46 protein-coding genes (1 of these 46 only partly in view) are annotated in these 57671 nt (G+C 64.3%); 25 read left to right on the forward strand and 21 right to left on the reverse strand.

From position 1 onward, the window contains the following. The first annotated feature begins 26 nt into the window (after positions 1 to 26). The 5 genes from rpsR to F474_RS21295 all read left to right on the forward strand — a co-directional run bounded on the left by rpsR (position 27) and on the right by F474_RS21295 (position 5622). Complete coding sequence (rpsR, locus tag F474_RS21275) at positions 27 to 257, forward strand: 30S ribosomal protein S18 (RefSeq protein ID WP_040260021.1); 231 nt, start codon at positions 27 to 29, stop codon at positions 255 to 257. Between the two features lie 36 nt (positions 258 to 293). Continuing rightward, a complete protein-coding gene (locus F474_RS21280; protein ID WP_097089061.1) occupies positions 294 to 1193 on the forward strand; it encodes a hypothetical protein in 900 nt (299 codons plus the stop codon). 21 nt (positions 1194 to 1214) lie between these two features. Then, the gene (rplI, locus tag F474_RS21285; protein ID WP_097089063.1) at positions 1215 to 1661 is read left to right on the forward strand and encodes a 50S ribosomal protein L9; all 447 of its coding nucleotides are present in this window, start codon (positions 1215 to 1217) and stop codon (positions 1659 to 1661) included. 121 nt (positions 1662 to 1782) lie between these two features. Then, a complete protein-coding gene (gene dnaB, locus F474_RS21290) occupies positions 1783 to 3177 on the forward strand; it encodes a replicative DNA helicase (protein WP_097089257.1) in 1395 nt (464 codons plus the stop codon). A 153-nt stretch (positions 3178 to 3330) separates the two neighbouring features. After that, the gene (locus F474_RS21295; protein ID WP_097089065.1) at positions 3331 to 5622 is read left to right on the forward strand and encodes a YgiQ family radical SAM protein; all 2292 of its coding nucleotides are present in this window, start codon (positions 3331 to 3333) and stop codon (positions 5620 to 5622) included. Between the two features lie 100 nt (positions 5623 to 5722). On the opposite strand, the gene F474_RS21300 is transcribed toward F474_RS21295, so the two are convergent. Beyond that, positions 5723 to 6310: a TIGR00730 family Rossman fold protein gene (locus F474_RS21300; RefSeq protein ID WP_097089066.1), complete on the reverse strand. Its 588-nt coding sequence runs from the start codon at positions 6308 to 6310 to the stop codon at positions 5723 to 5725. Between the two features lie 224 nt (positions 6311 to 6534). On the opposite strand from F474_RS21300, the gene azu reads away from it, so the two are divergent. Continuing rightward, entirely contained in the window at positions 6535 to 6984 is a 450-nt protein-coding gene (gene azu, locus F474_RS21305) for an azurin (protein WP_097089068.1), read from the forward strand. Here azu and pncB read toward each other — a convergent pair. Further along, entirely contained in the window at positions 6981 to 8180 is a 1200-nt protein-coding gene (pncB, locus tag F474_RS21310) for a nicotinate phosphoribosyltransferase (RefSeq protein WP_097089070.1), read from the reverse strand. The two genes, azu and pncB, sit on opposite strands and share 4 nt — an antisense overlap. A 482-nt stretch (positions 8181 to 8662) precedes the next feature. Here pncB and F474_RS21315 point away from each other — a divergent pair, with 482 nt between their 5' ends. From F474_RS21315 to F474_RS21340, 6 genes are all read left to right on the forward strand, one after another. Beyond that, positions 8663 to 9799: a branched-chain amino acid ABC transporter substrate-binding protein gene (locus tag F474_RS21315; protein ID WP_097089072.1), complete on the forward strand. Its 1137-nt coding sequence runs from the start codon at positions 8663 to 8665 to the stop codon at positions 9797 to 9799. 138 nt (positions 9800 to 9937) lie between these two features. After that, positions 9938 to 10852, forward strand: coding sequence for a branched-chain amino acid ABC transporter permease LivH (locus tag F474_RS21320; protein WP_097089074.1), 915 nt, complete (start codon positions 9938 to 9940; stop codon positions 10850 to 10852). A 3-nt stretch (positions 10853 to 10855) separates the two neighbouring features. Beyond that, positions 10856 to 12139, forward strand: a complete 1284-nt coding sequence (livM, locus tag F474_RS21325) for a high-affinity branched-chain amino acid ABC transporter permease LivM (protein WP_165830355.1) — start codon at positions 10856 to 10858, stop codon at positions 12137 to 12139. Continuing rightward, positions 12136 to 13011 carry an ATP-binding cassette domain-containing protein gene (locus F474_RS21330; RefSeq protein WP_097089079.1) on the forward strand — a complete coding sequence of 292 codons (876 nt, stop codon included), beginning with the start codon at positions 12136 to 12138 and terminating at the stop codon, positions 13009 to 13011. The genes livM and F474_RS21330 overlap by 4 nt, the downstream gene beginning before the upstream one ends. Further along, a complete protein-coding gene (locus F474_RS21335) occupies positions 13008 to 13724 on the forward strand; it encodes an ABC transporter ATP-binding protein (RefSeq protein ID WP_097089081.1) in 717 nt (238 codons plus the stop codon). The genes F474_RS21330 and F474_RS21335 overlap by 4 nt, the downstream gene beginning before the upstream one ends. A gap of 662 nt (positions 13725 to 14386) precedes the next feature. Continuing rightward, the gene (locus tag F474_RS21340) at positions 14387 to 15148 is read left to right on the forward strand and encodes an SDR family oxidoreductase (protein WP_097089083.1); all 762 of its coding nucleotides are present in this window, start codon (positions 14387 to 14389) and stop codon (positions 15146 to 15148) included. Here F474_RS21340 and F474_RS21345 read toward each other — a convergent pair. From F474_RS21345 to F474_RS21355, 3 genes are all read right to left on the reverse strand, one after another. Beyond that, on the reverse strand, positions 15129 to 16229 hold the full coding sequence (locus F474_RS21345) for an AGE family epimerase/isomerase (RefSeq protein WP_097089085.1): 1101 nt from the start codon (positions 16227 to 16229) through the stop codon (positions 15129 to 15131). The two genes, F474_RS21340 and F474_RS21345, sit on opposite strands and share 20 nt — an antisense overlap. A gap of 52 nt (positions 16230 to 16281) precedes the next feature. Next, positions 16282 to 16914, reverse strand: coding sequence for a TetR family transcriptional regulator (locus tag F474_RS21350; protein ID WP_097089259.1), 633 nt, complete (start codon positions 16912 to 16914; stop codon positions 16282 to 16284). A 133-nt stretch (positions 16915 to 17047) separates the two neighbouring features. Continuing rightward, complete coding sequence (locus F474_RS21355; RefSeq protein ID WP_097089087.1) at positions 17048 to 17434, reverse strand: phage infection protein; 387 nt, start codon at positions 17432 to 17434, stop codon at positions 17048 to 17050. A 301-nt stretch (positions 17435 to 17735) separates the two neighbouring features. On the opposite strand from F474_RS21355, the gene F474_RS21360 reads away from it, so the two are divergent. Continuing rightward, positions 17736 to 19808 (forward strand): AsmA family protein, encoded by a 2073-nt coding sequence (locus F474_RS21360; RefSeq protein ID WP_097089090.1) that lies wholly within the window; start codon positions 17736 to 17738, stop codon positions 19806 to 19808. Between the two features lie 95 nt (positions 19809 to 19903). On the opposite strand, the gene F474_RS21365 is transcribed toward F474_RS21360, so the two are convergent. Continuing rightward, a complete protein-coding gene (locus F474_RS21365; protein WP_097089092.1) occupies positions 19904 to 20446 on the reverse strand; it encodes a bacterioferritin in 543 nt (180 codons plus the stop codon). A 150-nt stretch (positions 20447 to 20596) separates the two neighbouring features. Then, positions 20597 to 20941, reverse strand: coding sequence for an osmotically-inducible lipoprotein OsmE (gene osmE / locus F474_RS21370; RefSeq protein WP_097089094.1), 345 nt, complete (start codon positions 20939 to 20941; stop codon positions 20597 to 20599). A gap of 235 nt (positions 20942 to 21176) precedes the next feature. On the opposite strand from osmE, the gene F474_RS21375 reads away from it, so the two are divergent. Then, a complete protein-coding gene (locus tag F474_RS21375) occupies positions 21177 to 22187 on the forward strand; it encodes an AI-2E family transporter (protein WP_097089096.1) in 1011 nt (336 codons plus the stop codon). A gap of 93 nt (positions 22188 to 22280) precedes the next feature. Here F474_RS21375 and F474_RS21380 read toward each other — a convergent pair whose 3' ends face one another. Further along, entirely contained in the window at positions 22281 to 23546 is a 1266-nt protein-coding gene (locus F474_RS21380) for an Hsp70 family protein (RefSeq protein ID WP_097089261.1), read from the reverse strand. A gap of 207 nt (positions 23547 to 23753) precedes the next feature. On the opposite strand from F474_RS21380, the gene F474_RS21385 reads away from it, so the two are divergent. Continuing rightward, the gene (locus F474_RS21385) at positions 23754 to 24731 is read left to right on the forward strand and encodes a DnaJ C-terminal domain-containing protein (protein ID WP_097089098.1); all 978 of its coding nucleotides are present in this window, start codon (positions 23754 to 23756) and stop codon (positions 24729 to 24731) included. Here F474_RS21385 and F474_RS21390 read toward each other — a convergent pair whose 3' ends face one another. The 13 genes from F474_RS21390 to tssA form a co-directional block, all read right to left on the reverse strand. After that, a complete protein-coding gene (locus F474_RS21390; protein WP_097089100.1) occupies positions 24732 to 25256 on the reverse strand; it encodes a GNAT family N-acetyltransferase in 525 nt (174 codons plus the stop codon). It lies immediately after the preceding gene. A gap of 173 nt (positions 25257 to 25429) precedes the next feature. Continuing rightward, on the reverse strand, positions 25430 to 26557 hold the full coding sequence (locus F474_RS21395) for an ankyrin repeat domain-containing protein (protein WP_097089102.1): 1128 nt from the start codon (positions 26555 to 26557) through the stop codon (positions 25430 to 25432). Further along, positions 26554 to 30894: an RHS repeat-associated core domain-containing protein gene (locus F474_RS21400; protein ID WP_097089104.1), complete on the reverse strand. Its 4341-nt coding sequence runs from the start codon at positions 30892 to 30894 to the stop codon at positions 26554 to 26556. Before F474_RS21400 ends, F474_RS21395 begins: the two co-directional genes overlap by 4 nt. A 9-nt stretch (positions 30895 to 30903) precedes the next feature. Then, the gene (locus tag F474_RS21405) at positions 30904 to 31323 is read right to left on the reverse strand and encodes a DcrB-related protein (protein ID WP_097089106.1); all 420 of its coding nucleotides are present in this window, start codon (positions 31321 to 31323) and stop codon (positions 30904 to 30906) included. 1 nt (position 31324) lies between these two features. Then, positions 31325 to 33265 carry a type VI secretion system Vgr family protein gene (locus F474_RS21410; RefSeq protein ID WP_097089109.1) on the reverse strand — a complete coding sequence of 647 codons (1941 nt, stop codon included), beginning with the start codon at positions 33263 to 33265 and terminating at the stop codon, positions 31325 to 31327. Between the two features lie 4 nt (positions 33266 to 33269). Then, the gene (tssH, locus tag F474_RS21415; protein ID WP_097089111.1) at positions 33270 to 35921 is read right to left on the reverse strand and encodes a type VI secretion system ATPase TssH; all 2652 of its coding nucleotides are present in this window, start codon (positions 35919 to 35921) and stop codon (positions 33270 to 33272) included. Then, positions 35914 to 36948 (reverse strand): type VI secretion system baseplate subunit TssG, encoded by a 1035-nt coding sequence (gene tssG, locus F474_RS21420; protein WP_097089112.1) that lies wholly within the window; start codon positions 36946 to 36948, stop codon positions 35914 to 35916. Before tssG ends, tssH begins: the two co-directional genes overlap by 8 nt. Continuing rightward, on the reverse strand, positions 36912 to 38768 hold the full coding sequence (gene tssF / locus F474_RS21425) for a type VI secretion system baseplate subunit TssF (RefSeq protein WP_097089114.1): 1857 nt from the start codon (positions 38766 to 38768) through the stop codon (positions 36912 to 36914). The genes tssG and tssF overlap by 37 nt, the downstream gene beginning before the upstream one ends. Continuing rightward, entirely contained in the window at positions 38765 to 39280 is a 516-nt protein-coding gene (gene tssE, locus F474_RS21430) for a type VI secretion system baseplate subunit TssE (protein ID WP_097089116.1), read from the reverse strand. Before tssE ends, tssF begins: the two co-directional genes overlap by 4 nt. A 62-nt stretch (positions 39281 to 39342) precedes the next feature. Further along, entirely contained in the window at positions 39343 to 39831 is a 489-nt protein-coding gene (locus F474_RS21435) for a type VI secretion system tube protein Hcp (protein ID WP_097089117.1), read from the reverse strand. A gap of 49 nt (positions 39832 to 39880) precedes the next feature. Then, on the reverse strand, positions 39881 to 41374 hold the full coding sequence (gene tssC / locus F474_RS21440; RefSeq protein WP_097089119.1) for a type VI secretion system contractile sheath large subunit: 1494 nt from the start codon (positions 41372 to 41374) through the stop codon (positions 39881 to 39883). Positions 41375 to 41385: 11 nt separating this feature from the next. Next, positions 41386 to 41895, reverse strand: a complete 510-nt coding sequence (tssB, locus tag F474_RS21445) for a type VI secretion system contractile sheath small subunit (protein ID WP_097089122.1) — start codon at positions 41893 to 41895, stop codon at positions 41386 to 41388. 84 nt (positions 41896 to 41979) lie between these two features. Continuing rightward, positions 41980 to 42984 (reverse strand): type VI secretion system protein TssA, encoded by a 1005-nt coding sequence (tssA, locus tag F474_RS21450; protein ID WP_097089263.1) that lies wholly within the window; start codon positions 42982 to 42984, stop codon positions 41980 to 41982. 384 nt (positions 42985 to 43368) lie between these two features. On the opposite strand from tssA, the gene tagH reads away from it, so the two are divergent. The 10 genes in view from tagH to F474_RS21500 are tightly spaced (at most 24 nt apart) and all read left to right on the forward strand, a layout consistent with a single transcriptional unit that may run on beyond the window. Further along, positions 43369 to 44754: a type VI secretion system-associated FHA domain protein TagH gene (gene tagH / locus F474_RS21455; protein ID WP_097089124.1), complete on the forward strand. Its 1386-nt coding sequence runs from the start codon at positions 43369 to 43371 to the stop codon at positions 44752 to 44754. A gap of 24 nt (positions 44755 to 44778) precedes the next feature. Then, positions 44779 to 45291: a type VI secretion system lipoprotein TssJ gene (tssJ, locus tag F474_RS21460; RefSeq protein WP_097089126.1), complete on the forward strand. Its 513-nt coding sequence runs from the start codon at positions 44779 to 44781 to the stop codon at positions 45289 to 45291. Positions 45292 to 45306: 15 nt separating this feature from the next. Then, complete coding sequence (gene tssK, locus F474_RS21465; RefSeq protein ID WP_097089128.1) at positions 45307 to 46641, forward strand: type VI secretion system baseplate subunit TssK; 1335 nt, start codon at positions 45307 to 45309, stop codon at positions 46639 to 46641. A gap of 6 nt (positions 46642 to 46647) precedes the next feature. Next, positions 46648 to 47949 carry a DotU family type VI secretion system protein gene (locus F474_RS21470; protein ID WP_097089130.1) on the forward strand — a complete coding sequence of 434 codons (1302 nt, stop codon included), beginning with the start codon at positions 46648 to 46650 and terminating at the stop codon, positions 47947 to 47949. Continuing rightward, a complete protein-coding gene (gene tssM / locus F474_RS21475) occupies positions 47946 to 51446 on the forward strand; it encodes a type VI secretion system membrane subunit TssM (RefSeq protein WP_097089132.1) in 3501 nt (1166 codons plus the stop codon). The genes F474_RS21470 and tssM overlap by 4 nt, the downstream gene beginning before the upstream one ends. Then, positions 51443 to 52090, forward strand: coding sequence for a type VI secretion system-associated protein TagF (tagF, locus tag F474_RS21480; protein WP_097089134.1), 648 nt, complete (start codon positions 51443 to 51445; stop codon positions 52088 to 52090). Before tssM ends, tagF begins: the two co-directional genes overlap by 4 nt. Then, a complete protein-coding gene (locus F474_RS21485; protein WP_097089136.1) occupies positions 52087 to 52812 on the forward strand; it encodes a PP2C family serine/threonine-protein phosphatase in 726 nt (241 codons plus the stop codon). Before tagF ends, F474_RS21485 begins: the two co-directional genes overlap by 4 nt. Positions 52813 to 52820: 8 nt before the next feature. Then, the gene (locus F474_RS21490) at positions 52821 to 55784 is read left to right on the forward strand and encodes a serine/threonine-protein kinase (RefSeq protein WP_097089265.1); all 2964 of its coding nucleotides are present in this window, start codon (positions 52821 to 52823) and stop codon (positions 55782 to 55784) included. Continuing rightward, entirely contained in the window at positions 55781 to 56494 is a 714-nt protein-coding gene (locus F474_RS21495; protein WP_097089138.1) for an ABC transporter ATP-binding protein, read from the forward strand. Before F474_RS21490 ends, F474_RS21495 begins: the two co-directional genes overlap by 4 nt. Then, positions 56494 to 57671, forward strand: the 5' portion of a protein-coding gene (locus F474_RS21500; RefSeq protein ID WP_097089267.1) for an ABC transporter permease. It continues 28 nt past the right edge of the window; only the first 1178 of its 1206 coding nucleotides appear in the window; the start codon lies at positions 56494 to 56496; its stop codon lies off the right edge, out of view. Before F474_RS21495 ends, F474_RS21500 begins: the two co-directional genes overlap by 1 nt.

Below are 57671 nucleotides of genomic sequence, written 5' to 3' on the forward strand. Positions count from 1 at the left end.
CACGGATCTTTAGAGGAGCCTGTTAAATGGCACGTTTCTTCCGCCGTCGTAAATTCTGCCGTTTCACCGCAGAAAACGTCAAAGAGATCGATTACAAGGATCTCAACACCCTGAAAGCTTACGTATCCGAAACCGGCAAGATCGTTCCTAGCCGCATCACCGGTACCAAAGCCCGTTATCAGCGTCAGCTGGCCACCGCTATCAAGCGCGCCCGCTTCCTGGCCCTGCTGCCTTACACCGACAGCCACGGCCGCTGAGACCAGGCTTTAAGTACGCAGTAAAAGGATAGATCCATGCGCCCGTTGGCTGATTTCATCATGCGCGGTCGCGTGCAGGCCACCCTCGTGGTGGCAGGTTGTGCGGCATTGCCGCTGTTGTTCTGGTTGAGTGCCGCCGCTGCCTGCCTCGTGCTGCTGCGGCGGGGGTTCGAGGGCGCTTTCGGCGTCCTGGCCTGGGGCGTGCTGCCAGCGTTTGTCTGGTGGTATTTCGGCGAGCCGCGCACCCTGATGGTGTTGCTCGGTTCGGTGGTGCTGGCGCAGCTGTTGCGCGCCGGTTGGCCCTGGAGCCGCGTGCTGCTTGCCAGCATCGGGCTTGGCCTGGTGTATGGCGTGGTCCTGGGCTCGTTGTTTCGAGAGCCTATCGACGACCTGGCGCAGATGGTGCAAACCCAGCTGCCACGGCTGTTCGGAGGGGTCTACCAGCAATTGAAGCTGGAGGAGCAGGCTCGCCTGGAGGCGTTGATCGCCCCGGTACTCAACGGTCTGATAGCGTCTGTGTTGCAAGCGTGCAGTGTAGTGGTCCTGATGTTGGGCCGTTACTGGCAAGCAGTTCTTTACAACCCCGGTGGGTTCGGCCGCGAGTTTCGCGCGGTGCGCATCCCCGGCGCCGCGGCCCTGCTGCTGTTGGTGCTGATGCTGGTGGGGCCGCAATTCGGGGCCCAGGTCGCCATGCTCACGCCGCTGTGCAGTGTGCCACTGATGTTCGCCGGGCTGGCCCTGATTCATGGGCTGGTGGCGATGGGCAAGCTGGGCCGGTTTTGGCTGGTTGGGTTGTATTTGATGCTTGTCGTTTCCATGCAGGCTATCTATCCATTGCTGGTGCTTCTGGCCATAGTCGACAGCCTGATTGATTTTCGCGGCCGCCTGGCGCCTCCTGGAGGCAACAACCAAGGCCCCGCGAACGGTGAAGGTTAAAAGTTAAGAGGTTAATACCAAATGGAACTGATCCTGCTGGAAAAAATCGCCAACCTGGGCAACCTGGGCGACAAAGTAAGCGTAAAAGGTGGTTACGGCCGTAACTACCTGCTGCCGCAAGGCAAGGCCACCGTTGCGACCGAAGCGAACATCGCGTCGTTCGAAGCCCGCCGCGCCGAGCTGGAAAAACTGGCCGCAGACAAGAAATCGTCGGCTGAAACCCGCGCTGCCCAACTGGCCGAGCTGGAAGTCACCATCACCGCTACCGCTGGCGATGAAGGCAAACTGTTCGGTTCGATCGGCACCCACGACATCGCTGACGCCCTGACCGCCTCCGGCGTAGAAGTGGCCAAGGCTGAAGTTCGCCTGCCGAACGGCACCATCCGTCACGTTGGCGAATACGATGTAGCCGTGCACCTGCACAGCGACGTCGAAGCCACCGTTCGCGTGGTTGTTGTCGCTGCCTGATTGCCCTCAGGCATTTGGCTCGCCGGTGGTATTCCTTCCGGCGGGCCAATAAGATGAAGGCGCGCTCGCTTTTGCGATGCGCGCCTTCATGTTTTTCTACCCCTATAGAATTCCCGTGGCCATGAACGAGATTTCCACGCCCGAACAGTTCGACCTGCAAACCGCCGCGTTGAAGGTCCCGCCGCATTCCATCGAGGCCGAACAAGCCGTGCTCGGTGGCCTGATGCTGGACAACAACGCCTACGAGCGGGTGCTGGACCAGGTTTCGGACGGCGATTTCTACCGCCATGACCACCGCCTGATCTACCGCGCCATTTCGAAGCTGGCCGAGCAGAACCAGCCCTTCGACGTCGTGACGCTGTCCGAACAGCTCGACCGCGAAGGGCAGGGCAGCCAGACTGGCGGCCTGGCCTATCTTGGCGACTTGGCACGCAACACCCCGTCGGTGGCCAACATCAAGGCCTACGCGCAGATCGTTCGCGAGCGCGCCACCCTGCGCCAGTTGATCAGCATCAGCAACGACATCGCCGACAGCGCCTTCAACCCCGAAGGCCGCAATGCAGGCGAGATCCTCGATGAGGCCGAGCGGCAGATCTTTCAGATCGCCGAAGCACGCCCCAAGACCGGCGGGCCGGTTGGCGTGACTGACCTGCTGACCAAGGCCATCGACCGCATCGACACCCTGTTCAACACCGACGCCGCCATCACCGGCCTGACAACCGGTTTCACCGACCTCGATGACAAAACCAGCGGCATGCAGCCAGCCGACCTGATCATCGTTGCCGGCCGGCCTTCGATGGGTAAGACCACCTTCGCCATGAACCTGGTGGAAAACGCCCTGATGCGTACCGAAAAGGTGGTGTTGGTCTACTCGCTGGAGATGCCCGGCGACTCCCTGGTGTTGCGGATGCTGTCGTCGTTGGGCCGTATCGACCAGACCAAAGTGCGTACCGGCAAGCTCGAAGATGACGACTGGCCGAGGCTGACAAGCGCGGTCAACCTGCTCAACGACCGCAAGTTGTTCATCGATGACACCGCCGGCATCAGCCCGTCGGAGATGCGCGCGCGTACCCGGCGCATCGTGCGTGAGCACGGTGAGGTGGCGATGATCATGGTCGACTACCTGCAGCTGATGCAGATCCCCGGTTCCAGCGGTGACAACCGTACCAACGAAATTTCCGAGATTTCCCGCTCGCTCAAGGCGCTGGCGAAGGAATTCAACTGCCCGGTAGTGGCGCTCTCCCAGCTCAACCGCTCCCTGGAACAGCGCCCAAACAAGCGCCCGGTGAACTCCGACTTGCGGGAATCCGGGGCGATCGAGCAGGACGCCGACGTGATCATGTTCGTTTACCGGGACGAGGTGTATCACCCCGAAACCGAACACAAGGGCGTTGCCGAAATCATCATCGGCAAGCAGCGCAACGGCCCCATCGGCACCGTGCGGCTCGCGTTCATCGGCAAATACACCCGCTTCGAGAACCTTGCGCCGGGCAGCTATCAATTCGACGACGAATAAAAGCCGCTGCGAGTTTCAAGTGAGAGCAGGGGGCCCTAGCCCTGCTTGAGGCTTGCAGCTCGTAGCTTTCGGGCTGTGTTTGGTTATTTTTTGTGCTATCTTGCGCGCCCTCGCGATCTTTCAAACCCATTGCCTAACTGACCGGTGCTAGCCATGCAAGCCGCCATGCCGTTGTTCGACTATCCCAAGTACTGGGCCGAGTGTTTCGGGCCAGCGCCTTTCCTGCCCATGAGCCGGGAAGAAATGGATCAGTTGGGCTGGGATTCGTGCGACATCATCATCGTGACCGGCGATGCCTACGTCGACCATCCGTCGTTTGGCATGGCGATCATTGGCAGGCTGCTGGAGGCGCAAGGCTTTCGGGTAGGGGTGATCGCCCAGCCCGACTGGCAGTCCAAAGACGACTTCATGAAGCTGGGGGAGCCGAACCTGTTCTTCGGCGTGGCCGCTGGCAATATGGATTCGATGATCAACCGCTACACCGCCGACAAGAAGGTGCGCTCCGACGACGCCTACACCCCCGGCGGCCAGGCCGGCGCCCGCCCGGACCGCGCCAGCCTGGTGTACAGCCAGCGCTGCAAAGAGGCCTACAAGCATGTGCCGATCGTGCTGGGCGGCATCGAGGCTTCGCTGCGGCGTATTGCCCATTACGATTACTGGCAGGACAAGGTCCGTCATTCGATCCTGATCGACGCCAGCGCCGATATCCTGCTGTTCGGTAACGCGGAGCGGGCGGTGGTTGAGGTGGCACAGCGCCTGGCGGCGGGCCAGCCGATCGAGGCGATGACTGATATCCGCGGTACGGCATTCGTGCGGCGTGACACCCCTGAGGGTTGGTTCGAGCTCGACTCCACCCGGATCGACCGCCCGGGCAAGGTCGACAAGATCATCAACCCCTACGTCAACACTCAGGACACCCAAGCGTGCGCCATCGAGCAAGCCAAAGGGGAAGTTGAAGACCCGAATGAGGCCAAAGTGGTGCAGCTGCTGCCCAGCCCAAGCCTTGCCCGCGATAAAACGGTAATCCGCCTGCCGTCGTTCGAAAAGGTTCGCAATGACCCGGTGCTCTACGCCCATGCCAACCGCGTGTTGCACTTGGAAACCAACCCCGGAAACGCCCGTGCCCTGGTGCAGAAGCATGGCGAAGTGGATGTCTGGTTCAACCCGCCGCCCATTCCCATGACCACTGAGGAAATGGACTACGTCTTCGGCATGCCCTATGCGCGGGTGCCTCACCCGGCTTACGGCAAGGCGCGCATTCCTGCTTATGAAATGATCCGCTTCTCGGTGAACATCATGCGGGGTTGCTTCGGCGGCTGCACCTTCTGCTCGATCACCGAGCACGAGGGGCGGATCATCCAGAACCGCTCGCACGATTCGATCATTCGCGAAATCGAAGAGATGCGTGACAAGGTGCCTGGCTTTACCGGTGTGGTGTCCGACCTTGGCGGCCCGACGGCGAACATGTACCGCATCGCCTGCAAGAGCCCGGAGATCGAAAAGCACTGCCGCAAGCCTTCCTGTGTGTTCCCCGGCATCTGTGAGAACCTCAACACCGACCACAGCTCGCTGATCGAGCTGTACCGCAAGGCCCGCGCCCTTCCAGGGGTGAAGAAGATCCTGATCGCCTCGGGCTTGCGCTACGACCTGGCGGTCGAGTCGCCCGAATACGTCAAGGAGCTGGTGACCCATCACGTGGGCGGCTACCTGAAGATCGCCCCTGAGCACACCGAGCGCGGCCCGCTGGACAAAATGATGAAGCCGGGCATCGGTAGCTATGACCGCTTCAAGCGCATGTTCGAAAAGTATTCGAAGGAAGCGGGCAAGGAACAGTATCTGATCCCGTACTTCATCGCCGCCCACCCAGGCACCACCGATGAAGACATGATGAACCTGGCGCTGTGGCTCAAGGGCAATGGCTTTCGCGCGGACCAGGTGCAGGCGTTCTATCCCTCGCCCATGGCCTCGGCTACGGCGATGTACCACTCTGGCAAGAACCCGCTGCGCAAGGTCACTTACAAGAGCGAAGGCGTCGAGATCGTCAAGAGCGAGGAGCAGCGCCGCCTGCACAAAGCCTTCCTGCGTTATCACGACCCCAAGGGCTGGCCGATGCTGCGCGAGGCTTTGCAGCGCATGGGCCGTGCCGACCTGATTGGCCCGGGCAAGCATCAACTGATTCCCTTGCACCAACCGGAAACCGACAGCTACCACAGTGCACGGCGCAAGAACTCGACCCCTGCCGGCAGCCACAAGGCTGGCCAGGGTCAGAAGATCCTCACCCAGCACACAGGCTTGCCGCCGCGCGCCAGCGACGGCAGCAAGCCCTGGAGCAAGCGCGAAGAGGCCAAGGCGGCCGCCGAGGCGCGGCGCCAGCAAGAGAAGCGTGCCCAGCCGGCCAACAAGGGCAAGAAAAAGCCGGCACGCCAGCCGGTCATCCCGCGCTGAGGGCCCGGCCTCGGCGTGGCCCGGCAAGCCGGCCTCCCACCCAGCACAAGCCAGCTTGGGTTTTTGTAGCAGGAGGGCGGCTTGCGGCGCGGCTCGCTGATCAATCCGGCTTGCGGTCCGTCCATTTCGGCAGGGTCGTCGGCTCCCAGCGCTCAAGCGCATCGATCAATTCGTCGGCGTCATGCCCCAATTGCAGCATCGCCCGGTGCTCCTGGCGCACGAAGTGCTCTGCCACGAGATGGTCGAGAAAGCCGGTGAGCTTTTGGTAGAAACCGTTGACCTCCAGCAGGCCCAGCGGCTTGCCGTGGTAGCCCAGCTGGCCCCAGGTCCAGACCTCGAACAGTTCCTCAAGCGTGCCCAAGCCGCCAGGCAGGGCAATGAACGCATCGGCCAGCTCCGCCATGCGTGCCTTACGCGCGTGCATGCCATCGACTACCTCCAGCCGTGACAGCCCGGCATGGCCAACCTCCAAGGCCTTGAGTGCTTCGGGGATAACCCCGATTACCTCGCCCCCTGCAGCCATCGCTGCATCGGCTACCACACCCATCAACCCGACCTTCCCGCCGCCATAGACAAGCGTCAACCCGCGTTCGGCCAGCGCTCGGCCCAGTTGTTCGGCCGCATCACGGTAGGCAGGGTTGGCGCCGCTGCTGGCGCCGCAGAATACGCAAACGGATTTCAAAGCCATGGCAGTTCTCCTGTGCAGGCCGCACAGCGTACTGCATCAACTCTGAACCGAAAAATCACATCCGCTGGCGGCGCTGGCGTAGGCGGCAAGAAAACGCTGAAGCAATATGCTCATGATGGCGGCTCCGGTTGTCGATGTTGTTGACGGTAGACCCGCAAGGCATCATTACGCTCGTTAAATGTTTCGATTCCCCTGATAGAGCCGTTTGGCTCTGGAGCGAACCCATGTTCAGCAAAGCCGCTTTGTTCACCACGCTCACTGTATTGAGCGCTTCGGCCATGGCTGCCGAATGCGACGTCACGGTCGATTCCACCGACAGCATGACCTTCAGTACCCAGCAAATCTCCATCAGCAAAAGCTGCAGCACGTTCACTGTAAACCTGACGCACTCCGGCAGCCTGCCCAAGCAGGTCATGGGCCATAACTGGGTGCTCAGCAAAGCCAGCGACATGGAGGCCATCGGCCAGGACGGCATGAGCGCGGGCCTGGACAGTGACTATCTCAAGCCTGGGGATGATCGGGTCATCGCCCATACGAAAATGATCGGCGCTGGCGAGAAGGCCTCGGTCAGCTTTGATGTTTCCAAACTCAAGGCTGGGGAAAGCTACACGTTCTTCTGCAGCTATCCCGCGCACATGTTCCAGATGAAGGGCGATATCAAGCTGGTGGACTAAGCGCTCACTTTGAAGACGTGCCGCAGGTAGGAGACGAAGTTCTCGTCGCGGCATTGAGTTTTGTTGGCCTCGTCGGAGATCTTCGCCACCGGTTGGCCATTGCAATCGGTCATCTTCATCACCACGCTCATGGGCGTAACCCCAGGGATGTCGCAGGTCAGGCTGGTGCCGATGCCAAAGCTCACATTGATGCGCTCGTGCAGGGTGCGATAGATGGTAAGCATCTTCTTGAGGTCCAAACCGTCTGAGAACACCAGCGTCTTGGTCTGCGGGTCGATTCCCAGCTTGCGGTAGTGGGCGATGGCTTTCTCCGCCCATACCAAGGGGTCGCCCGAGTCATGGCGCAGGCCGTCGAAGAGCTTGGCGAAATACAGGTCGAAGTCGCGCAGAAAAGCGTCCATGGTGATGGTGTCGGTGAGCGCGATGCCCAGCAGCCCACGGTACTCGCGCACCCAGCAATCGAGCGCGGCGATCTGGCTGTCGATCAGGCGTGGGCCTAGCTGCTGGTGAGCCATTACCCACTCATGCGCCATGGTGCCCAGGGGCTTCAACCCCAGGATGCGGGCCAAGTGCATATTGCTGGTGCCGACAAAGCGCCCCGGAAAGTCGCGCTGCAACCCACGCACCACCGCCTCCTGCACGTTGTATGAAAAGCGCCGGCGAGTACCGAAATCCGCCAATTGCAGGCCGGCCAGTTCGTCGGCACTGGCACTGGCGCGCAACCAGTCGAATTTGCGATGCAGCTGGTCGAGCGCTTCTTGTACGCCGATATCCGGGTGCAGGTAACGGTTACGGACTTCGCTGACGGTGGCTAGCAGCGGCACTTCGAACAGGATGACATGCAGCCAGGGCCCGCGCAGTCGGATGAACAGCTGGTCGTTTTCGATCCCGGCCTGGATATAACGCAGGTTAAAGCGGAACAGGCGCAGAAAACGGAGGAAGTCGGGCTTCATGAAGTTGATGCCTTCCAGGAAGCCCATTTCCTCATCGTCCATGGCCAACTCGGCCAGCCTTTCGAGCTGGTGACGGATTTCGCCTAGATAAGGGCGAAGGTCCTCGCCATTACGGCAACGAAACTCCCACTCCACTTCGACGTTGGGATAGTTATGCAGCACGGCCTGCATCATCGAAAGCTTGTACAGATCCGTATCGAGCAGGTTCTGCACCAAGCGTTCGGCGAAGGGGCTATCGGTCATGAGGGCTCCGACGGGCGTTTCAAAAAACACAGTTGCTCATATTTGCTGGCGATAAGGCCAGCACTATTTCTATTGCGACGCTCGTGCGTGCGCCGGATCAGGGCGTTGAGTAATCAACCGGCACTGCGTTGGACTCGCCGCTACGCTTGAGGGGGTAAGCGATGCGCAAAAACGTGCGTGCCGTAGCAGGGCCGCACTGCAAATGTGCACTTAGGTGACAGCGGCCTGGGATGTGCCGGTTGCACTTGCCCGAAGTGTCGGGTTGCAATAGTGGCATTTTGTAGTGGCACCTTTGGCTGCAAAAGGTGATACCGACATGAAGATAGAGGGTTGCACATCCCGAAGGCTTTGCTCCACGCCTTGCGCGCCAGAGCCCCGCCTATTCGACTTTTGGCTAAGCCGTTGGCCGCTGGCACGGCGCTTGCTCTGAAGCTGTTCGCTTGAAGTTGTAGTGCCAACCATAATGATCAGGAGCACCACTCATGTCGCAATCGTTTTACGCAAAAGGATTTCTAGCGCTGGCAGTTACCGCCGCGCTTGGTACTGCCGGCGTCGCCCAGGCTGACATCAAGATCGGCGTGGCAGGCCCGATGACCGGTGCCAACGCTTCGTTTGGCGAGCAGTACATGAGGGGGGCACAGGCCGCGGCCGATGCGATCAACGCCGCCGGCGGCGTCAACGGTGAGAAGATCGTTTTGGTGAAGGGCGATGACGCCTGCGAGCCCAAGCAAGCCGTGGCGGTGGCCAACCGCCTGGTCGATCAGGACAAGGTCAATGGCGTAGTTGGCCACTTTTGTTCTTCCTCTACCATCCCGGCCTCCGAGGTTTATGCCGATGCTGGCGTGATCGTCATCACCCCCGGTTCCACCAACCCCACAGTGACCGAGCGCGGCCTGTCGGCGGTGTTCCGCATGTGCGGCCGGGATGACCAACAGGGCGTGGTCGCCGGCGACTACATCGTCGATGTGCTCAAGGCCAAGAAAGTGGCGGTGATCAACGACAAGGATACCTACGGCAAGGGCCTGGCCGACGCCACGGCTGCCGAGCTCACCAAACGCGGTGTGAAGCCTGTGCTGGAAGAGGGCCTGACCCGCGGCGAAAAGGATTTCAGCGCCCTGGTGACCAAGATCCGTGCTTCTGGTGCAGAGGTGGTGTACTTCGGCGGCCTGCACCCAGAGGCCGGCCCGCTCGTCCGCCAACTGCGTGAGCAAGGCCTGAAGGACGTGAAGTTCATGTCCGACGACGGCATCGTGACCGACGAGCTGGTAACCACCGCAGGCGGTGCTCAATACGTCGACGGCGTATACATGACCTTTGGCGCAGACCCGCGCATGGTGCCGGACTCCAAGGCCGTTGTAGATAGCTTCCGTAAAAGCGGGTACGAGCCTGAAGGCTACACCCTGTACGCCTACGCCTCGGTCCAGGCCCTGGCTGCAGGCTTTGCCGGCGCCAAATCCGACAAGGGCGAAGACGCTGCCAAATGGCTCAAGGCCAACCCGGTCAAGACCGTGATGGGCGAAAAGACCTGGGATAGCAAAGGCGACCTGAAAGTCTCCGACTACGTCATGTACCAGTGGGATGCCAGCGGCAAGTACAAGCAGCTCGACAAGCAAAAATAATCATACAGGCGGCGCGCGGCACCCTTGCCGCGCCACCGCTTCGGCCCGCAACCTTTGCCTCAACTGCCACCGATCGCCTGCCGGGCTACCCGGCCCGTGCGCGCAGGTGGCAGCCCACCCGGTACACGAGAGCGCAAGATGGACGGTATTTTTCTGCAGCAAATGGTCAATGGCCTGACTCTGGGGTCAGTCTATGGGCTGATCGCCATCGGCTATACGATGGTCTACGGCATCATCGGCATGATCAACTTCGCCCACGGCGATGTTTATATGGTCTCTTGCTACCTCTCGGCCATCGGCCTGGCGGTGCTTTCATTCTTCGGCTTGGAGTCCTTTCCGTTCCTGATTCTCGGCACCCTGGCGTTTACCATCGTGGTCACTGCGGTCTACGGCCTGGCCATCGAGCGGGTGGCCTACAAACCGCTGCGTAACTCCACTCGCCTGGCCCCGCTGATCAGCGCTATCGGCATTTCGCTGATCCTGCAGAACTACGTGCAGCTCAGCCAGGGGTCGCGCCAGCAGGGCGTGCCTACGCTGCTCGAAGGGGGGTGGCGGTTCGACGTGGGCACCGGCTTCGTACAGCTGAGCTACACCAAGGCGTTCATCATCATCGCGGCCTTCGCCGGTATGGCCATCCTGACCTACATCATCAAGTACACCCGCCTGGGGCGGATGTGCCGCGCTACCCAGCAAGATCGCAAGATGGCTTCCATCCTGGGCATCAATACCGACCGGGTGATTTCCTACGTATTCATCATCGGTGCCTCCATGGCGGCACTGGCCGGCGTGCTGGTGACCATGAACTACGGCACGTTCGACTTCTACGCAGGCTTCATCATCGGTATCAAGGCGTTTACCGCCGCTGTGCTGGGCGGCATCGGCTCGCTGCCTGGGGCCATGCTCGGTGGCCTGATCCTGGGGGTGGCAGAGTCGCAATTCTCCGGGCTGGTCAACTCCGACTACAAAGACGTATTCAGTTTCGCGCTGCTGGTGCTGATCCTGATTTTCCGCCCCCAAGGCCTGTTGGGCCGCCCGCTGGTGACGAAGGTGTAAATGATGGAAACCACCAAACCAACACCCGTCGATTTCAAGAAGGTTCTGGTCGACGCTGTGATCGCCGGCCTGATGGCACTGATCGTGTTCGGCCCGGTCATGGGCGTCGTGCTCGATGGCTACAGCTTCACCACCGCGCCTGTGCGCACCGCGTGGATGGTCCTGGCAGTGGTGGCAGGCCGCGGTATGCTCAGCCTGTTTCTGCAGTTGCCTGTAGGCAAGGCCATGCAACACAGCCTCGAGAGCGGCGGCGCGGGCGTGCATGTGCGCCCACCAGATTACAAAAGCCGGCTGCGCTGGATCATCCCGCTGATGATCGTGATCGCCCTGGTGTTTCCGGTATTTGCCAACAAATACCTGCTGGGCGTGGTCATCATCGGCCTGATCTACGTGCTGTTGGGCCTGGGCCTGAACATCGTGGTGGGCCTGGCCGGGCTGCTTGACCTTGGGTATGTGGGCTTCTACGCCATCGGTGCCTATGGCCTGGCGCTGGGCTACCAGTACCTGGGGCTGGGGTTCTGGTCAGCGATCCCGCTGGCGGCCATCGCAGCGGCACTGGCTGGGTGCATCCTGGGCTTTCCGGTATTGCGAATGCATGGGGATTATCTCGCCATCGTGACACTGGGCTTCGGTGAGATCATCCGCCTGGTGCTCAACAACTGGATCGACTTCACCGGCGGCCCCAATGGTTTGCCGGTACCTGCGCCCACGGTCATGGGGCTGGAGTTCGGCCGCCGTGCCAAGGACGGCGGGGTGCCCATCCACGAGTACTTCGGCTTCGCCTACAACGGCGACCTCAAATTCGTGTTTCTCTACGCTGTGCTTTTCCTCATCGTGATGCTGGTGCTGTATATCAAGCACCGCCTGACACGCATGCCGGTCGGGCGCGCCTGGGAGGCGTTGCGCGAGGATGAGATCGCCTGCCGTGCGATGGGCCTGAATCATGTGCTGGTCAAGCTTTCGGCCTTCACCCTCGGGGCTTCGACTGCCGGCATCGCGGGGGTATTCTTCGCCAGCTATGCCGGCTTCGTTAACCCTACGTCTTTTAACTTTTTCGAATCAGCGCTGATCCTGGCCATCGTGGTGCTGGGCGGCATGGGTTCGACCTTGGGCGTAGTGATCGCTGCATTTGTGCTCAGCACCATGCCTGAGCTGCTGCGCAGTTTCGGTGAGTACCGGGTGCTGCTGCTAGGTATCTTGATGGTGCTGATGATGATCTGGCGACCGCGCGGCCTGATCCGTGTTGGCCGCACCGGCGTAACCCCGCGCAAAGGAGTGGCGCCATGAGCGACGATATCATCCTGTCGGTTGAGCACTTGATGATGCAGTTCGGCGGTATCAAAGCGCTTGCCGACGTGAACCTGCAGGTCAAGCGCAACTCGATCTTCGCTCTCATCGGCCCCAACGGTGCTGGCAAAACCACGGTGTTCAACTGCCTGACCGGCTTTTACCGTGCCTCGGGTGGCAAGATCCACCTCAACGCCAAAGGCCGCCAGGTAGACGTGATCAAACTGCTGGGCGAGCCGTTCCAGGGCGCCGATTTCGTTTCACCTGCGCGCTTTGGCAGCCGCCTGTATTACAAGATGTTCGGTGGTACCCACCTGGTGAACCGGGCGGGTATGGCCCGTACGTTCCAGAACATCCGCCTGTTCAAAGAAATGTCGGTGGTGGAGAACCTGCTGGTCGCTCAGCACATGTGGGTCAACCGGAACCTCCTTGCGGGGGTGCTCAACACCCGCGGTTACCGGCGCGCCGAAGAAGAGGCGCTCAACACTGCGTTCTACTGGCTGGAGGTGGTCGACTTGGTGCCCCATGCCAATCGCCTGGCAGGGGAGCTGTCCTACGGCCAGCAACGCCGCCTGGAAATCGCCCGAGCCATGTGCACGCGCCCGCAGATCATCTGCCTGGATGAACCGGCTGCTGGCCTGAATCCTCAGGAAACCGAAGCGCTGAGCGGGATGATCCGACACCTTCGTGACCATCACGACATGACGGTTGTGCTGATCGAGCACGACATGGGCATGGTGATGAGCATCTCCGACGACATCGTGGTGCTGGACCACGGCAATGTGATCGCCGCGGGCAAGCCCGAGGATATCCGCAACGACCCGAAAGTGATCGCCGCCTACCTGGGTGCGGAAGAGGAGGAAGTAGCATGAGTGGTGCGATCCTCGAGTTTCGCGATGTAGATGCCTTCTACGGCCCGGTGCAGGCGCTGCGCAAGGTGTCGCTGCATATCCAGCCGGGCGAAACCGTGAGCCTGATCGGTGCCAACGGCGCAGGCAAGTCGACGCTGCTGATGTCGATTTTCGGCCAGCCCCGCGCCAGTGCCGGGCAGATTCTCTACAACGGCACCGACATCACTCGCAAAACCCCGCATTACATCGCCTCCAACGGCATTGCTCAGTCGCCCGAGGGGCGTCGGGTGTTCCCGGACATGACGGTCGAGGAAAACCTGATGATGGGCACCATCCCCATCGGCGACCGCCATGCCAGTGAAGACATGCAGCGTATGTTCGAGCTGTTTCCCCGGCTCAAGGAGCGGCGCAATCAGCGTGCGATGACGATGTCTGGCGGCGAGCAGCAAATGCTCGCCATCGCCCGTGCGCTGATGAGCCGGCCCAAGCTACTGCTGCTGGACGAACCCTCGCTTGGCCTGGCGCCGATCGTGGTCAAGCAGATCTTCTCCACGCTTCGCGAACTGGCCAAGACAGGCATGACCATCTTTCTGGTGGAACAAAATGCCAACCACGCGCTGAAGCTGTCTGACCGGGCCTATGTGATGGTGAACGGGCAGATTCGCATGACCGGCACCGGGCAGGAACTGCTGGCAAACGACGATGTACGCAATGCCTATCTAGGCGGCCATTGACGGTGCAGAGCCCCTTGTGCAAGGCAAGGGGCCGAATGTGGAAAACCTTTTGAAAAACACGTTGGGATGCGACGTTTGGGCGCGGTTTTTGCGCCCAGCTCACCGGCTGCCGTTATCCCCGGAAAATGTGTAATCGCCTGTTAGCAACTTGGTAGCATACCGCCACAACCCGCGGATTACATGGCCTGCAGCGCCTTGGTTGTTTTTTGACCAGAAGGTATGGCCATACCCCGGCGCTCAACTTGTCAACTGGTTTAATGTCCAGTAACCCCGAGTTCGAAGCCTGTGGATAACTCTGTGGGAAAGGTTTGGGCAGAGTGTGCTGAGTGGCGATTTTCAAGGCTTGCGCAAGTCAATGGTTTTTAGTCGTCTTCGCCCGGGATCGCCGTATGAAGCACCGGTCAAGCTAAAAATTTTCCAGAAGGGTCGCAGCACGTATTTCAATGCGTTTATGCCCCTATCGGAGGCGCTTCGCTGTTGCTCAGGATTTTTGTGGAACCGGCTGTGGATAAACTGGGTGAAAGGGGCGCCAGGCCACAAGTGGCAAGGCCTCGGGGTTGTTGGTTGTTTTTTGATCGCCCCTTGCCAGCCTTGCTGCCGCGGGCGTGGCGATGCATTCTGTAACGCTTGGCCCGACCCGGTACCTATTCAAGGAGAGCAGCATGGTTTCCACCGTTTTCATCACTGGCGCGACCTCCGGCTTCGGTGAAGCCTGCGCGCGGCGCTTCGCGGACGCAGGTTGGGCGCTGGTGCTCACTGGCCGGCGGCAAGACCGCCTCGAAGCTCTGGCTCGTGAGCTGGGCGAGAAAACTCAGGTGCTACCGCTGGTGCTGGATGTACGCGACCGCGCAGCCATGGAGGCAGCCATCGAGAGCCTCCCCGCCCCATTCGACAAGCTCACGGGCCTTATTAACAACGCAGGGCTCGCTCTGGGCACAGACCCAGCACCCAAGTGTTCCCTGGATGATTGGGACACCATGGTCGACACCAACGTCAAAGGGCTGATCTACGCAACGCGCCTGCTTTTGCCGCGGCTGATCGCCCATGGCCGAGGCGCCAGCATCGTCAACCTCGGCTCGGTGGCCGGCAATTACCCGTACCCGGGTAGTCACGTCTACGGTGCGACCAAAGCATTCGTAGGGCAGTTCTCGCTCAACCTGCGTTGCGACCTTCAGGGCACCGGCGTACGTGTGACCAACCTGGAGCCGGGCCTGTGCGAAAGTGAGTTCTCGCTGGTGCGGTTCAACGGTGACCAGAGCAAGTACGACGCCACCTACAAAGGCGCCGAGCCAGTGCAGCCTCAGGATATTGCCGAGACAATCTTCTGGGTCATGAACCAGCCAGCGCATTTGAACATCAACAGCCTGGAAATCATGCCCGTGAGCCAGTCATGGGCCGGTTTCGCTATCGAGCGTAATCGCTGAGCGCCGAGTAGGCCGTGGCCAGGTGATAGGGTGTGGTGGAAGGCATGTCGTGCCGGCTTACCTCGCCCTTGCCGTCGCGGCATTCGTACCAACCGCCGCTGGGCAGATAATGCGCCTGCAGGTGCAGTAGCTGCTCCAGCACTTGGCCCGCCGCGCTTTCGCGCATGGTGAGGGCGCGCAGGTATTCTGCCTGGGCCCAGATGCGCCGCGTGGGGTCTTTGACTTCGCCGTCGGCCGCCAGCATGGCCAACACATGGCCGTTCTCCACCCCGATCCGTTCGCTGTAGGCGAAGGTGTTTTCGAGTTGTGCGCATAGCCTGTGCGTTCGCAGCAGGGGCGAGGCCTTGAGCAGGTAATACCATTCGAACTGATGGCCCGGTTCGAACCAATTGCCTAGGCTCTCGATGGGTTTTTCCATCAGCACACCGTGTTGTGGATCGATGAACCTCTCATTCATCGCATCGCACAATGCCACCAGCGCTGCTTCACAGCGAGCGTCAGGCCGCACCTGCAGCACGGCCAGAAAAGCTTCGGCCAGGTGCATGAGCGGGTTTTGCAGCGGGCCTTGGCCCTGGGCCGCCCAGTCTTCAGCCAGGGCTGCCCAGTACAGCCCGTCCCCTGTGGAGAAACGCTCGAAGATTATCGCCAGCGCTTGGTCGAGGCGTGCCTGCGCCTCGGCTGTGCGCACGCTGCCCAGGTAATGGGCACTGGCGAACACGATGAAGGCGTGGGTGTAGAGATCCTTGCTGCGGTCTAGCGGGCGGGCATGGGCATCGATGCTGTAGAACCAGCCGCCGTGCACGGCGTCACGAAAATGCTGGTCGAGGGCGCTGAACAGGGTCTTCGCACGCGCCGCCGCCCCCTGGCGCTCGCCCAGTGCCGTGAACAGATACAGCTGCCGGGCGCATGCCATTGCTCGGTAGCGCTGCACAGGCATCGGGGCCAAGTCGCGCCCCAAGGCCTCGTAGGCCAGGCCCAGGTCTGGATTCCAGCCCGGGCCTTCCCATAAAGGCACGACCTGCTCCAGAAAGTGGCGGTGAACCTGTTGGAAAACGGCGGGGAGGGAAGTCTGGGAGGGCATGGTCTTCAATAGCGCGCAGAGCCAAAGCGCGCACTGTACCAGATCGCCCCCCTCACGGCGCCAGTCTCGCCAAACCTGGCCAATGCTTGGCGCCAATGAAGATGAAGCGCAGCTGTTGGCGAATCTTGTCGGCCGGGGCCAGCCCCGTGCCGTCGCGGCCCTCGGGCTCGAGCAGTTCGGGAAGCGCAGCGAACACCGCCTTGACCACCAGGTCGGCCATGACCTCAAGCGCAGGCTGGTTCAAATGCGCCCATCGCGGCATGTGTGAGAGGTCTGCCGCAAGGTCCGAACTGATGGCCGAGCGCAACCTCAGCAGCCCCTGGCGCACTCGTGCCGAGCTACTGAACTGCTCCCGAGCCAGAAACAGAAAATGCGCACGGTGGCTGTGGACCGCATCGAGAAAGATACGCACCGACGCATCGGTCAGCCCACCGAGCACGAGCTCGTTATGGCGCACGAGGCGAATGGTGTCGCGAAACGCTTCACCGACCTCGTTCACCAGGGCCAAGCCCAAGGCGTCCATGTCGTCGAAGTGGCGATAGAACCCGGTAGGCACGATGCCAGCGGCCCGAGCGACTTCGCGCAGGCTCAGCGTCCCAAAGGCCTTGCCGCTGGCGATCAAATTCAGCGTGGCGTCCAGCAGGGCCTGGCGGGTCTGGCGTTTCTGTTCGGCGCGGGCCGACAGGGGGGCTGCGCGTTCATGACTGATCATGGACCGCAATGTAACAAAATCGGGCGATGGGGTGTGACGGGTGCTTAGAAAGTACAAGCCCGGCCAAGGTAGGCCGGGCGTGTCGAGGCGTTACGCACAGGGGCGATCATGCGACATCGCTAAGCTGGCGATCAGCACCGTCTTGAGCGACGGTGTTCAGAGTACGGTCTGCACCGTCTTGAGCAACGCTGTTCAGGGTGCGGTCTGCGCCGTCTTGAGCAACGCTGTTCAGAGTCCGGTCTGCGCCGTCTTGAGCAACGCTGTTCAGGGTGCGGTCTGCGCCGTCCTGAGCAACGCTGTTCAGGGTGCGGTCTGCGCCGTCTTGAGCGACGCTGTTCAAAGTGCGGTCTGCACCGTCCTGCGCAACCAGGGTATAGGTGGGTGTTTCAACTTGTGCACTGTCGTGGGACAGGCTGCGGGCTTGAGCGCTCTGCAGGCCGATCACACTGGCAGCGAGTGCGGAGAGGGTCAGGGCAAGGAGTTGGCGTTTCATGAGTAGTGCTCCATAAAAGGGCTGAATGTCGTTCACAGAGCAGATGTTACGCCTAGGATTTCGATTAAAAAGTCGATAGGTAGAATGGTAACAATCAACGGAATTGATTGTTGGCTAAATGCCTTGTTAATCAACGGGTAAGCAGAGTTCGAAATGCTCCGTTACCGAGCGTCACTGAACTTTTCGCGCTACCCGGGTGCAGCCGGCTTTATCGAAAAACCTGTGGTATCGAAGATCGGGCCGAACCGCTTGCGGCCCCGAGGCCTCTAAGCTCCAAGCATTCGTACAAGGAGCCACCGCCATGACGCGGCCCCAAAAGATCCTCACCTGGACCGCAGCGGTTTTCCTCCTGCTGGTTGTCGTGCTGGTGGTTTTCATCGCCACCTTCGACTGGAACCGCATCAAACCTACGCTCAATGCCAAAGTGTCCGAGGCGCTGCACCGGCCTTTCGCCATTGAGGGCAACCTGGCGGTGCACTGGGCACGGGAGCCGGAGGAGGGGGGTTGGCGTGCCTGGGTGCCATGGCCGCGTTTCGTTGCCGAAGACATCACGCTGGGCAACCCTGATTGGTCGAAAAAGCCACAGATGGCAGGCCTGAAAAAGATCGAGTTCCGCCTGTCGCCCTTGCCATTGCTGGCGCAGCGGGTGGTAATCCCCCGTATTGACCTTACAGAACCCAACGCGGAGCTGTTCCGCCTCAAGGAAGGCCGCGACAATTGGACGTTCGACTTTGGCCCCAAGGATCCCGACGCCGCGCCGTCCAAATGGGTGGTGGACATCGGCGCGATCAAGTTCGACAAGGGCCACGTAACCTATAACGACCAAGTGCTCAACACCGATGCTGATGTGGTCATCGACCCACTGGGCAAGCCCGTGCCCTTCAGCGAACTGGCGGGCAAGAGCGGTGCAGCCAAGAGCGTACGCGACAGCGGTGCCAATGCGCAGGACTACGCCTTCGCCTTCAAGGTCAAAGGGCATTACAAAGGTATGCCGCTGGATGGCGACGGCAAGGTCGGGGGCCTGCTCGCGCTGCAGGATGCCAAGCAGCCGTTCCCGGTGCAGGTGCGTGTGAACATCGCCAAGACCGAGGCTCAGGTGGTGGGTACGCTCACCGACCCGCGTAGTCTCGGGGCACTGGACCTTCAACTTAAACTGGCAGGCAGCAGCCTGGGCAATCTCTACCCGCTAACGGGTGTTACGCTGCCCGACACGCCACCCTACGCCACTGATGGCCGGCTGGTCGCCAAGCTTCACGACCCTGCGGGCGCCACCTTCCAGTACCAAGGCTTCAACGGCAAGATCGGCGACAGCGATATTCACGGCGACCTGGCGTTCGTCGCCGGTAAGCCAAGGCCTAAGCTCAGTGGCAAGTTGCAGTCCAACCAACTGCTGTTCTCTGACCTGGCCCCGTTGATCGGCGCTGATTCGAATCAGGAGCAGAAAGCCCGGGACGGGGCCAGCAAGCAGCCGGCTGGCAAGGTGCTGCCGGTGGAGGAGTTCCGCACTGACCGCTGGCGCGCGATGGACGCCGATGTCGAGTTCGCCGGCAAGCGCATCGTGAAAAGTGAGCAGCTTCCCTTCGACAACCTCTATACCCACGTCATCCTCGATGACGGCAAGCTCAGCCTGCAACCGCTCAACTTCGGCATGGCAGGCGGCAAGCTCGAAGCGGCTGCCACGTTGAACGGCCGGGCAACACCATTGCAGGCGCAGGCACAGCTCAAGGCTCGCGGCTTTCAGCTCAAGCAGCTGTTCCCGAATTTTGAGCCCATGCGCACCAGCTTCGGCCAGCTCAATGGCGATGCCGAGATCACAGGCACCGGAAATTCGGTCGCGGCCTTGTTGGGCGGGGCCAATGGCAAGGTGCGCACGGTGATCAATGATGGCGCAGTGAGCCGCGACCTCATGGAGATTGCCGGGCTTAACGTCGGCAACTACATCGTCGGCAAGATCTTTGGCGACAAGGAAGTGAAGATCAACTGTGCAGCGGCAGACATCGGGATCAAGGACGGGCTGGCCAATACCAACTTGTTCGTGTTCGATACCGAGAACGCGGTCATCTACGTTGACGGCACCGCGAACTTCAAGACCGAGCAACTGGACATGAAGATCACGCCTGAGTCCAAAGGCTTCCGTATCATCTCGCTGCGTTCGCCGTTGTATGTGCGTGGCCCCTTCGCCAAGCCCTCAGCGGGCGTGCAAGCGATGCCGTTGATTCTGCGCGGCGCCGGGATGGTCGCCTTGGGGGCGGTGGTTGCACCGGCGGCAGGTTTGCTGGCCCTGGTGGCCCCCAGTGGAGATGAGCCTAACCAGTGTGCACCTTTGCTGCAGCAGATGCGTGAGGGCAAGGTGCCCAAGACGGTGAGGCCATAGGGTCAACGCGGCAGGGCAGCTGCGAGCTGCCATGCCAGGCAGCAAAAAGCAAATCGCCCGGCAGTGCCGGGCGATTTCTTGAACGCAGGTGTTGCTTAGTTGCTGCCTTCGATTTCTTCGTAGATGTCCGCCATGTCGTCGGCGTGCTCTTCTTCCTGAGCGAGGATGTCTTCGAAAATGCGGCGAGTGGTCGGGTCTTTGTCGCCGATGTACTGGATGATCTCGCGGTAGCTGTCGATGGCAATTCGCTCGGCGACCAGGTCTTCATACACCATTTCTTTGAGCGTATTGCCGGCGCGATATTCAGCGTGCGACATCTTCGACAGCACGTCGGGGTTGAACTCAGGCTCACCACCCAGCTGCACGATGCGCTCGGCCAGTTTGTCGGCATGCTCGGATTCCTGGTTGGCGTGCTCCAGGAACTCATCCGCCGCGATGCTGGCTTTCAGGCCGTTAGCCATGAAGTAGTGGCGCTTGTAGCGCAGGGTGCACACCAGCTCGGTGGCCAGCGATTCGTTGAGCAGCCGCAGGATTTCTTCTCGGTCGGCGGTGTAGCCTTCGGTTACTGCGCCATTGTCGACATGCTGGCGAGCACGTTCACGCAAGGTGTTCTTGTCGGTCAGTTGCACGTTGATCATTTCAATCTCCAGAAAAGGCTTTGCTTGGTCACGGGGGAGCTGTCTCGCTCTAAGGCGGCGTGATCAGTTCTCATGGGAGTGGCGGGTGCGCTGAAAAGTTTTACCCCCAGCGCCCGGCGGTACCGGCGGCCCAAGGGGGGCCGCCATTGCTCACATCGTTGCTTTTTCGTTGTTCTTACGCTGCTCGCAGGTCATGAAGCCCTTGGTCGCCACGTGCCCGGACGGGTCGAAGCTGACGTAGTAAGGCTGCTGATGGCCATCACGATTGAGGATGTAATTGTTACAGGTGCCATCAGGCGAACCCGCAGTGCCTGCCACCACGGTCGACGGTGGCCCGGCCAGGGTTTCGACCTGTTGCATGGTCATGCCTTTCTCGACTTGCTTGACCAGCGGCTCATTGCGATAGGTGACGAAATCCACCGGGTTTTGCGGGGTGGTATTACAGCCGGCCAGCAGGCCGGCCACGCACAGTGCGGTCAGTGTTTGCTTGTACATGGCGTCGCTCCTTCGAGATGGCCATTTGCGGCCCTGTCCTTGTTTCAGAGCCGTGGCGGTCGACGAGAGTTCGATGTTTCTGTCGAGCTAAAGGTTTGTAAGCAGTTTTTTCCAAAAATCACGCAACGCCTCTCGATCCGCGGTCTTACGCCATTGGTGGCATGTCGTTTGGCGCTGGCTGTCCTGCTGCAAGGCTGGCAGACTGCCGTCTCTCTCATGCCGTTCCAGAGGCACTATGTTCGCGTTTTCCCAGCGTCACGTTCTGATCGCCAGCTGGCTGATCATGGTTGCCGGCCTGTTGCTGGTGCTGCCCCTGCGCTTGTTGCCCAGCCTGTTGGCGGGCCTGCTGGTGTTCGAGCTGGTGAACATGCTCACGCCCCAATTGCAGCGCCTGATCGCCGGGCGCCGTGCACGCTGGCTAGCAGTGGCTTTATTAGGGACGCTCATCGTCAGTGTGCTGGCGCTTATCTTCGCTGGCGCGATCAGCTTCGTGCTGCATGAAGTGGAAAACCCTGGCGCTTCGCTGGACAAGTTCATGGCCGTGGTCGAGCGTGCCCGCAGCCAGCTGCCGCCTGCGGTGGATGCGTACCTGCCCGCGAGCGCCGCGGAATTTCGCACCGCCATTGGCGCCTGGGGCAGCCAGCATTTGTCCGATCTGCAACTGATCGGCCGTGACGCGGCGCACACCTTCGTGACCTTGCTGATCGGCATGGTGCTGGGCGCGATCATCGCCCTGCAGCAAATCCCCCCGCTGCACGAGCGCAAGCCACTGGCCGCCGCCCTATTCGACCGCCTCTATCTGCTGGTGCAGGCATTTCGCAACATCGTCTTCGCGCAGATCAAGATTTCCGCGCTCAACACGGCCTTCACCGGGATCTTCCTGGCGGTAGTGCTGCCATTGGTGGGGATCAAGCTGCCGCTGACCAAAACCCTGATCGTGATGACCTTCCTGCTGGGCCTGCTGCCGGTGATCGGCAACCTGATGTCCAACACCTTGATCACTATCGTCGGCCTTTCGATTTCGGTATGGGTGGCCGTGGCGGCGCTGGGCTATCTGATCCTGATCCACAAGGTCGAATACTTCCTCAACGCCCGCATCGTCGGGGGCCAGATTCGCGCCAAATCCTGGGAGTTGCTGCTGGCAATGCTGATCTTCGAAGCGGCATTCGGCCTGCCCGGCGTGGTCGCCGGGCCCGTCTACTACGCCTACCTCAAGAGCGAGCTGCGCGGCGCCAACCTTGTTTGAGCCGCAAACCCCCAGCGCCCAGTAAAAGCGGGCCCCGCGGTGGTGGGCTGCTGTTCTCGACGCTTTAAGCGCTCGGTGGGGCGCTTCGGTTCGTTAGCCGTACCGGCGGCGGGCTTCGATGGCCAAGCCGCTGCCAATGCTGCCGAAATTGTCGCCTTCCACGTGGCGCGCCTGCGGCAGCAAGGCCGCGACGCTCTGGCGCAGTGCCGGGATGCTGCTGGAGCCGCCGGTAAAAAACACCGTATCGACCTGCCCTGCGGCCACTTCGGCGTCTGCCAGCAGGTTGCTCACACCGCCCCGCACCCTTTCGAGCAGCCCATTGATCGAGGCTTCGAAGAGCGCGCGGGTCAGGTCCACACCCAGGTTCGGCTCGATACGGCCCAGGTCGATGCGCCGGCTGGGCGCGTCGGTCAACTCGATCTTGCTCGCTTCGACTTCCATGGCCAGCCAGTGGCCGGCGCGCTGCTCGATCAGGCGGAACAGGCGATCGATGCCCAGGGTGTCTTCGATGTCGTAACGCATGTTGGCCAGGGCCAACTGCGACTTCTGCGCGTAAACGGCATTGATGGTGTGCCAGGTGGCCAGGTTCAGGTGATAGCTGGTGGGCATCAGCGCCTGGCTCTTCATGCGGCTGCCGTAGCCGAACAGCGGCATCACCCCTTGCACGTTGAGCTGCTTGTCGAAGTCGGTACCGCCGATGTGCACACCACCGGTGGCGAGGATGTCCTGCTGCCGGTCGCTGTCGAAATGGCGCTGTGGAGCCAGGCGAACCAGGGAGAAGTCCGAGGTACCGCCGCCGATGTCGACGATAAGCACCAGCTCTTCACCGCCGATGCCGGACTCGTAGTCGAACGCCGCAGCCAGTGGCTCGTACTGGAAGGAGACGTCCTGGAACCCGATCTTGCGGGCCACGGCTTCGAGGGTGTCCTGGGCTTCCTGGTCGGCCACCGGGTCGTCATCGACGAAGAACACCGGGCGGCCCAGCACGACCTGCTCGAAGGGCCGGCCGGCGCTGGCTTCGGCGCGCTTTTTCAGCTCGCCGATGAACAGGCCCAGCAGGTCCTTGAACGGCATGGCTGTGCCGAGCACGCTGGTGTCGTGCTTGATCAGCTTGGAGCCCAGCAAACTCTTGAGCGAGCGCATCAGGCGGCCTTCGTAGCCGTCCAGGTACTCCTGCAGGGCCAGGCGCCCATAGACCGGGCGGCGCTCCTCGGCATTGAAGAACACCACCGAAGGCAGGGTGATGCGCTCGTCTTCCAGCGCCAGCAGGCTGGGCTGGCCTGGGCGGTGCCAGCCGGCAGTGGAGTTGGAGGTGCCGAAGTCGATGCCTAAGGCGCGGGCCGGGGTAGTGTGCTGCATGATGCTGCCCTTGCAGAAAAAACGGCCGCGCAGTGTATGCCAGCACGGCACGGATTCGAAGGCTGGCTGTCCGTTATTTCTGCCCCGCTGCCTTGAAAGCGGGCAGCTGGCCCCAATCTTGGAGCCATTGACCGCGCACACCCTACAGCCCTGCCTACCCAGCAGGGCGCCTGACGTGCGCATTGCCCGTTTCGAGGTGAGTACCCCATGGATTTCAAAGACTATTACAAGGTGCTGGGCGTAGACCCCAAGGCCGATGAGAAGGAAATCAAGTCGGCCTACCGTAAGCTCGCCGCCAAGTACCACCCTGACAAAAGCAAGCTGCCCGGCGCTGAAGACAAGTTCAAGGAAGTCTCCGAAGCCTATGAGGCCCTGAGCGACCCGGCCAAGCGCGCCGAGTACGACGAGATTCGCCGCTACGGCGGCCAGCATGGCCGGCCGTTCCAGGCGCCGCCCGGCTGGCAGGGTGGCTTCGGCGCTGGCCCGGGGGCCGGCGCGGGTGCGGGTGATTTCTCCGACTTCTTCAGCGCGATCTTCGGCAACCAGCGCGGCGCGGGCAACCCGTTCGGCGGCGGCAGTGGAAGCGGCCGCGGGCCGGGCCGTAGCGCTGCGCGTGATGGCCAGGACGTAGACCTGAACCTCGCCGTATTCCTTGAAGAGGCGCTGTCCGAAGAGCCGAAACAGGTCACCTTCAAGGTGCCGCAATACAACGCCGCAGGGCAACGCGCCAGCGACGTGACCAAGACGCTCAAGGTCAAGATCCCGGCCGGCGTCAGCGATGGCGAGCGCATTCGCCTCAAGGGCCAGGGCGCGCCTGGCGTGGCCGGTGGCGCGCCTGGCGACCTGTTCATCACCCTCAGCCTGGCCCCGCACCCGCTGTTCAAGGTCGAAGGCTCAGACCTGGTGGTGGAAGTGCCTGTCGCGCCCTGGGAGTTGGCCCTGGGCGCCAAGGTGGAGGTACCGACACTCACCGGCAAGCTGAGCCTCAGCGTGCGCGAGGGCAGCCACAGCGGCCAGCGCCTGCGGGCCAAAGGTCACGGCCTGCGTGCCAAGGCCGGTGGCCGCGGCGATCTGCTGGTGCAGTTGAAGGTAGTGATGCCGCCGGCCAGCGAAGCCAGCCGCGAGTTGTGGGAGAAGCTTGCCAAGAGCGCGGCCTTCGACCCACGTGCCGGCTGGGGCCGTTGATCAACGCCCGGGCGGCTGCGCGCCAGGGTTGAGGACCAACTGCATGAAGGTGAGGTCGAGCCAGCGGCCGAACTTCACCCCCACCTGGGGCATCTGCCCGGTGGTGTCGAAGCCCAGTTTTCGATGCAACGCGATCGAAGCGGCATTGCCGCTCTCGATCGCCGCAACCATTACGTGCTTGCCGCACGCCCGCGCCCGCTCTATCAGCGCAGCCATCAGCAACGGGCCCAGGCCCTTGCCGCGCTGGCTGGGGTGGATGTACACAGAATGCTCCACGCTGTGCCTGAAGCCCTCGAATGGCCGCCAGTCGCCGAATGAGGCGTAGCCCAGCACCTGGTCCTGCTCATCCACCGCCACCAGAATCGGATACCCCTGCGCCCGCCGCGCGTCGAGCCATGCCTGGCGGTTGGGCAGGTCTACAGGTTGCTCGTTCCAGATGGCCGTGGTGTTGAGCACTGCGTCGTTGTAGATCTCAAGCAATGTGGGCAGGTCGGGTTCGTGGGCGTCGCGCAGGATAAAGGGCATAAGGGCCTCGGGAGGGGGGCAGGGCGGCAAGGTTAGCATGGGCGGTGAGCCGCCACTGCTTGGGAGAAAGTGGCGCAGGTCGGGCGCCTGGCTTGCTGGCCGGGCGATGCTTGACCATCGAGGCGGCCTTGGCGTTCTAGCGGCCCATTACAATCAAGCCCCTTATTCCGCGCTCAAACTGCCTGCCTGGCTGCGTATTTCAACGCGATGGACTTCCAGCTCGCCGTCTGCTTTTTGTGTGCCCATTCCATCCCGTCCAACCCTTTTTTCGGCACTTTCGCCGGGCACAACGTGAGCAGCGTGACGACGTCCGGATCGTCGCCCTGCTCAGGCGGCTGCCCCGTCCAGGATTTGTTCACCAATACCATGGCATGGTCTGTGTCAGGCCACGGCAGGTCAGCCAGGTCAGCGTCGGAGTGCAAGAATACCTGGCCTGCGCACAGTGGCTCACCCTGTTGGCGCCGACGCGCCAAGCGCTGCAGCAGCTCAATCGGAAACGCAGCCGGGTGCTCAGGCGCCACGCCTTCGCTGGGCAGTGGCCAGCGAGCATCCAGGCACACCAGCAGCTCCATTCGGGGCTCGGTATTAACAAGGCCCGAGGTAAACAGCACCTTCTGGTTGTTCTTGGCTTCCACCAGGCTTAGCTTCAACCTCACGGTGCCGACCCGAGGCTGGGGAACGACCGCCTGCGGGGCTACCCAGCCAATCGTATTGTGAATGAAGGTTTCCACGGTGCCTTCTGCGCCGCTGGGGGGCTCGGGGCAATCCTGAATGCTGGCGGCCCCCGCTTCCTTGAGCATCTCGACGATAGCTTCATGTTCCCAGCCCACCGCATGGTCCAGTGCAGTTTGGTTAGCCCAGGCATGCAGCCTGTTGAGGTTGGCGCCCTGCTCGATCAACCAGGCAACAATCGCCTTGCGGTTAGCGATGGTGGCAGCGATCAATGGGCTCAGCACGCCGTCTGGCTGGCCATTGATGTTGGCGCCTGCTGCCAGCAGTACCTGGCAGGCTTCCAGATTCCCGTGGTCGGCCGCGATCTCCAGCGCTGTGGCGTTTCCCTCATCCGTGTAGGGCACATCGACCGGGCAGTTGTTGGCCAGCAACGCGTTGATGACTTCCGTGTTGCCCTTTTCTGCGGCCACATGAAGCAGGTATTCACCCAAGTCCGGGTCCACCGGCGTGCTGGCGAGCGACGGGTTGTCGCTCAGCTGCTCGAGGACGAACGCGTTGTCTTTCTTTTTGATGGAGGCTTTCAGCTTTTGCAGCAGCTTCATCTGGGATTTTTCGGTGGCCCCACTCATATGAACTTTCCTCTTTTCATGGCAGCGCCCATCTTCTTCAACGCCTCTTCTACGCCGGGCAGGCCCTTTTTATCCGCAGCGCTCAACCGCTCGAAGACTTTTTTCGCGGCAGCGATCGAATGATGGCCGGCGCCATTTTGCGCCCAGGTGAAGTTTCTGAGGTCTTCATTGATCTTGATGTTGTACTTGCCCAGTATCTTCTGGGCGTCCTCGATGAAGGCCCGGTTTTGCGCAGTCCAGCTCTTGGGTGCCTTCTCCCGCACAATATGGTGCCGGTGCGGGTTTTTCATCATCTTGGGCGCGGGGCCCATCTTTTTCTTGTCGCCCGCGCTCAGGCGGCAAGTCTCCCACCCCCACGGATCCACCCACCCCATCGGCTCCGGCGCGTACTGATACAGGTTCACCCCACCCGCCAAGCCGATTGGGTCTGGCGTGGTAAAGCGCCCTACCTCTGGGTCGTAGAAGCGGAAGGTGTTGAAGTGCAGCCCGGTCTCGCGGTCCAGGTATTGCCCCTGGAAGCGCAGGTTCTGCTCTTCGATGAACGCCGGGTCGCGCTGTTCGTGCAGGGTACTGCCCCATACCCGGTACTGCGCGCTCCACAGGGGCGAGCCGTCGCTTTCGGTCAGCTCTTCGGGCATGCCGTTGAGGTCGGCGTGGTAGTAGCGAATACGCTGCTGGTCACCCTGGCCGTCGATGCGTGCCAGCGGTGTGTAGCTGTCTTCTTCATAGACGTACAAGCTCACCCGGCCGTGGCGCTGCTCACTGAGCAGGCTCAGGCCATCCCACTGGAACTGCGTATGGCTCAGTACCTGGCCGCTGGCGTCGCTGTGCGTTTTGCCCACGCGGCGGCCCAGCGGGTCGTAGGCCATGCGTGTCACGGTTTCGCGCAGGCCCTGGCGGTCGTGCACGGCTATCAGGCGGTGCTGGGCGTCGTATTCGAAGCGTTGCACGCGCTGGCTGCCGCTGCGTTTTTCCGCCAGGCGCCCAAAGCCGTCGTAGCGGTAGCGGCGGTCTTGCCAGGTGAGCAGTTGGTTGTGTTTGACATAGCCACCAGGGTGCGCCGGGTCGAGCAGGTTGGCAGCCGGGTCGAAGGCGAACTGTTCCTGGGCCAGGGGGCTCTGGCTGGCGATGATGCGCCCACTTGCGTCGTAGTGCAGGTGTTGGCGCAGGTCCAGGGCCGGTCGCTGTTCATGGCGCAGCACCAACTGGTCGGCAGCGTCCCAGCGCAGGTGCTTCAGGGCCAGGGCGGGCAGTTGCGGGGGCGTGTTCAGTGGCCGGCGAGTGCGCGCGGTGAGGCGGCCGCAGCGGTCGTACTCACTGTGCGCCAGCAACGCGCCCTGGGTGCGCGACACCTCGCGATGCAGGCGGTCGCGGGTGAAATCACTGATCACTTGCCCATCGAGATTGAGTTGGTGCAGGTGGCCGCTGCCGTAGTAGAGGCGGTTCAGCCAGCGCCCGTCCGGTAACCCGGTGCGCTGGCGATTGCCCAGCTCGTCGTAATCGAACGCCAGGTTACCGGCCGCGCCGTGCTGGGCCGTGAGCTGGCCCAGCGCGTCGTAGGTGAAAGCGGCTTTGGTCTCGTTGCCCGCAGGGTCGGTGAACGCGGCTTCGAGCAGTTCGCCGTTGGCACCCAGTTGGTAGCGGGTGGTGCCGTCGGCGGTGTGCAGGGCGATGAGCTGGCCTGCGGCGTCGCGCTCCAGCCCGTGTTCGATGGGGGCTTCAGAGGCATCCGGGCGGGGCTGCCAGGTGACTTGTATGGCTTGGTCCAGGGCGTTGTAGGCAAACTGCTGGCGGCTTCCGTCAAGGTTGGCCTGGGTCACGATGCGGTCGCCGATGTCCCAGCCAAAACCGTAATGCTCGCCGTTTTCGTTCGTCAGCCGCTGCAACCTGCCATAGGCGTCGTATTGGTACTGCTGGCGCCGGCCCAGCGGGTCGGTGCGCTCCTGCGCCTGGCCACGGCTGTTGTAGCGCAGTTGCACCACGTTGCCGGCCGGGTCGATATGGCGCAGCAGGTTGCCGGCGGCATCGCGCTCGAAGCGCTCCACGCGGCCATCGGGCAACTGGCGGCTGAGCAGCGCGCCATGGCTGTCGTAGCTCAAGCAGGTGCGCTCGCCCAGGGCATCGGTGATCTGTGCCAGGTTGCCCTGGGCATCGTAGGTGTACCGGGTGCTGTAGCCCGAGCAATCGGTGTACTCGGCCAGCAGGTGGTTGGCGGCCCAGCGCAGCACCTTGCGCTTGCCGGTGGCATCGATGATCTCCACCGGCAAGCCATCGGCGTCGTAGCGGTACTGGGTGCTGTGCCCCAGTGGGTCGGTTTCGGCGGTGAGGTTGCCGCGCTGATCGTACTGGTAGCGCCAGCTCTGGCCGGCCGCGTCGGTTTCGCTGACTGGCAGCGGCCAGTGCGCCAGCCACTGGGTGCTGACGGTGCGCCCCAATGGGTCGCGGCGCTCGCTGAGGTTGCCGGCCGCGTCATAGGCCAGTGCCCATTCACCGCCTTGCGGGTCGAGCATGGCGGTGAGCTGGTTGTCGTCGTCCCAGCGAAACTGCCAGTGCTGGCCAAGATTATCGTGGTAGTCGGTGATCAGGTTCGCCGCGTTCCACTGGCGCTGGCTGACCCGGCCCAGGCCATCGCGCACCTGCATGCGGCGTTGGCTCAGGTCATAGTGGAAATCGTACTGCTCGCCGTCACCGGTCCAATGCCGTACCACACGCCAATGGTCGCCGAATTCCGCCCACTGGTAATGGCATTCCAGGCCCTCGGCACGGCGGTGGTAGATCATCCGCCGGCCGCTGTCGTAGGCAAAAAGGCGGCACTGGCGGCCTTCGGCATCGATCACCTCGGCAAGGTCACCCTGGGCGTCGTAGCGGTAACTGACCCGTAGTTCGCGGCGATCATCCACCACCTGGCTGACGCTCGCGGCGCGCCGCACGTGCACCGGGTCGAATGCGATCTCCACGCGCCAATAACCGCTGTCGTCGGCCAGGGCACACACACGGCCCAGTGCGTCGTATTCGGGCAGCAGGCGATTGCCGTTGCGGTCGCCGAGCAGGGTCAGGCGCATCTGCCCCGGCTGGCCGGGCGTGGCCTCGAACAGCCGGTAAAGCCCGTCGTCACCTTCGATCAGCATGGCACCGTTCTCATGCCGGCGCACCACCAGGCCGAACCCTGCGCTGTAGGTGGCGCTGCCGGGCGCGATAGCCCCCATCTCGATGGGCCGGCCCTGCTCGTCGGTGTACACCCATTGCTCGCCGCCGCTTTCCAGCGGTGCACTGTGCACACCGATTTCCCAAGGCAGGCTCCAACCGGCGCCGAGCAAGCCCTCGCGGCGTTCGTCGCGGCTGTTGTAGAAGCGCTGCCACACCAGCGGCACTTGGCTGGGCAGGCTGAAATCCAGCTCCTGTTCATCCCCCAGCACCTTGGCGCCGGTGCTGGCATGCACCGGGTTCGGGGAGGCGCTGATGGCGCGGGTGATGGCGCTGGTGACCTGGCTCATCACGAAACCGTTGACCATCCCCAGCATCATGCACGGCAGCTTGCTGAGAAACTTGCTCGGCCGCCCGCGCAGGGCCGCCAGCACCGTCAACGCCAGCCCGATGCCCGGCGTTTTGCCACTCTTGATCGGCCGCACCGTGACGGGCGGCCCGCCGATGCGCACGTTGGGCGAGATGTTGCCGGCGTCCACCACAATGGCTTCGCAGGTAGATTTGTCGCCGCTGCGCACGGCCGGCTGCCCCTCGATGCTGACCTTGCTCGACCCTTGCGCCATGTACTGCGGCGTGCCAGGCGGGTGCTTTTCGCAGAGGATCTTGTCGTCGTCGCAAGGCACCGCCAACGGGTGCGGCGCCGGCTCCACGGTGGGCTGCCACAGTTCGGAGAAGATCGACTTGGCGATATCCAGGTAGCTGGGCTCGGCCTGCTTGATCGCTGCCTCGCCAGCCGGTGGCTGCGGTGCGCCGAGTTTGCCGGCAGCGCGGGCGGCGGGCTTGCCGTTGGTAAAGGTTTTTTTCGCGCCGGTGGCGATGTGTGCTTGCACCGTGGGCGGGAAAAGCCCGCTGCCGATCGCATCGCACATATGGGTCAGGCCCGTGTCCATGCCGCTCAGGCTCATGCCCACGCCCACCGCGATGCCCACCACGGCACCCAGTACGCAGGCACCCACGCCGGCCGTCAGTACCGTCAGGCCCACCGCCGCTACGGCAGCGCCTGCCAACGCGGTGGCGGCGGCGCCCACGGCGGCATAGGCGGCCAGCTCCAGCACGCCGGAGGTGAGGTCGGCCATGAACGAGGTATGGAACAGGTCGTCACCCATGCGGGCGGCGAAAAGCGCATCAGACATGAACCGGCCTCAGAAGAACTGCGCGCTCTGCTTGAGCTGCGCCCAGTGGGCCGCCTCGGCATCGCCCAACGGCTGGTTCTTCACATAGCTCAGCGCCAGCAGCTGGGCGCGGTGCGGCACCACCAGCGCGGCCTGGTATTGCCACACCTGGTTGCCGTTCTGGCTGAAGTGGCTGCGCACTTCCAGGGCCGGCACCCCATCGATGCTCACCGCCTGCGGCTCGCTGGCCTGAAAACCCTGAACCTGGCCCTTGAGCCTGTTCAACTGTTCGAGAAAGGTGGCCTGTAGCGTACCGCCCGCCGGCAGCGGGCTGCGGCTGATGATCAGCGAGGTGCCCAGCGCGGCGAAGCGCAGCACATTGAGCGAGCTGTCCTGATAGTCCTCGGCGGGCAGCTCCAGGGCCAGTTCGTTGACGCGATAGAGGCTCATGTCAGGCACCTTGGTCGTTCTTGAACAGCGCCTTGACGGCCGCTTCGATGGTGCCTTGCACCCCCTGGCCGTCCGGGCTGGCGCCGGCGTCGCCGCCGACGTTCATGTTGTAGTGGCCGCCGGTGTTGATCTGGGCATCGCCACTGGCGAAGAAGTTGAAGCTGGTGCCGGTGAGGTTGATGTGGCCGCTGGCATTGAGCTCCAGCACGCTTTTGCCGCACACCAGGCGCAGGTTCTGGCCCACTTCGATGATGTACTGCTGGCTGACGCTGTCGCGCTTGTTCAGGCCCACCACCAGGCTGTCGTTGCGCTGCACCGCGCGCAGGCGGTCCTGGCCGATGAACACCTGCTCGTCGAGGCCGACGCTCTTGACGCGATTGCAGCCCACCGAATGGGTTTCGTCCTTTTCGACGACGATGTCCTGATTGCGCTCGGCGTGAATGTACAACTGCTCGGCGCCGAGGCGGTCTTCCATGCGGATTTCGTTGAAGTTCGCTGGGCCGCCACCCTTGCTGGAACGGCTTTTGGTGCCGCTCTGGGTGGCATTGGCCGGCAGCTCATAGGGCACCGTCTGCTCGGCGTTGTACACCCGGCCGGTGATGATCGGCCGGTCGGGGTCGCCTTCGAGAAAGCTCACGATCACTTCCTGGCCGATCCGCGGGATCTGCATCGCACCCCAGTTCTTGCCGGCCCAGGCCTGCGATACGCGAATCCAGCACGAGCTGTTCTCGTTGGACTGGTCGTGGCGATCCCAGTAGAAATGCACCTTCACCCGGCCGTATTGGTCGGTCCAGATTTCCTCGCCGGCAGGCCCTACCACCTTGGCCGTCTGCGGGCCCCGAACGATCGGCCGCGGTGTGCTGGCCAGCAGGCGAAAGCTTTGCTGCGCCTCGATACAGCTGACCTGGCATTCGAACTGGCCCCCATCGCTGCCGGCACCGCTTTCCATGGCCTCCTGGCTGAGGTAGTAGCGGCTGCCGATGGCCAGGTATTCACGGTTCTGATCCGGGCGCGGCATGTTGCTCAGGCTGAACAGATGCCCAGCGCCCACGCCGCGTACGCTGCCATTGAGCTCCAGCTGCTCGAACTGGGCCTGCAAGGCTTCAAGGCGGGTGCGTGCGTAGTGTTCGCCGTCTTCACTCTGCACGTAGGTGCCGGGGTAGTCGTACAGCGGGTAATCGCCTGCACTGTGGGGGCGCGGCATGGCCGAGCGCACGTCGATGCGCGCGCTGGGGCGCTCGAAGTCGTAGTCATTGAGCTCCAGCGAGCCGGGCTGGATCTGCCGCGCCAGGGTCCAGTCGCTGAAGTGGTCACGCTCGCGCAACTGCCCGTCAGGCGGGAAGTACGGCACTTCGGCGTAGCCGGGGGCCACGCTGTGGGCGCCGTAGGCGTCGGCCAGCACCAGCACGTGGCGGTCGGCCTCGTGGCGGAAGTAGTAGTAGATACCCTCCTGCTCCATCAGGCGGCTGACGAACTCGAAGCTCGTCTCGCGATACTGCACGCAGTATTCCCACTCCCGATAAGGCTTGCTCAGGGCGTCTTCGAAATCGGAGAACCCCAGGTCGCGAAACACCTGTTTGATGATCTGCGGTACGGTCTGGTGCTGGAAGATGCGGCAGTCGGAGGTGCGCGTGAGCAGCCACAGCCAAGGCTTGAGATTGACCCGGTAGGCGGCGTACTGGCCATGCCCTGCGGTTTGCGCGCAGTGCGCGACGATGCCGTGGAACGGCCGGGTGCCGCCGCCTTGCAACTGCACCTGTACGCTCGCTGGCTTGCCCAGCAACTGGTTCAGGTCAAGGCTCTGGTCCCAGCTCACCAGTTGCAGGTTGAAGTCGAACAGCCGCCCCAGCTCCTCGTGGCCGCTCAGGTTCTGCAACAGCAGCACGTTATCGCCCAGTGGCGTGTGCACCTGGGCCAGGCGGGTGGTCTGGGACAACTGCATAGGGTCAGGCTCCGAAACGGTAGTGGAAGTCGCCGTCCACCACAGTGATGTTCACCGCTTCCGGCTCGTGCCCCTCGAGCATGCGCTCCAGGAACTCACGGCTCAGAGCCGGCAGCAGGGTGTTGGTGAGAATGGCGTCGATCATCCGCCCGCCGCTTTCGGCTTCGGTGCAGCGTGCCACGATCTGTGCCAGCACCGCATCGTCGTAGCGCAACGGCACCTGGTGGGTGGCTTCCACGCGTTTGCGCACGCGCTCCAACTGCAGGCGGGCGATGGCCTTGAGCATCTCCGGCGAAAGCGGGTAGTAGGGGATGGTCACCAGGCGGCCGAGCAGCGCTGGCGGGAACACTTCAAGCAGCGGCTGGCGCAAGGCCTTGGCGATATCTTCCGGGTCGGGCTTGGCGTTGTCGGCGCACATCGCGGCGATCTGGTCGGTGCCGGCGTTGCTGGTGAGCAGGATCAAGGTGTTCTTGAAGTCGATCACCCGGCCCTCGCCGTCCTCCATCACGCCCTTGTCGAACACCTGGAAGAACACTTCGTGCACGTCCGGGTGGGCTTTTTCCACTTCGTCGAGCAGCACCACGCTGTACGGCCGGCGGCGCACCGCTTCGGTCAGCACGCCGCCTTCGCCGTAGCCCACGTAGCCCGGTGGGGCGCCCTTGAGGGTCGAGACGGTGTGGGCTTCCTGAAACTCGCTCATGTTGATGGTGATGACGTTCTGCTCACCGCCATACAGGGCTTCGGCCAGGGCCAGCGCGGTTTCGGTCTTGCCCACGCCTGAGGTGCCCGCCAACAGGAACACGCCGATAGGCTTGTTGGGGTTGTCGAGCCCGGCCCGAGAGGTCTGGATGCGCCGGGCGATCATGCTCAAGGCGTGGTCCTGGCCGATGATGCGCTGAGCCAGGTGGCGGTCCAGGTCCAGGATGGTCTGGATTTCGTTACGCGCCATGCGGCCTACCGGAATGCCCGTCCAATCGGCCACCACCGAGGCCACCGCCTGGTAATCGACGCTGGGCAGGATCATCGGGTTTTCGCCCTGCAAGGTAGTCAGGCGTTGCTGTACCTCTTGCAGTTGGCGGCGTTGCTCGGTGTCTTCGGCGTCTACCTGGCCGTGGCGCTCGCGCAAGCTGGCGCGCAGCATCAGCAACTCATCCACTAGGGCTTTTTCGTCGCTCCAATGCTGCTCCAGGTTCAACAGGCGAGTGCGTTCGGATTCCAGTGCGGCCTGGGTTTTGCTCAGGCGAGCGCCGGTATCAATACCGATGGCACCTTCGCGCTCGATGATCGCAAGCTCGGTTTCCAGCGCCTCGATACGCCGGCGGCTGTCGTCCACCTCCGCAGGCACAGCGTGCAGGCTTACTGCCACGCGGGCGCAGGCGGTGTCGAGCAGGCTCACGGATTTGTCTGGCAGCTGGCGTGCCGGGATGTAGCGGTGCGACAGCTTCACAGCCGCCTCCAGCGCCTCGTCGAGCAGTTGCACCTGGTGATGGCGCTCAAGCGTCGAGGCGACGCCGCGCATCATCAGCAGGGCTTTGTCTTCACTGGGCTCTGGCACCTGCACTACCTGGAAACGGCGGGTCAGGGCCGGGTCTTTCTCGATGTGTTTCTTGTACTCGGCCCAGGTGGTGGCCGCCACGGTGCGCAGCGCGCCGCGGGCCAGCGCCGGCTTGAGCAGGTTGGCAGCATCGCCCGTGCCGGCCGCGCCGCCGGCACCTACCAGGGTATGAGCCTCGTCGATGAACAGGATGATCGGCTTGGGCGAGGCCTGAACCTCTTCGATCACCTGGCGCAGGCGCTGCTCGAATTCGCCTTTCATGCTCGCGCCGGCCTGCAGCAGGCCCACGTCGAGCGCGCGCAGCTCCACATCCTTGAGCGCCGGCGGCACATCGCCGGCGACGATACGCAGGGCAAAACCTTCGACCACCGCGGTTTTGCCAACGCCGGCCTCGCCAGTGAGGATCGGGTTGTTCTGCCGGCGGCGCATGAGGATGTCGACCATCTGGCGAATTTCCTCATCGCGGCCTACGATCGGGTCGATCTTGCCCTCGCGGGCCGCGGCGGTCATGTCGACAGTGAACCGCGCCAGTGCCTCCTGCTTGCCCATCTGCGCAGGCGCCACCGCGCCGGACGCCTCACCTGGAGCGGCGGCGCTGAAACCATCGCTGGCGGCCAGTACGCTTTCCGGAGAATCGCCCAGAATGGTGTCGAACTGCTCGGTCAGGGTGTCGAGCTTGATCTTGTCGAACTCCCGCGACAGGCCCAGCAGGCTGTTGCGCAGGCTCGGCGTCTTGAGCACGCCGATCAGAAGGTACGCACCGCGCACCTGATGCTCACCGAACGAGAGACTGGCGTATACCCAGCCACGCTCGACCGCCTCTTCCAGGTTCGAGGCCAGGTCGACGCTGGCGGTGGAACCGCGCGGCAGGCGGTCCAGGGCGTCGGTCAGGTCTTTGGCCAGGCGCGCCGGCTCCAGCTGGAAGTGGCGGATCAACCGATGCAGGTCGCTGTCCTGCAACTGCAACACCTGGTGCAGCCAGTGCACCAGCTCCACGTAAGGGTTGCCGCGCAGCTTGCAGAACACGGTGGCGGCTTCCATGGCCTTGTAAGCCAGGCTGTTGAGCTTGCCGAACAAAGCGGCGCGGCTGATCTCACTCATGGGGGCGGTCTCTTTCCTTGAAGTCGTTGGCGTAGTGGTGCGATAGCAACAGGTCAGCGGCGTCGCCGGCGGGCTTGCCCAACCAGCTGTCGAAGCCCAGTCGTGCGCTGCCGTCCAGCGGCAGGGCCGGGATGTGCGCGTGGCCCAGCACCAGGTTCAGTTCCCAGTCCAGCTCCAGGCCCTGGTACTCGCGCACCCAGGCGGCAACGTCGTTCCAGGCCGCAGCGCCGGGCAGCAAGTGGTGATACTGCGCCAGGGTCAGAGGGCCCAGGCGCAGGCGGAAGGTGTGCTGGCGGTCCCAGACATGGCTGCCCAGGCAGGTGTCCACGCCCAATTGGCAGCGGCCGAGCTGGCTCTGTTCCGGCAATGGCAACCATTGGCCGACGAACTCCTCCAGCTGCACCGGCACCCCCAGGTATTCGCTCAGGATCGCGCGCAGGCCATCGGGGTAGCGAGTCTGCGCCGCCAGGTGGCCGGCGTAGTGGTGCTTGGCGTCTTCAGGCAATGGGCCGATGCCCCGCAGGCTGGGCATGCCACGGCCACTGAGGGCGGCCAGGCGCGGCGACCAGTAGTCGTCATCGGGGCGGTCATGGCTGGCGGTGGGCCGGGCTTCAGCCCAGGCGCGGTAGAACAGGCTCAGCAGGCGGTGGTGGAACAGGTCCAGAAACGCCTTGGGCGTCGCATCGCCGAGGTTACGCTCACGGTCGCGGATGAAGTCGGTCAGGTGCAGCGGCAGCGGGCCGTTGGGGCCGGTGAGCCCGAAGAAATGCTGCTCCAGCCGAGGCGGCGCGCCGTCGATGCCCGGCACCCAGGCCGCCAGCGTGGAGGGCGCGAAAGCCATGTCAGGGCGCTGGCCCAGGCGCAACGGGTCTTCGGCCAGGCGCAGCGAATGGCCCAGGCGCGGCAGCTCGGGGTGCTCGCACTGGATGCGGCGAAGGGCCTGGAAGAAATCGTGCTCCCAGGGCTCGTCGGCCAGCGCCGTCTGCGGCTTCAAAGCGTCGGGCGCTTGCCCGGCTGGGCTTTCCATCGCATTACCTCGCCCCGGTCGGTGCTGTTGAGCACCGTTTCGGTAAAGCTGTTGATCGACACATAACGCGCCAGGAAACGCTCGAATACCGCGCCCAGCAGGAAAATCCCCGTACCGCGGAAGGCGTTTTCGTCGAAGGTCAGGCCGATTTCCAGGCCACGGCCGAACACGATCGGCCCTGGCATCGGCAGGCGCCGGGTCACGGCTTGGCAGGTGACGCTGCGCAGCCCTTCGATCTGCTGGTGCAGCGCGCTGTCCTTATCGTCACCGTACAGGTGCAGCAACTCGCGCAGCGCCGAGGCGCCCTGGCCCTGTTCGGTCAGCGACAGGTAATTGAGCGACAGCTGGCTGATCAGCCGCCAGGCGCGGTTTTCGTTGGCGTGGCTGGGCCGGGGCCGGCTGGGGCCGGCCAGGCAGCGCACCGCTTGCACCGGTGCGCTGTCGGAAAGGGTGAAGTCGGTCTGCCCGCCGGTGCTCATGAACAGCGGCAAGTCGCGGTTGGTGCACAGCGCGGTGACGCCCAGCTGGCGCAGATCGTTGCGCCACGGGGCCTGGCGCGCGTCCACCAGGCTCACGAACGTCTCGCTGCCGATGTAGTTCGAGCGCGGGCCGTTGCGCCGCTGCGTGCTCGACAGCACTCGCTGCTCACGACGCAGCAGGTAGTAGGCCTGGTGATGCCCATAGTGGGACGGGTCGCGCACGGCGTAGAACGGCAGGAAGGGCTGGTCTGGCCCGCTGCCATGGCCGGTGATGCCGGTGATCGAGTGCACCTCGAAATCCAGCGGCCGGGTGCGGTCGGCGATCACCTGATGCTCGTGGTTGCGCTCGCTGAGGTGGATGCGGTCCAGGCGCTTGCTGAACAGGTTGATCGCTGGCGTACAAAACGGCCGCAAATGCTGTGCGCCGAGGCTGCCTTCGAGCGCCGGCTGATGGCGGTCGAACAGCACGATCACCTCAAGCACCTGCCCCTTGCAGCGTCGCGCCCCGGCCTGCAGGCCGCTGAACTCGACGAACAGGAAGCGTTGCGGCAGAGCGAAGTACTCCTGCAACAGGCGGTAGCCTTGAAAGGCACGCGGCACCACTGGCAGCGCGGCGTCGCGGTCATCGAAGCCGCGCGGGCGCAGGCTGCTGGGCGCAAGGCGCTCGGCCCAGTCGCCGCCCGGCTCACGCAGGAACACTGCGCAGGCATTGCCCAGCAGTTGCTCGTAGAGCTGGAAGGGCTGCTCGTCGGCGCCGCTCAGGTACAGTGGCAACTCATCGAGCGCCAGCTGGTTGAACGGCAGCTCGCCACTGGTGCGCAGTTGCAGGCGCAGGCCGGCCCGGGCGTTCGGCTCGCTGGCCGCAAGCCGGCCCAGCTGCGCGCCAGGGTTGCCGAAGTACTCGGCCTGCTGCACCTGAATGGGCCACAGCGTGACCTCGTGGGCGCTGCGGTATTCGCAGGCTGTCTGTCCGCCAGCGGCCAGCGGCGCACGCAGGGCGGTGCCCCGTGGCAGGGTGAAACCCGTCGCCAGCGCACTGCCCTGAGCGTCGGGCTGCATCTGCACCACGGTCATCGACGGCGTGGGCGCCAGGTAATGCGGGTAGGCGATTTCCAGCAGGTTATGGGTGAAGGTCGGGTATTCGGCGTCGAGCTTGAGCTGCACCCGCGCGGCCAGCCAGGCGAAGCCTTCGAGCAGGCGTTCGACGTAAGGGTCGGCGCACTCCAGGCCATCGAGCGACAGGCGGCTGGCGATCTTGGGGTATTCGCGGGCGAACTCGGCAGCGCTGTCGCGCACATGCTGAAGTTCCTGGTTGTACAGTTCCAGCAGGCGCGGGTTCACGTGCGCCTCCGGTGTTCGGCCGAGTAGACGTTCACTTCACCGGTTTCCAGGTCCAGGTCGGTCTGCAGCAACAGGCGCAGCGGGACCGGCTCGGCCCACAGGTCACCTTCGATCTCGAAGGCCAGGGCGTTGTTGGTGCGTTGGTCGGGCGCTTCCAGCGCACGCACGCGCAGGCTGCCGGGCAGGATGCGCGGTTCGAAGGTGGCGATGGCGCGTTGTATCTGTTGCTCGAGCTGGTGCACGTCCATGCCCGAGGCGCTGTGGCCGGCCAGGGCTGGCAGGCCGTAATTGATCACCGAGCTGCCTGCCGGCAGCGCACGGCTGGCCTCGGCGTCGAGCAGCGCAGTGCTGTTGAGCAGCCAGGAAAGGTCTCGCAATACCGAGGCTTTCAACTGGGCGCGGCTCAGTACCCGCTGTTCCGGGCCTTCCTGCAGGTGCCCGGGCGCGTCGTCCAGCAGGCGGTCGAGCAGCGAAGGTTGCAGGCGATCGCGAGAAGTCAGCGGTGTGGCCATGGCACAGGTACCGAGCGCGGAATATCAAGCCCGGCGCACGAGGGCGCGCCGGGCACAGGGCATTACAGCTTGACGTTCTGGCGAACGTTCCAGCCGTAGTTGATGGCACCGCCATCCTTGGTGCCGTCGGATTTCTGCGGCTGATAATCGACCTTCACCTGGGCGAAGTTCAGGGTGACGTTCTCGGTCAGGCGGTCATCGTGGTTCGAACCACCGGTGCTCACCGACGACACCAGCACTTCCTTGAGGGTGATGACCATGTACTCGACCTGCGCCTCGCCGCCGGCCTTGCGGATGGTCAGCTTGGCTTCCGGATAATGCTTGCCGCTGGAGCAGGCCATCATCAGGTTGGGGGTGGACTTGTCCATGTACTTGGTGAAGTGCAGGTCCTGGATGTTGACCTTGCCGGCGCCGCCACCGCTGCCCATGTGCATGTTGCCCGACTGGCTCATGCCCCAGGCCCAGTTGATGACGTCGATCTCGCCACTGTGGACTTTGTCCTGGGCTTCGCCTTTGACGTCGCCGATCTTGATGAACATATCTACGGCCATGATGCCTCCAGATTGTGCAGTGGCCGGCCTTCATGGCCGGCGCTGTGAGTCAGGCGCCCTTGACGGACGGCAGTTTCGATACGAGGCGCAGCGACACGGTCAGCCCTTCGAGCTGATAGTGCGGGCGCAGGAAGAATTTCGAGGTGTAGTAGCCGGGGTTGCCCTCGACTTCCTCGACCACCACCTCGGCATCGGCCAGCGGCTTCTGTGCCTTGGTGGTTTCGGTGGAATGCGCCGGGTCACCGTCGACGTAGTTCAGGATCCAGTCGTGCAGCCAGCGCTGCATTTCGTCTTTTTCCTTGAAGGAGCCCAGCTTGTCGCGAACGATGCACTTGAGGTAGTGCGCGAAGCGGCAGGTGGCGAACAGGTACGGCAGGCGCGCGGCCAGGTTGGCGTTGGCGGAGGCGTCCGGGTCGTCGTATTCGGCAGGCTTTTGCAGCGACTGAGCGCCGATGAAGGCGGCAAAGTCGGTGTTCTTCTTGTGCAGCAGCGGCATGAAACCGTTCTTGGCGAGTTCGGCTTCACGGCGGTCGCTGATGGCGATTTCGGTCGGGCACTTCATGTCCACGCCGCCGTCGTCGGTGGGGAAGGTGTGGGCCGGCAGGCCCTGCACTTCACCGCCAGACTCCACGCCGCGGATGCGCGAGCACCAGCCGTAGTGTTTGAACGAGCGGTTGATGTTCACGGCCATCGCGTAGGCGGCGTTGGCCCAGGTGTATTTGCTGCTGTCGGCGCCGTCGGTGTTTTCTTCGAAGGCGAAGTCTTCCACCGGGTCGGTCTTGGCACCATAAGGCAGGCGCGCCAGGAAGCGCGGCATGGTCAGGCCGATGTAGCGGGCGTCTTCGGACTCGCGCAGCGAGCGCCAGCCGGCGTACTCGGGGGTGGTGAAGATCTTCGACAGGTCGCGCGGGTTCGACAGCTCCTGCCACGAGCCCATGCCCATGACGGTGGGCGAAGCGGCGGAAATGAACGGCGAGTGCATCGCCGCGCACACCTTCGACAGCTCACCGAGCAGCTCCACGTCAGGTGGAGACTGGTCGAAGTAGTAGTCGCCCACCAGGCAGCCATAGGGCTCGCCGCCGAACTGGCCGTATTCTTCTTCGTAGAGCTTCTTGAACACCGGGCTCTGGTCCCAGGCGGTGCCCTTGAATTTCTTCAGGGTCTTGTGCAGCTCTGGCTTGGAAATGTTCAGCACGCGAATCTTCAGTTGCTCGTCGGATTCGGTGTTGTTCACCAGGTAATGCAGGCCACGCCAGGCGCTTTCGACGCTCTGGAACTCGCTGTGGTGCAGGATCTGGTTGACCTGTGCGGTGAGCTTGGCGTCGATCGAGGCGATGATCGATTCGATCGACTTGATCGCATCGCTGGAGACCAGGTCGGTTTGCGCCAGGGCCTGCTCGGCCAGGGTGCGCACGGCGCTTTCCACCGCTTCCTTGGCGCGCTCGGTCTTGGGCTTGAATTCCTGCATCAGCAGGGCGGAGAAATCACTGGCCTCGGCGGTGGTGCCGGCCTGGGCCTGGTTCTGGGCTTTCAGTTCGCTCATGGCGGTTATCCTCAGGCGGGCTCAGCGTCGTTTTTCGGGGCAGCGACCAGCGCCTTGAGCAGCGCTGGGTCCTGGATGGCCTTGAGGATCGCTTCCTCGGCGCCCACCTTGCCGTCCATGTAGGTCAGCAGGTTGGCCAGCTGGGTGCGGGCCTCCAGCAACTGGCGCAGGGCGTCCACCTTGCGCGCTACGTTGGCTGGGCTGAAGTCGTCCATGCTCTCGAAGGTGATGTCCACCGGCAGGTTGCCTTCGCCGGTCAGTTCGTTGGGCACGGTGAACGCGACGCGCGGCTGCATGGCCTTCAGGCGCGAGTCGAAATTGTCGACGTCCACTTCCAGGAACTTGCGCTCGGCCACCGGCGCCAGCGGCTCGGCGGGTTTGCCGGTGAGGTCGGCCATTACGCCCATGACGAAGGGCAGTTGCACCTTCTTCTCGGCGCCGTAGAGCTCCACGTCGTACTCGATCTGCACGCGGGGCGCGCGGTTGCGCGCAATGAACTTCTGAGAACTGGTGTTAGCCACGGGGTATCTCCTTGCCGCCGAAGCGACCTGTTGGCTTGCCCCACGGCCCTTGCGCGGGTGGGGGCGGAGGTTGCTGGGCCCTTCTTACTCCGGGTCAGGCCCGCGCAGGGTTTCAAACTGGCTCATGCCATCGGGCAGCAGGTTGCGCACGATGGCAGCGAAATCGGCATGCACCAGCTGCCTGGCCCGCGACAGCAACACCGGGACCGGGCTCGAGGGCTCATGGCGCTGGTAATACTCCAGCAGGCGGTCGAGGGTGCGCTGCACGTCGTCGCGGCTGCCAATCACGCCGGCGGGGCGTGGGGCAGCATGCTGGGAAGGAGCCTGCGCAGGCGCGTCGTCGGCGGGCGGCTCGGTGTCGCTGATGGCCGGTGCCGCGTCGCTCAACAGCTGGCGGGCCAGGCGCAGGGGCTGGCGCAGTGGCGCCAGGTCGACGCCTTGGCTTACGCCCAATTGCTCGCCGACCCGCCGCTCTATGGCGTCCAACGCTTCAAGCGCGTTGGCCAAAGCCGCGACAGTAGCCTGCAGCGCATCGGCATCGGCGTCGATGAGCGCGCCGCCGAACTGTTCGGCGGTGAGCGTTTCGCTCTGCCAATGCTGCAAGCCGGCCGCGTTGGCGGCGGCGCGCAGGGTGACCGGGCCGAAAGCGCGCGAGCGCAGCAGCGGGGTGTCTCGCAGCAATTGCAGGGTGGTGTCGCTGCACAGGCCCATCAGTGCGTTCAGGCGCAGGGTCGGGTCGTTGTCGTCATCGGCATCGAGCTGCGGGTACAGCGGCTGCCAATAGCGCTCGAGCAGCTCACGCACCAGCACCAGCACGTCGGCAAGGCCGGCGAAGCCTTCGAGGGCCAACTGGCTCTGGGCAAGAAAGTGGGTAATGCGCAGGTCTTTGCTACGGCTGAGCAGTTGCAGGGAAAGCTGCTGGATGTCGCGCCACTTCGGTGGCTCAGCGGGCAGCACAGCATCGCCCATGGCGCGCTCGGGCTGGCCTTTGGCTTCACGTTCGAGTTGCAGGAAGTCAGCGTCGTACTCCAGGTCTTCGCCACAGGGCGATCCCTCGGAAACTGCGCTTAGCAACAAGGTGAGGTCCAGCAATTCCGATCTCCCTATCGGTGGCAGTGCGCTGCTTTCATAAAGGAAAGCTCAGCAAGGATTCATTGAATGAACGCACCGCTTTTCGTCCGTAAATGTCGATATGCCACTATGAATTGAGGCGAAAAGTGCGGCATTGTTGGACGCCCGTATCAGGGTTGTCAAGATTTCGGATTGGTCCTTGTTGACAAGCGTGATGCCCTCTACAATCTGCGCCCTCACTGTTATGCAAGTTGGATGTGTGCCTTTTCGCTGTCGCGAAGTGCTGGCAAAATTCAGCGAAACAGCCGCCAAAATCAGGGATTAGAGCCGTCGGCGAAATGGGCATGGTTCTACTGCATGCGCCATGCCGCTGTGTCGAGGCGGGTCTAGAGAGGGAACTCCATGCCATTGCAGCTGACCATCACCAGCTATCACAAGATCACCCCGGGGCAGCGCGCCGAGGTGTCGGTGAAAGACGCTGCGCTGTCCATTGGTCGCGGCGCCGACAATGACTGGGTGCTGCCCGACCCCGAACGCCTGGTGTCCTCCCGGCATTGCCTGGTGCAATACCGCGACGGCCATTACTACCTTACCGATACCAGCACCAACGGCGTCGAGCTGCTCAAAGCCGGTATTCGGCTGCGCCGGGGCAACAGCGAGCGGCTGGAGCATGGCGAGGTGATCCGCCTGGGCGACTACGAAATCCAGGTGAGCATCGAGCAGGCCTCGGCCGAAGCCTTCGATCTGGGCGGGCAGGGCATGGAAAGCTTCGAAGCGCTGCTCAACCCGCCGCCGGCACCTGAGCCGCCGCGGTTCCCGGCGCAATTCGAGCAAGCGTCGGCGATGGACACACTGCCCGATCTGTTCGACTTTCTTGCGCCAGCTGCGCCTACCCAGGATGCCCGCCCGGATCATGTGCCGGCCGAGCAGCACGACTTTCGCCCGCCGCAACCGCTGGCGCCTGTGCCAATTCCGCCGCCCGCGCCCCCCGGCGGGGCACCGATCCTGCCGGAGTGGGACTTTCTGAGCGACGAGCCTGCTCCGGCGCCCGCGCCGGTGCCCCCGCTGGCGCCTGAGCCATCCCCCGCTCCCGCGCCAGCGCAACAGACACTGCCGCCTACGCCGGTCGCGCCTGCACCGCCTGCACCGCCTGCGCCTTCTGTGCCCGGGCCTGCCCCTGCCCCTGCACCTGCTGCGGCCAACGATGCGGTGCTGCAGGCTTTCCTGCGCGGCGCGCGGTTGGAGCACCTGCGCATCGACGCTGAACAGGCCGCCGCGCAGATGGAGCACCTGGGCCGCAGTTATCGCTTGATGGTCGAGGGCCTGATCGACGTGCTCCGTGCTCGCAGCAGCCTTAAAGGCGAGTTCCGTATGCAGCAGACCACCATCCAGCCGCTTGAGAACAACCCGCTCAAATTCGCGCCTAATGCCGACGAGGCGTTGCTGTTGCTGCTGCGGCACGGCAACCGGGCGTTCATGGCACCTGACGAGGCAGTCAAGGACAGCTTCGATGACCTGCGTGCCCATCAATTGGCTGTGATGGCCGGCGTGCAGGCGGCCATCGGGCATCTGCTGCAGCGTTTCGAACCCAAGGCCCTTGAGGCCAAGCTGGCGCCGGCGGGCGGGCTCTCGGGCCTGTTCGGGTCGCGCGATGCCCGTAATTGGCAGCAGTTCACCGAGCTTTACCAGAACATCGCCCGCGAGGCCGAGGACGACTTCCAGGACCTGTTCGGCCGGGAATTCAGCCGCGCGTATGAAGAACAGAGCGCACGATTGCGCCGAGAATAGAGCTACCAGGACCTACTGCCGATCATGAAGATCCCCCTGCCCTCGATAGCCGCCTGCCGCACCTGGTTGCTGCTGGCCGGCGCGTGCGCCCTGGCTGCCTGCGGGCATGCCAGGCCCGACGAGCCGGCCACCGCTGCCCAGGGTCCTGCCCAGGTGGTGCTGCACTTTTCTGCCATCGCTTCACTCAACCCGGGCCCTGAAGGCCAGCCTACCCCTGTGCGTGTGCGTGTGTTCGAGCTGCGCAACGCCGGGCGCTTCCGTGGCGCCGATTATTTCGCCCTCGTCGAGCAGCCCGGCCAGGCGCTAGGTGATGACCTGGTCGATCGCGACGAGCTGCTGGTGCAGCCCGGCGAGCAGCGTGACCTGGTACGCCGGGTGAACCCGGCTACGCGCCAGCTCGGCATCGTGGTGGGTTACCGGGCACTGGACCGTGCGCAGTGGCGCGATGTCATCGAGCTGCCGGCCGATGGCCGCGGCGACTATCAGATCAGCCTCGACGTGCATGCCATCCGCAGCGCGCCGGCGCTCACTCCGTAAAGCCCTGGAGGCAGCATGTCGTGGAATAACCGTGTGATCTGGTCGGAAGGCATGTTCCTGCGGCCGCAACACTTCCAGCAGCACGACCGTTACCTGGAGCAGCTGGTGGAGGCGCGCAGCCGCCCCTTCGGCGCCGGTGGCTGGGGCTTTTCGGAATTGATGATCGACAACGCGCTGCTGGCCCAGGGCAAGCTGGGCATCGTTTCGGCCAAAGGCCTGCTGCCCGACGGTACCCCGTTCGACATTCCGCGCCACGACCCGGCCCCGGCGCCCCTGGCGATCGCCGACTCGCTGCGCGATGGCGTGGTGTACCTGGCAATGCCATTGCGCCGGCCCGGTACCCGCGACACGGTCGATGAAGGCGAGCCTAGCGGCGGCGCCCGTTATCTGAGCCAAGTGCGCGAAGTGCGTGACGACAACGCGGCCTTCGAGAACCGCGCGCCGGTCGCGGTCGGCAGCCAGTTGCTGCGCCTGCTGACCGAGGCCGACGGCCTGGCCGAGCATGCTGCCATCGGCGTGGTGCGGGTGCGCGAAAAACGCGCCGACCGAGCACTGGTGCTCGACGAGCAGTACATCCCCCCGGTGCTCGACATCGCCGCCAGCGCCGTGCTATCGAATTTCGCCCGCGAAGTGCCGGGGCTGCTGCGCCAGCGCGCCGAAGCCCTCGCCGGGCGGGTGGTGGCCAGCAGCGCCGGCGGTGCGTCCGAAATCGCCGATTTCATGCTGCTGCAATTGTGCAACCGTACCGAGCCCCTGTTCAGCCACCTGGCCAACCTGAGCCCGGTGCACCCGGAGCGGCTGTATACCGAGCTGCTGGCACTGGCCGGTGAATTCGCCACCTTCGCCAGCGCCGAACGCCGCGCCGAGCCTTTTGCGGTATACAACCACGACGACCTGCAGGGCACCTATGCGCGCCTGATGGCTGCGTTGCGCGAAGCCCTGGCAATGCTGATCGACAGCAAGGCAGTGGCCATTCCCATCGTTGAAAAGGCCTTCGGCGTGCACGTGGCCATGCTCAGCGACCGCAGCTTGCTCGACACCGCCACCTTCGTGCTGGTGGTGCGCGCCGACATGGACGCGACCACCCTGCGCAGCCACTTCGTGCAGCAAAGCAAGGTCGGCCCGGTCGAGCGCATTCGCGACCTGGTCAACCTGCAGCTGCCCGGTATCGGCCTGCTGCCGCTGCCGGTGGCGCCACGGCAGTTGCCGTACCACGCCGGCTCGAGCTACTTCGAGCTCGACCGGGGCAACGAGTTGTGGAAGCAACTGGCGCAGTCCGGCGGCTTTGCGTTCCACATGGGCGGCCAGTTCCCTGGCCTGAGCCTGGCCTTCTGGGCCATTCGAGGGTAAGCCGCTATGAGCCAGGAGCCGCCAATCAACGACCGTACCCTGATCATGCCGCGCCCTGGCGGGCGAGGCGCTGCGGGCACCGAGCCCCCGCCTGCGGCGCCGCCGGCTCAACCCCAGGCCGCGCCTCTGCCAGTGGGCCAGGGGCGTGGCATGAACCCGCTGGAAAGCGCCGCAGCGCCGCTGCTTGCGTTGCTCACGCGGCTGCGCAACACCCTCGCGCACCCGGCACCCGCCAGTTTGCGAGCACAATTGCTGGCGCAACTGCGCCAATTCGAGCAACGCGCCGAGGGCGCCGGTATGGCGCGCAACGAGGTGCTCCTGGCGCGCTACGTGCTGTGCACGGCGCTCGATGAAGCCGTGCTCAGCACACCGTGGGGCAGCGGCAGCGAATGGAACAAACAAAGCCTGCTGGTCACGGTGCACAACGAAGCCTGGGGCGGCGAAAAGTCTTTTCAGCTGCTGGAGCACTGCCTGCAGAGCCCGCGTGAGCGCCTGTACTTGCTGGAGCTGCTGTACCTGTGCATGAGCCTGGGTTTCGAAGGCCGTTATCGCGTCCTGCAAAACGGCCGCAGCCAGCTCGAGGCACTGCGCGAGCGCACGGCTGCGGCGATCCGCAGCGCCCGCGGCGAGCATGAGCGCGAGCTGTCGCCGCACTGGCGAGGCGTGGTGGTGGCCGCCGACCGGCTGCGCCAGTTCCTGCCGCCGTGGGTGGCGGTGGCGGCCGCGGTCGCCTTGCTGTTGGCATTGCTGGTCACCCTGCGCATGTTGCTGGCCGCCGATGCCGAGCCGGTGTTCAAGCGCATTCATGCCTTGGGAGAAATACCGGTGCAGTCGATCGCACCTGCCGTGCCGGCCCCACGCGTGGTCGAGCAGCCGCGCCTGGCGGGGTTCCTGGCCGACGAAATCCGTGCCGGTAAGGTGTCGGTCGAAGACGCCGCCGACCGCTCGATCGTGACCATCCGCGGCGATGAGCTGTTCGCATCGGCCAGTGCCAGCATCAAGAGCAACTTCCAGCCGCTGATGCAGCGCATCGGCGAGGCCGTGCGGCAGGTCAAAGGCCGAGTGCTGGTCACTGGCCACAGCGACAATCAGCCGATCGCCACCTTGCGCTTCCCCTCGAACTGGAAGCTGTCCCAGGCTCGCGCCGAGGAGGTGCGGCAGATTCTCGCAGCCGCCACCGGCCAGCCACAACGCTTCAGCGCCGAAGGCCGGAGCGACACCGAACCCAAGGCCAGCAACGCCACCGCCGAAGGCCGTGCGCAAAACCGCCGAGTGGAAATCACCGTATTCGCGGAGGGCGCGCAGTGAAGGCGTTTCTACAGTTCATGGTGCGCTGGGTCGTTCCAGTGCTGGGTTTGATCGCACTGTCGCTGATCATCTGGTTCATCGGCCCGGTGTTTGACGCCTTGGTACCGGAAGGCCGCCGCTGGGCACTCATCGTGTTGTTGTTCGCACTGTGGGGCCTGTGGCGGGCCTGGCGCTGGTGGCAAGCACGCCAGCAGGCGGCCAAAGTCCTCGCCAGCATGGCCCAGGACACCCCGCCCGATGCCGCCAGCGTCGCCACCGAGCAGGAGTTGGCCACGCTGCGCCAGCGCATGGACGAAGCCGTTGCCCTGCTCAAGAAGGCTCGCCTGGGCGGTGATGAGCGGCGCAGCCTGTACGAATTGCCTTGGTACGTGATCATCGGGCCGCCTGGCGCCGGCAAGACCACCGCGCTGGTGAATTCGGGGCTGAACTTCCCGCTCGCCGCGCAGATGGGGGCGGGCGCTGTGCGCGGTGTGGGCGGCACGCGCCATTGCGACTGGTGGTTCACCGACCAGGCCGTGCTGCTCGATACCGCCGGCCGCTACACCACCCAGGACAGCCACGCTCAGGTCGACAAAGCCGCCTGGCAGGGCTTTCTCGACCTACTCAAGCAAAACCGCGCACGCCGCCCGATCGACGGCGCCTTCGTCGCCATCAGCCTGGCCGACTTGCTGCTGGGCAGCGAACAAGAGCGTGCCGCCCACGCGACGGCGATTCGCGCGCGCATCCAGGAGCTGCAAACCCGGTTGGGCGTGCGCTTCCCGGTATACGTGATGCTCACCAAGCTCGACCTGCTACCCGGTTTCATGGAGTTCTACGACGACCTGGACCGGGAAGCCCGCGCGCAGGTGTGGGGCATGACCTTCCCGCTCGACGACGCCAAGCAAGAGGGCGGCGTGCTGGGCCTGGTGCCGGCGGAGCTGGACGCCCTGGAGCTGCGCCTGACCGAGCGGCTGGTGGAGCGCCTGCAGCATGAGCGCGACCCGGCGCGGCGCGACCTGATCTATGGCTTCCCGCAGCAGTTCGCCGGGCTCAAGGCGTTGCTGGCCGGGTTCCTGGCAGCGGTGTTCCAGCCCAACCCCTATGAGCAGCCTGCGTTGCTGCGCGGGGTGTATTTCACCAGCGGCACCCAGGAAGGCAGCCCGATCGACCGCATGATCGGCGCCATGGCCCAGAGCATGAACCTGGACCGCCAACACCTGGCGCGGCACAACAGCACTGGCCGCAGTTACTTTCTGCAAAGGCTGTTCAAGGATGTCGCTTTCGCCGAGCGCGGGCTGGTCGGCAGCGACCCGGCCGTGGAGCGCCGCCGCCGCTGGGTCGCCCGTGGCACGCTGGCGGCCACTGCCGTTCTGGTGCTGGCAGTGTGCGTAGTTTGGGCTTTGAGTTATCGCGCCAACCGCGACTACATCGACGCCGTCGACCAGCGCGTGACACCCCTGGCCGAGGCGGTACGCCAACTGAGCCCGGCGCAGCGCCAGGTTCTGGCCACGCTCCCTTTGCTCGACACCGCGCGCCACCTGGCCGGCGACGCCCCGGCCTGGGCTCAGGGTAGCGGCTTGTACCAGGGCGACATGCTGCAAAGCGAGGCCGCCAGTGTGTACCGCAAGCTGCTGGTGGCAACCTTCGCCCCGCGCCTGGTCACCCGCGTCGAGGAGCAGTTGCACAGTGACGGGCACTCCGACTTCCTCTACGAGGGGCTCAAGGCCTACCTGATGCTCGGCGACAGCGAGCATTACGACCCGCAGTTCCTCATGGCCTGGGTTCGCCTCGATTGGGACCGCAACTTGGGCAGTGCCGTGACCCCGCAGCAACGCGCGGCGCTGGATGAACACCTGCAGGCACTGTTTGCCGAGCAACCGCCGAGCGCTCGGCTGGACCAACGGCTGATCGACGATGTGCGCCGGCAACTGTCGCAACTGCCGGTAGCCCAGCGTGTGTACGACCGCATCAAGCGGCAGAAGCTGCCAGCCGATGTGCCGGGCTTCAGCATCGCCGACGCCGCCGGCCGCGACGCCGCGCTGATCTTCACTCGAAAAAGCGGCAAACCCTTGGCCGAACCGCTGAGTGGCCTGTACACCGCAAAGGGCTATCACCAGGTGTTTCTACGGGGCAGCCTGAGCCAGGCCACTACCCTTGCCGAGGAGCAGTGGGTGCTGGGGCGCAGCGTCAACGGCGCCGAGGACGCGCTGAACCTGGCGCAGGACGTGCGCCGCCTGTATTTCGCCGATTACCAGCGCCAGTGGGATGCGCTGCTGGCCGACATCGACTTCGTGCCGGTGACCAGCATCGGCCAGGCCGCCGATGTGCTGCGGGTGATCTCCGGGCCTACGTCCCCGGTGAAAAAGCTGCTCGAAGCGGTGGCCGAACAGACCAACCTGCAAGCCCAGGACCAGGCACTGGTGGCCAAGGTGGCGCCGGCCGATAGCACCGCCGACAAGCTGCGCCAGCGCCTGGGCGCGCTGGTGGGCCAGGAGGCGCCGGCCACCGCCGAAGCACCGGTGGCCAGCTCAGACCCGGTCACCGCGCATTTTGCCGACCTCAATGCCATGGTTGCCAAAGGTGACGGGCCGGCACCGATCGACGCGCTGCTCAGTGACCTGAATGCGCTTTATGTGCAGGTCAGTGGCATGGTTGGCGCAAGCGGCGACGCGCTGCTGGGCGAGGCGAAGAACCAGGCCAGTGCTGCCGCCGCGCGCGCAACGCTGTCGGCCGAGCGCACCCCGCCGGTGTTGCAGGGCATGGTCAAGTCTGTGGTGGGCAGCACCAACGCCATGGTCATGGGCGGGGTGCGCAGCCAGCTCAACGCGGCGTGGGCCAGCGATGTGGTGAACGTCTGGCGCCAGTCGCTGGCCGGGCGCTACCCGATGGTCAGCAGTAGCCCGCGCGATGCCACATTGGATGACTTCGGCCAGTTCTTCGGCGTTGGCGGTGTGCTCGATACCTATTTCCGCCGCTACTTGCAGCCCTACGTAGACACCTCCGCCAACCCCTGGCGCTGGCAGCCGGGCGCGGCGCAGAAGCTCGGTATCTCGCCTGGCGCCCTGGCGACGTTCCAGCGCGCGCAGGCGATCCGCGATGCCTGGTTTCGCAGCGGTGGCACCCAGCCGTCGGTACGCTTCGAGCTCAAGCCGATCGATATGAGCCCCGAGATCAGCCAGTTTCTGCTCGACCTGGACGGCCAGCAAGTGAGTTATGACCATGGCCCCGCGCGCCCCGTCGCGCTGCAATGGCCCAGCGCAAATGGCGCCGGGCTGGTGCGCCTGGCAGTCACGCCGCCCCCCACCGGTGGCCGCTCCGGCCTGACCCTGGACGGCCCATGGGCGTGGTTTCGCCTGTTGCAGCAATCGGACCTGGCCAGCAGCGGCTCGCCCGACCGCTTCACCCTGCGCCTGAGGGTCGACAACGCCAGCATCGCCTACGAGCTGCGTGCCAGCAGCGCGTTCAACCCCTTCCGTGGCCAGGCGCTGGCCGGGTTCAGCTTGCCGGAGCGCCTATGAGCTGCACAGGCTTCTACGGCAAGCTCGCCAGCCGCGGCGATTTCATCAGCCGCGGGCTGCCGCCGTCCTTTATCGCTGGCTGGGACGCCTGGCTGGCTGCAGGTATTGCCCACAGCCAGGCAGCGGTGGGCGAGGGCTGGTTGCCGGCCTATCTGGTCAGCCCGCTGTGGCGCTTTGCGTTGGCGCCGGGGGTCTGTGGCGAGCAGGCCGTGGCCGGCGTGTTGATGCCCAGTGTCGATCGGGTGGGGCGGTACTTCCCGTTGACCGTCGCCTGCCTGCTGCCCGCCGACGCCGACCTTGCCAGCCTGCCCGGTGCGCATGAGGCCTGGTTCGCCGGTGCCGAAGCAGTGATGTTGCAAAGCCTGGAAGAAGGCGCTCAGTTCGAAGCGTTCGAAGCAGGGGTGCAGGCCTTGCCCCCTCTGGAGCTGGCAGCGGTGCAAGCAGGCGAACAGCAAGGCCCCTGGGCGAGCCTGAACAGCCTGGACAACAGCGCGGCCCGCCAATGGTTGCAGCACTTGGGCTGCCGGGGCGCGAGCCTCTGGTGGGGCCAGGGCAGCGAGCAGGTGGCGGCCGGCGTGCGCCGCTGCGAAGGCCTGCCGCCGGCCGCTGCCTTCGTTAGCCTGCTTGGCGCACGGGGGGCATGAGCGTGGCCTTGGTATTCACATCGGCCAGCTACAGCCATGTCGGCATGGTTCGCCAGGTCAACGAAGACGCCTGCCTGGACTTGCCGGCAGCGGGGCTGTGGGTAGTGGCCGACGGGATGGGCGGCCATGCGGCGGGCGACTACGTCAGTAACCTGATCGTCGACCGCCTGCGCGGGCTCGAAAGCGCGCTGTCGCTGCCGGTATTCACCAGCCTGGTGTGCGCCGAGCTCGACCGCGTCAACACGCAGGTATGCCAGCAGAGCCAGGGCGTCGCTGGCCAGCGCATGGGCAGCACGGTGGTGGTGCTTGCCATGCGCGAGGGCCACGGTTTTTGCCTGTGGGCTGGCGACAGCCGCTTGTATCGCCTGCGTGACGGCGTGCTGCAGAGCTTGTCCAAGGACCACAGCTATGTGCAGGGCCTGGTGGACAGCGGCCTGCTCAGTGAAACCGACGCACGCCTGCACCCGCGCTCGAACATCGTCACCCGAGCCGTGGGCGTGGCCGAAGACCTGGAGCTGGAGAGCGCCAGTTTCGAGGTGCGCGAGGGTGATACCTACCTGCTGTGCAGCGACGGCCTGAACAAGACTGCCGACGATGCCGAGATCCGCGGCGTGCTTGCCCACGCCGACCCCTATACCGTGGTGCGCAGCCTGGTCCATCTGGGCCTTACCCGGGGCGCGCCCGACAATATCACTGCAGTGGTCGTGAAGGTCAGCCGATGAATTCCCCTTTGAACGTGCAGATTCCCGGCTACAGCATCGACGGCGAGATCGGCGAAGGTGCCATGGCCAGCGTTTACCTGGCCACCCAGGTATCGCTGGAGCGCAAGGTCGCGTTGAAGGTGATGAGCCAGGCGCTGGCGGCCGACCCGGTGTTCTGCGAGCGCTTTCTGCGTGAGGGGCGCACTTTGGCGCGGCTGTCGCATCCCAGCACGGTGACCATTCACGACATTGGCAATGTGGGCGAGCTGTACTACATGGCCATGGAGTACCTGCCCAACGGCACCTTGCGCGAGCGCCTGGCCGAAGGCATCACGCCCCAGCAGGGCCTGGAGTGGCTTAGGCAGATCGCCAGTGCGCTGGGCTATGCGCATCGCCAGGGCCTGGTGCACCGCGATGTCAAACCCGCCAACATCCTGTTCCGCGCCGACGGCACTGCCGTGCTCTCGGACTTCGGCATCGCCAAGTCGCTCGATGACCGCACCCAGTTCACCCAGGCCGGTTTCGCGGTGGGCACCCCCAGCTACATGAGCCCGGAGCAGGCCCGCGGCCAGGAAGTCGACGGCCGCGCCGACCTCTATGCTCTGGGCGTGGTGTTGTATGAAATCCTGGTGGGAGAGCTGCCTTACCGCGGCACCGACGCACTTTCGACGGCACTGGCGCACCTGACCGAGCCGTTGCCGGCGCTGCCGCCGGTACACGGGCGTTACCAGCCAATCCTGAGCCGGCTGCTGGCCAAAGCGCCAGACGAGCGATTCAACAGCGCCGAGGAGCTGGTGGCCGCGCTGGATGCCTTGCCGGCCGACGACGAGATCACCCTGATTCGCCCTGTGCCGGTGGTCTCGCCGGCCAGCCCGCAGAGCCTGGCGGGCATGACGCCTGTCAGTGTCGACATTCCCCAGGCGCAGGCTGTGCCACCGGCCGCTACCAGCACGGCTGCCACGCGCCCGGCAGCCGCCGGCAAGCGCGGCCGGGGCCCGTTGCTGGCGGTGAGCGCACTGGCGCTGGCGGTCGCGCTGGCCGCAGGGGGCTGGTGGCTGTTCAAGCCCGCTGGCCAGGTACCGGCCGAGGCAGGCAAAACCTCACCGAGCGCGCCGGTGGTTGCCCAGGCCGCCGAGCAGCCTGCTGTGGCCAACGGCAACCATCCGTTGCTGATGCCCGGCAAGAAGACGCTCTACCAGCGTGTACTCAGCCAACCCGGCGCGACCTTGCGCGAGCAGCCGGGTGGCAACGGCGGTGCTGCGATCCCGACTTTCTCGGTGCTCTACGTATACCAGCGGCAAGACCACGACGGCCAACCCTGGCTGCAGGTCGGGGCCGCCAGCGATGGCCAGCCAGAAGGCTGGGTGCCGGCCAGCCAGGCCACCGACTGGAAACAGAGCCTGGTGCTCAAGTTCACCGAGCGGTCCGGCCGTGACCCGGTAATGTTCCTGCGCGACCCGAAAACCGTGGAGCGTTTGCTCGCCAACCCTGCCAGCGCCCGAAAGGCGCTCGCCCAGGCTCAGGCCAACCCCTCCGACGACAGCCAGGTGCTCGCACTGGAGCCCAAGGCCAGCGCGGTGCCGCAGGATCGCTTCTACCTGCTGCCAATTTTCGATGCCAAGGAAAGCTTCGACCAGAACGGTGTGCCGGTGCAGTTGCTCAACATCGCCTCCATCGACCCCGGCCAGGCGGCGGCCGCCAGTGCCAGCGCTGCCGCGCAGAGCTTCCGCACCGGGGTGGTGCTGGTGGTAGACACCTCCATGTCGATGCAGCCGTATATCGACCAGGTCAACGAGGTGGTAGGCAACATCCAGCAACGCATGGCAGAGCGCGGCGAGTTGGGCAGCGTCGATTTCGGCATGGTGGGTTTTCGCAACAGTGTGAAAAAGACCCCGGGCCTGGAATACCTGGCCAAAACACTGATCCCGCTGGGTAAAGGCGGGGGGCCGCAGGCGTTCCTGGCCGAGGCGCGCAAAGTCAAAGCCACCACGGTCAACAGCGCTTCGTTCGATGAAGACGCCTTCGCCGGCGTGATGCAGGCGGTCGATGGCATGGACTGGTCCCCGTACGGCGCGCGTGTGATCCTGCTGGTCACCGATGCCGGAGCCTTGCGCAAGAACAACCCGCTCAGCTCCACTGGCATGAACGAGGCCGAAGTGCGCCAGGCGGCTGCCGGCAAGCAGATCAAGATATTCGCGCTGCACCTGCAGACGCCGGCCGGTGCACGCGACCACGGTTTCGCCGAGCAGCAGTACCGCACGTTGACCGCTGATGCCAACCCGCGCATCGGGGACCTGTACGTGCCGGTACCCGGCGGTGATGTGGCCCGCTTCGGCGAACGGGTGGGCGAGATCGGCTCGGTGTTCGCCGACCTGGCTCACCAGTTGCGCCAAGGCCAGGCGTTGCCGTCTCCGCAACTGGCGGGGGCGCCTAGCCTGGCGGACAAATCCGCCGCCGTCGGCTACGCCATGCACATGGATTTCCTCGGCCGCCACGACAACAACCAAGCACCGGCGCTGGTCAGTGCCTGGACCGCTGACCGCGACCTGGCCAACCCGGCCTTGCCCGCGTTTCAGGTGTGCGTGCTGCTGAGCAAGCTGCAACTCAACGAACTGCAGCAGTCGCTCAAGTTGATCGTCGACGCCGCGCGCGCCACCAAAACCTCGCCCAAAGACTTCTTCCAGCAGATCGCCAGTGCCAGCGCCTACATGAGCCGCGACCCCAGCGCCTTGCGCCAGGGCGGCAACCTGGCCGCCAGTGGTGTGCTGGGCGAATACCTGCAAGGCTTGCCGTACCGCAGCAAGGTGTTGGGCATGACGCAAGACCTGTGGCTGTCGCTCAGCGTGGCCGAGCAGGAAGACTTCATCGACGAGCTGGAGTCGAAGATTCGCCTGTACGAAACCTTCCACAATGACGTGGCCAACTGGGTGCGCTTCGGCAATGCCGAACCGGGCGACGCCTTGTACCGCGTGCCGCTGTCGACGCTGCCATGATTCGCCTGCTGAACGTGCGCAAGCAGCGCGGCCAGGGCGGCCAGCGCTATAGCCTGGAGGTGCCTGCCTGGCACGTGGCGCCGGGCGAGCGCTGGGCGCTGGTCGGCCCCAGCGGCAGCGGCAAGAGCACCTTGCTCGACTTGCTGGCGCTGGTGGCCGCCCCCAGTGAGGCCGAACGGTTCAGCGTGCAGATGGCAGGTGTGGAGCACGATGTGACGCGGCTGTGGCGGCAGGGCCGCCAGGAGCGGCTCGCCAGCCTGCGCGGCGAGCACCTGGGCTATGTGCTGCAGACGGGCGGGCTGCTCGGCTACCTCACGGTTCGCGGCAACATCGCCCTCAGCCGCGAGCTGCTGGGCCTGCCGGAGGGGGGCGAGGTGCAGCGCCTGGCTGAGCGCCTGGACATCGCCGGGTTGCTGCGCCAGCGGCCGGCACAGTTGTCGGTAGGCCAGCGCCAGCGGGTGAGCTGCGCACGGGCGCTGGCCCATCGCCCGGCGCTGGTGCTGGCTGACGAGCCGACCGCTGCGCTCGACCCGCTCAACGCCGAGCGGGTGATGGGCCTGCTGCTGGAGCAGGTGCGCGAGCAACAGGCCGGGCTGATCATTGCCAGCCACGACGAAGCCGCGATGCGAGCGGCAGGGCTGCGCATCGCGCGGCTCAACCTGCAGCGTGACGCCGACGGCGGTGTGACTGCACGCCTGGAGGCCGCATGATTCGCACCTCACTGATCGGCCGCCTGGCCTGGCAGGACTATCGCGACGAATGGCGGCTCTCCGCCTGCGCCGTGCTGGCGCTGGTCGCGGTGCTGGCCCCACTGCTGGTGATGTTCGGGCTCAAGGCCGGTTTGGTCGGCAACCTCACCACTCGACTGGAGCGCAGCCCCCAGGTACGGGAAATCGTGCCGCTGGCCGGTGCCCGCTTGAGCGGTGAGCAGCTCGACCGGCTGGCCATGCGCACCGACGTTGCTTTTGCGGTGCCACGGACCCGGCAGATCGCCGCCACGCTGGACGTGCGCAAGGCCGATAGCCAGGGGCTGCTGAGCACCGCCGAAATGATTCCCACCGCCCCAGGCGACCCGTTGCTGGGCCAGGCGGCGGCGCCTGCCGGCTTAGGTACCGTGGTGCTGAGCCATACCTTGGCAAGCAAGCTGGACGCGCAAGTCGGTGACCACCTCGAAGCCTCCATCGGCCGGCAGGTGGCCGGCCAACCCCAGGCTCGGCAGCTATCACTGCAAGTGAGCGCGGTATTGCCTATCGAGGCGTTCGCCCGCGACGGCGTGTTTGCCTCGTTGAGCCTGCTGGAGGCCGCCGAGGACTACCGCGACGGCCGCGCTGTGCCGTCGCTGGGCTGGCCGGGCACGGAGCCCACCAATCCCGCCATGCGGGTCTATCCGGCGTTCAGGCTGTATGCGCGGGGGCTGGATGATGTCGAGCCGCTGCGCCAGTGGTTCGCTGGCCAGGGCATCACCGTCGCCACTCAGGCCGAAGCCATCGCCCAGGTGCGCTCGCTGAGCCATAACCTGTCAGTGGTGTTCTGGATCATCGCTTCGCTGGCCTTGGGGGGCGCCTTCGCCGCTATCGCGGCAGGCACCCTGGCGGCGGTGGAGCGCAAGCGCAAGCCACTGGCAGTGTTGCGGCTGATGGGGTTCCCGGTTGCCGCCTTGCTGCTGTTCGTCCAGTTCCAGGCGCTGTACAGCGCGGCGCTGGCCAGTGTGATCAGCGGCGCGCTGTACCTGCTGGCCTCTCGCTGGCTGAACGAGCTGTTCGCTGGCGAGGGAGGCGAAACCGCCTGTTACCTAGCTGACGGCCACTACCTGCTGGCGTGCCTGGCTACCCTGTTTCTCAGCGGCCTGGCGGCCACCGCCGGCGGCTGGCACACCACCCGAATCGA

Origin of the sequence: Pseudomonas sp. URIL14HWK12:I12, from assembly GCF_003097135.1 — a bacterium.
Lineage (GTDB): Bacteria > Pseudomonadota > Gammaproteobacteria > Pseudomonadales > Pseudomonadaceae > Aquipseudomonas.

What these genes read in the sequence shown, in the direction of transcription:
- F474_RS21470 (WP_097089130.1), top strand. Translation starts at nt 46,648, where the DNA reads ATGAGCCAGGAGCCGCCAATCAACGACCGTACCCTGATCATGCCGCGC.
- F474_RS21320 (WP_097089074.1), top strand. Translation starts at nt 9,938, where the DNA reads ATGGACGGTATTTTTCTGCAGCAAATGGTCAATGGCCTGACTCTGGGG.
- F474_RS21365 (WP_097089092.1), bottom strand. Translation starts at nt 20,446, where the DNA reads ATGATCAACGTGCAACTGACCGACAAGAACACCTTGCGTGAACGTGCT.
- F474_RS21295 (WP_097089065.1), top strand. Translation starts at nt 3,331, where the DNA reads ATGCAAGCCGCCATGCCGTTGTTCGACTATCCCAAGTACTGGGCCGAG.
- azu (WP_097089068.1), top strand. Translation starts at nt 6,535, where the DNA reads ATGTTCAGCAAAGCCGCTTTGTTCACCACGCTCACTGTATTGAGCGCT.
- tssH (WP_097089111.1), bottom strand. Translation starts at nt 35,921, where the DNA reads ATGAGTGAGATCAGCCGCGCCGCTTTGTTCGGCAAGCTCAACAGCCTG.
- F474_RS21390 (WP_097089100.1), bottom strand. Translation starts at nt 25,256, where the DNA reads ATGCCCTTTATCCTGCGCGACGCCCACGAACCCGACCTGCCCACATTG.
- rplI (WP_097089063.1), top strand. Translation starts at nt 1,215, where the DNA reads ATGGAACTGATCCTGCTGGAAAAAATCGCCAACCTGGGCAACCTGGGC.
- F474_RS21345 (WP_097089085.1), bottom strand. Translation starts at nt 16,229, where the DNA reads ATGCCCTCCCAGACTTCCCTCCCCGCCGTTTTCCAACAGGTTCACCGC.
- F474_RS21360 (WP_097089090.1), top strand. Translation starts at nt 17,736, where the DNA reads ATGACGCGGCCCCAAAAGATCCTCACCTGGACCGCAGCGGTTTTCCTC.
- tssG (WP_097089112.1), bottom strand. Translation starts at nt 36,948, where the DNA reads ATGGAAAGCCCAGCCGGGCAAGCGCCCGACGCTTTGAAGCCGCAGACG.
- tssC (WP_097089119.1), bottom strand. Translation starts at nt 41,374, where the DNA reads ATGAGCGAACTGAAAGCCCAGAACCAGGCCCAGGCCGGCACCACCGCC.
- pncB (WP_097089070.1), bottom strand. Translation starts at nt 8,180, where the DNA reads ATGACCGATAGCCCCTTCGCCGAACGCTTGGTGCAGAACCTGCTCGAT.
- F474_RS21315 (WP_097089072.1), top strand. Translation starts at nt 8,663, where the DNA reads ATGTCGCAATCGTTTTACGCAAAAGGATTTCTAGCGCTGGCAGTTACC.
- F474_RS21385 (WP_097089098.1), top strand. Translation starts at nt 23,754, where the DNA reads ATGGATTTCAAAGACTATTACAAGGTGCTGGGCGTAGACCCCAAGGCC.
- F474_RS21405 (WP_097089106.1), bottom strand. Translation starts at nt 31,323, where the DNA reads ATGAGCCTCTATCGCGTCAACGAACTGGCCCTGGAGCTGCCCGCCGAG.
- tssJ (WP_097089126.1), top strand. Translation starts at nt 44,779, where the DNA reads ATGAAGATCCCCCTGCCCTCGATAGCCGCCTGCCGCACCTGGTTGCTG.
- F474_RS21330 (WP_097089079.1), top strand. Translation starts at nt 12,136, where the DNA reads ATGAGCGACGATATCATCCTGTCGGTTGAGCACTTGATGATGCAGTTC.
- F474_RS21340 (WP_097089083.1), top strand. Translation starts at nt 14,387, where the DNA reads ATGGTTTCCACCGTTTTCATCACTGGCGCGACCTCCGGCTTCGGTGAA.
- F474_RS21395 (WP_097089102.1), bottom strand. Translation starts at nt 26,557, where the DNA reads ATGAGTGGGGCCACCGAAAAATCCCAGATGAAGCTGCTGCAAAAGCTG.
- F474_RS21375 (WP_097089096.1), top strand. Translation starts at nt 21,177, where the DNA reads ATGTTCGCGTTTTCCCAGCGTCACGTTCTGATCGCCAGCTGGCTGATC.
- F474_RS21410 (WP_097089109.1), bottom strand. Translation starts at nt 33,265, where the DNA reads ATGCAGTTGTCCCAGACCACCCGCCTGGCCCAGGTGCACACGCCACTG.
- tagF (WP_097089134.1), top strand. Translation starts at nt 51,443, where the DNA reads ATGAGCTGCACAGGCTTCTACGGCAAGCTCGCCAGCCGCGGCGATTTC.
- F474_RS21280 (WP_097089061.1), top strand. Translation starts at nt 294, where the DNA reads ATGCGCCCGTTGGCTGATTTCATCATGCGCGGTCGCGTGCAGGCCACC.
- tssK (WP_097089128.1), top strand. Translation starts at nt 45,307, where the DNA reads ATGTCGTGGAATAACCGTGTGATCTGGTCGGAAGGCATGTTCCTGCGG.
- F474_RS21355 (WP_097089087.1), bottom strand. Translation starts at nt 17,434, where the DNA reads ATGAAACGCCAACTCCTTGCCCTGACCCTCTCCGCACTCGCTGCCAGT.
- F474_RS21335 (WP_097089081.1), top strand. Translation starts at nt 13,008, where the DNA reads ATGAGTGGTGCGATCCTCGAGTTTCGCGATGTAGATGCCTTCTACGGC.
- dnaB (WP_097089257.1), top strand. Translation starts at nt 1,783, where the DNA reads ATGAACGAGATTTCCACGCCCGAACAGTTCGACCTGCAAACCGCCGCG.
- tssE (WP_097089116.1), bottom strand. Translation starts at nt 39,280, where the DNA reads ATGGCCACACCGCTGACTTCTCGCGATCGCCTGCAACCTTCGCTGCTC.
- F474_RS21485 (WP_097089136.1), top strand. Translation starts at nt 52,087, where the DNA reads ATGAGCGTGGCCTTGGTATTCACATCGGCCAGCTACAGCCATGTCGGC.
- F474_RS21435 (WP_097089117.1), bottom strand. Translation starts at nt 39,831, where the DNA reads ATGGCCGTAGATATGTTCATCAAGATCGGCGACGTCAAAGGCGAAGCC.
- rpsR (WP_040260021.1), top strand. Translation starts at nt 27, where the DNA reads ATGGCACGTTTCTTCCGCCGTCGTAAATTCTGCCGTTTCACCGCAGAA.
- livM (WP_165830355.1), top strand. Translation starts at nt 10,856, where the DNA reads ATGGAAACCACCAAACCAACACCCGTCGATTTCAAGAAGGTTCTGGTC.
- tagH (WP_097089124.1), top strand. Translation starts at nt 43,369, where the DNA reads ATGCCATTGCAGCTGACCATCACCAGCTATCACAAGATCACCCCGGGG.
- F474_RS21400 (WP_097089104.1), bottom strand. Translation starts at nt 30,894, where the DNA reads ATGTCTGATGCGCTTTTCGCCGCCCGCATGGGTGACGACCTGTTCCAT.
- osmE (WP_097089094.1), bottom strand. Translation starts at nt 20,941, where the DNA reads ATGTACAAGCAAACACTGACCGCACTGTGCGTGGCCGGCCTGCTGGCC.
- F474_RS21380 (WP_097089261.1), bottom strand. Translation starts at nt 23,546, where the DNA reads ATGCAGCACACTACCCCGGCCCGCGCCTTAGGCATCGACTTCGGCACC.
- F474_RS21495 (WP_097089138.1), top strand. Translation starts at nt 55,781, where the DNA reads ATGATTCGCCTGCTGAACGTGCGCAAGCAGCGCGGCCAGGGCGGCCAG.
- F474_RS21300 (WP_097089066.1), bottom strand. Translation starts at nt 6,310, where the DNA reads ATGGCTTTGAAATCCGTTTGCGTATTCTGCGGCGCCAGCAGCGGCGCC.